The organism is Streptomyces sp. NPDC026515 (assembly GCF_055567595.1).
In genome coordinates this window covers 1-55,303 of the sequence record NZ_JBVHQD010000026.1, presented here as the reverse complement: position 1 = coordinate 55,303, position 55,303 = coordinate 1, and the positions used below count along the sequence as shown (strand labels likewise).

At 69.6% G+C, this 55,303-nt stretch carries 49 protein-coding genes and 9 pseudogenes; 23 read left to right on the top strand and 35 right to left on the bottom strand.

What is annotated here, in order from left to right:
- Positions 1-603: 603 nt before the first annotated feature.
- From ACZ4O3_RS38070 to ACZ4O3_RS38060, 3 genes are all read right to left on the bottom strand, one after another.
- Positions 604-1,350 (bottom strand): DUF2071 domain-containing protein, encoded by a 747-nt coding sequence (locus tag ACZ4O3_RS38070; RefSeq protein WP_467726783.1) that lies wholly within the window; start codon positions 1,348-1,350, stop codon positions 604-606.
- Complete coding sequence (locus tag ACZ4O3_RS38065) at positions 1,347-1,682, bottom strand: metalloregulator ArsR/SmtB family transcription factor (RefSeq protein WP_384992533.1); 336 nt, start codon at positions 1,680-1,682, stop codon at positions 1,347-1,349. The genes ACZ4O3_RS38070 and ACZ4O3_RS38065 overlap by 4 nt, the downstream gene beginning before the upstream one ends.
- A 740-nt stretch (positions 1,683-2,422) precedes the next feature.
- Positions 2,423-3,112, bottom strand: a complete 690-nt coding sequence (locus ACZ4O3_RS38060; RefSeq protein WP_362720811.1) for an HAD family hydrolase — start codon at positions 3,110-3,112, stop codon at positions 2,423-2,425.
- A gap of 160 nt (positions 3,113-3,272) precedes the next feature.
- Here ACZ4O3_RS38060 and ACZ4O3_RS38055 point away from each other — a divergent pair.
- Positions 3,273-3,697 (top strand): annotated as a pseudogene (locus ACZ4O3_RS38055) (IS5/IS1182 family transposase); the annotation flags it as partial.
- Between the two features lie 47 nt (positions 3,698-3,744).
- On the opposite strand, the gene ACZ4O3_RS38050 reads toward ACZ4O3_RS38055, so the two are convergent.
- A complete protein-coding gene (locus ACZ4O3_RS38050) occupies positions 3,745-4,509 on the bottom strand; it encodes an SDR family NAD(P)-dependent oxidoreductase (RefSeq protein WP_467726781.1) in 765 nt (254 codons plus the stop codon).
- 58 nt (positions 4,510-4,567) lie between these two features.
- Between ACZ4O3_RS38050 and ACZ4O3_RS38045 the strand changes: the two genes are divergently transcribed.
- The 3 genes from ACZ4O3_RS38045 to ACZ4O3_RS38035 all read left to right on the top strand — a co-directional run bounded on the left by ACZ4O3_RS38045 (position 4,568) and on the right by ACZ4O3_RS38035 (position 7,489).
- On the top strand, positions 4,568-4,966 hold the full coding sequence (locus tag ACZ4O3_RS38045) for an ArsR/SmtB family transcription factor (protein WP_467726779.1): 399 nt from the start codon (positions 4,568-4,570) through the stop codon (positions 4,964-4,966).
- A gap of 715 nt (positions 4,967-5,681) precedes the next feature.
- Positions 5,682-6,383 (top strand): hypothetical protein, encoded by a 702-nt coding sequence (locus tag ACZ4O3_RS38040; protein ID WP_362719112.1) that lies wholly within the window; start codon positions 5,682-5,684, stop codon positions 6,381-6,383.
- Between the two features lie 434 nt (positions 6,384-6,817).
- Complete coding sequence (locus tag ACZ4O3_RS38035; RefSeq protein ID WP_467726777.1) at positions 6,818-7,489, top strand: DUF4259 domain-containing protein; 672 nt, start codon at positions 6,818-6,820, stop codon at positions 7,487-7,489.
- A 312-nt stretch (positions 7,490-7,801) separates the two neighbouring features.
- Here ACZ4O3_RS38035 and ACZ4O3_RS38030 read toward each other — a convergent pair whose 3' ends face one another.
- Positions 7,802-8,746, bottom strand: coding sequence for a GNAT family N-acetyltransferase (locus ACZ4O3_RS38030; RefSeq protein WP_467726775.1), 945 nt, complete (start codon positions 8,744-8,746; stop codon positions 7,802-7,804).
- Positions 8,747-9,521: 775 nt separating this feature from the next.
- Between ACZ4O3_RS38030 and ACZ4O3_RS38025 the strand changes: the two genes are divergently transcribed.
- The gene (locus tag ACZ4O3_RS38025) at positions 9,522-10,349 is read left to right on the top strand and encodes a hypothetical protein (protein WP_467726774.1); all 828 of its coding nucleotides are present in this window, start codon (positions 9,522-9,524) and stop codon (positions 10,347-10,349) included.
- A gap of 236 nt (positions 10,350-10,585) precedes the next feature.
- Positions 10,586-11,122: a DinB family protein gene (locus tag ACZ4O3_RS38020; protein ID WP_467726772.1), complete on the top strand. Its 537-nt coding sequence runs from the start codon at positions 10,586-10,588 to the stop codon at positions 11,120-11,122.
- A gap of 131 nt (positions 11,123-11,253) precedes the next feature.
- Here the strand turns inward: ACZ4O3_RS38020 and ACZ4O3_RS38015 are convergent, their stop codons facing one another.
- The 3 genes from ACZ4O3_RS38015 to ACZ4O3_RS38005 form a co-directional block, all read right to left on the bottom strand.
- Positions 11,254-11,781: a DinB family protein gene (locus ACZ4O3_RS38015; RefSeq protein ID WP_467726771.1), complete on the bottom strand. Its 528-nt coding sequence runs from the start codon at positions 11,779-11,781 to the stop codon at positions 11,254-11,256.
- Between the two features lie 517 nt (positions 11,782-12,298).
- Positions 12,299-15,421 (bottom strand): FG-GAP repeat domain-containing protein, encoded by a 3,123-nt coding sequence (locus tag ACZ4O3_RS38010; protein ID WP_467726770.1) that lies wholly within the window; start codon positions 15,419-15,421, stop codon positions 12,299-12,301.
- A gap of 1,011 nt (positions 15,422-16,432) precedes the next feature.
- Positions 16,433-17,539: a Gfo/Idh/MocA family protein gene (locus ACZ4O3_RS38005; protein WP_467726768.1), complete on the bottom strand. Its 1,107-nt coding sequence runs from the start codon at positions 17,537-17,539 to the stop codon at positions 16,433-16,435.
- Between the two features lie 276 nt (positions 17,540-17,815).
- Between ACZ4O3_RS38005 and ACZ4O3_RS38000 the strand changes: the two genes are divergently transcribed.
- Complete coding sequence (locus ACZ4O3_RS38000) at positions 17,816-18,133, top strand: winged helix-turn-helix transcriptional regulator (protein ID WP_362722163.1); 318 nt, start codon at positions 17,816-17,818, stop codon at positions 18,131-18,133.
- A 197-nt stretch (positions 18,134-18,330) separates the two neighbouring features.
- Here ACZ4O3_RS38000 and ACZ4O3_RS37995 read toward each other — a convergent pair whose 3' ends face one another.
- Together ACZ4O3_RS37995 and ACZ4O3_RS37990 are read right to left on the bottom strand one after the other, a co-directional pair.
- Positions 18,331-19,233, bottom strand: a complete 903-nt coding sequence (locus ACZ4O3_RS37995; protein ID WP_467726766.1) for an SDR family NAD(P)-dependent oxidoreductase — start codon at positions 19,231-19,233, stop codon at positions 18,331-18,333.
- Between the two features lie 74 nt (positions 19,234-19,307).
- Positions 19,308-19,871: a TetR/AcrR family transcriptional regulator gene (locus ACZ4O3_RS37990; protein ID WP_362722157.1), complete on the bottom strand. Its 564-nt coding sequence runs from the start codon at positions 19,869-19,871 to the stop codon at positions 19,308-19,310.
- A 627-nt stretch (positions 19,872-20,498) separates the two neighbouring features.
- On the opposite strand from ACZ4O3_RS37990, the gene ACZ4O3_RS37985 reads away from it, so the two are divergent.
- Entirely contained in the window at positions 20,499-21,224 is a 726-nt protein-coding gene (locus ACZ4O3_RS37985) for a dienelactone hydrolase family protein (protein WP_467726764.1), read from the top strand.
- 32 nt (positions 21,225-21,256) lie between these two features.
- Here ACZ4O3_RS37985 and ACZ4O3_RS37980 read toward each other — a convergent pair whose 3' ends face one another.
- Both ACZ4O3_RS37980 and ACZ4O3_RS37975 read right to left on the bottom strand, forming a co-directional pair.
- Positions 21,257-21,772, bottom strand: a complete 516-nt coding sequence (locus ACZ4O3_RS37980) for a hypothetical protein (RefSeq protein ID WP_467726762.1) — start codon at positions 21,770-21,772, stop codon at positions 21,257-21,259.
- 77 nt (positions 21,773-21,849) lie between these two features.
- Complete coding sequence (locus ACZ4O3_RS37975; protein ID WP_467726760.1) at positions 21,850-22,398, bottom strand: GNAT family N-acetyltransferase; 549 nt, start codon at positions 22,396-22,398, stop codon at positions 21,850-21,852.
- A 588-nt stretch (positions 22,399-22,986) separates the two neighbouring features.
- On the opposite strand from ACZ4O3_RS37975, the gene ACZ4O3_RS37970 reads away from it, so the two are divergent.
- From ACZ4O3_RS37970 to ACZ4O3_RS37955, 4 genes and pseudogenes are all read left to right on the top strand, one after another.
- Positions 22,987-23,316: a WhiB family transcriptional regulator gene (locus ACZ4O3_RS37970; RefSeq protein ID WP_467726759.1), complete on the top strand. Its 330-nt coding sequence runs from the start codon at positions 22,987-22,989 to the stop codon at positions 23,314-23,316.
- Between the two features lie 259 nt (positions 23,317-23,575).
- Positions 23,576-25,558, top strand: a complete 1,983-nt coding sequence (locus tag ACZ4O3_RS37965; protein ID WP_467726757.1) for a HEAT repeat domain-containing protein — start codon at positions 23,576-23,578, stop codon at positions 25,556-25,558.
- Positions 25,559-26,010: 452 nt separating this feature from the next.
- Positions 26,011-26,349 carry a cyclic-phosphate processing receiver domain-containing protein gene (locus tag ACZ4O3_RS37960; RefSeq protein ID WP_467726756.1) on the top strand — a complete coding sequence of 113 codons (339 nt, stop codon included), beginning with the start codon at positions 26,011-26,013 and terminating at the stop codon, positions 26,347-26,349.
- A 30-nt stretch (positions 26,350-26,379) separates the two neighbouring features.
- Positions 26,380-27,064, top strand: a pseudogene (locus tag ACZ4O3_RS37955) (IS630 family transposase); the annotation flags it as partial.
- Here the strand turns inward: ACZ4O3_RS37955 and ACZ4O3_RS37950 are convergent.
- Positions 27,031-27,252, bottom strand: a pseudogene (locus tag ACZ4O3_RS37950) (transposase); the annotation flags it as partial. The pseudogenes ACZ4O3_RS37955 and ACZ4O3_RS37950 overlap by 34 nt on opposite strands.
- Before the next feature lie 339 nt (positions 27,253-27,591).
- Positions 27,592-28,461: an NAD-dependent epimerase/dehydratase family protein gene (locus tag ACZ4O3_RS37945; RefSeq protein WP_467726755.1), complete on the bottom strand. Its 870-nt coding sequence runs from the start codon at positions 28,459-28,461 to the stop codon at positions 27,592-27,594.
- A gap of 86 nt (positions 28,462-28,547) precedes the next feature.
- On the opposite strand from ACZ4O3_RS37945, the gene ACZ4O3_RS37940 reads away from it, so the two are divergent.
- Positions 28,548-29,123: a TetR/AcrR family transcriptional regulator gene (locus tag ACZ4O3_RS37940; protein ID WP_362727768.1), complete on the top strand. Its 576-nt coding sequence runs from the start codon at positions 28,548-28,550 to the stop codon at positions 29,121-29,123.
- A 191-nt stretch (positions 29,124-29,314) separates the two neighbouring features.
- Entirely contained in the window at positions 29,315-29,842 is a 528-nt protein-coding gene (locus ACZ4O3_RS37935; RefSeq protein ID WP_467726753.1) for a DinB family protein, read from the top strand.
- 45 nt (positions 29,843-29,887) lie between these two features.
- Here the strand turns inward: ACZ4O3_RS37935 and ACZ4O3_RS37930 are convergent.
- Both ACZ4O3_RS37930 and ACZ4O3_RS37925 read right to left on the bottom strand, forming a co-directional pair.
- A pseudogene (locus ACZ4O3_RS37930) lies at positions 29,888-30,265 on the bottom strand (IS701 family transposase); the annotation flags it as partial.
- Positions 30,266-30,324: 59 nt separating this feature from the next.
- Positions 30,325-30,420: pseudogene (locus tag ACZ4O3_RS37925) on the bottom strand (hypothetical protein); the annotation flags it as partial.
- Between the two features lie 146 nt (positions 30,421-30,566).
- Between ACZ4O3_RS37925 and ACZ4O3_RS37920 the strand changes: the two are divergent.
- Positions 30,567-30,947, top strand: coding sequence for a hypothetical protein (locus ACZ4O3_RS37920; protein ID WP_467726751.1), 381 nt, complete (start codon positions 30,567-30,569; stop codon positions 30,945-30,947).
- A 187-nt stretch (positions 30,948-31,134) separates the two neighbouring features.
- Here the strand turns inward: ACZ4O3_RS37920 and ACZ4O3_RS37915 are convergent, their stop codons facing one another.
- From ACZ4O3_RS37915 to ACZ4O3_RS37890, 6 genes are all read right to left on the bottom strand, one after another.
- The gene (locus tag ACZ4O3_RS37915) at positions 31,135-32,148 is read right to left on the bottom strand and encodes an iron-containing redox enzyme family protein (RefSeq protein ID WP_467726750.1); all 1,014 of its coding nucleotides are present in this window, start codon (positions 32,146-32,148) and stop codon (positions 31,135-31,137) included.
- The gene (locus tag ACZ4O3_RS37910) at positions 32,145-32,357 is read right to left on the bottom strand and encodes a CDGSH iron-sulfur domain-containing protein (RefSeq protein ID WP_362727778.1); all 213 of its coding nucleotides are present in this window, start codon (positions 32,355-32,357) and stop codon (positions 32,145-32,147) included. The genes ACZ4O3_RS37915 and ACZ4O3_RS37910 overlap by 4 nt, the downstream gene beginning before the upstream one ends.
- On the bottom strand, positions 32,338-33,027 hold the full coding sequence (locus tag ACZ4O3_RS37905) for a HemK2/MTQ2 family protein methyltransferase (RefSeq protein WP_384992603.1): 690 nt from the start codon (positions 33,025-33,027) through the stop codon (positions 32,338-32,340). Before ACZ4O3_RS37905 ends, ACZ4O3_RS37910 begins: the two co-directional genes overlap by 20 nt.
- Positions 33,028-33,791: 764 nt before the next feature.
- On the bottom strand, positions 33,792-34,550 hold the full coding sequence (locus ACZ4O3_RS37900; RefSeq protein WP_467726748.1) for an ANTAR domain-containing protein: 759 nt from the start codon (positions 34,548-34,550) through the stop codon (positions 33,792-33,794).
- Positions 34,551-34,555: 5 nt separating this feature from the next.
- A complete protein-coding gene (locus ACZ4O3_RS37895) occupies positions 34,556-35,281 on the bottom strand; it encodes an ANTAR domain-containing protein (protein ID WP_467726746.1) in 726 nt (241 codons plus the stop codon).
- A complete protein-coding gene (locus ACZ4O3_RS37890) occupies positions 35,278-35,631 on the bottom strand; it encodes an STAS domain-containing protein (protein WP_467726842.1) in 354 nt (117 codons plus the stop codon). Before ACZ4O3_RS37890 ends, ACZ4O3_RS37895 begins: the two co-directional genes overlap by 4 nt.
- 501 nt (positions 35,632-36,132) lie before the next feature.
- Here ACZ4O3_RS37890 and ACZ4O3_RS37885 point away from each other — a divergent pair.
- Positions 36,133-36,606, top strand: coding sequence for a hemerythrin domain-containing protein (locus ACZ4O3_RS37885; RefSeq protein WP_467726745.1), 474 nt, complete (start codon positions 36,133-36,135; stop codon positions 36,604-36,606).
- A gap of 739 nt (positions 36,607-37,345) precedes the next feature.
- Here the strand turns inward: ACZ4O3_RS37885 and tal are convergent.
- From tal to ACZ4O3_RS37860, 5 genes and pseudogenes are all read right to left on the bottom strand, one after another.
- A pseudogene (tal, locus tag ACZ4O3_RS37880) lies at positions 37,346-38,400 on the bottom strand (transaldolase); the annotation flags it as partial.
- Between the two features lie 46 nt (positions 38,401-38,446).
- Entirely contained in the window at positions 38,447-39,400 is a 954-nt protein-coding gene (locus tag ACZ4O3_RS37875) for a fatty acid desaturase family protein (protein ID WP_467726743.1), read from the bottom strand.
- Positions 39,401-40,183: 783 nt separating this feature from the next.
- Positions 40,184-41,197, bottom strand: coding sequence for an NAD(P)/FAD-dependent oxidoreductase (locus tag ACZ4O3_RS37870; RefSeq protein WP_467726841.1), 1,014 nt, complete (start codon positions 41,195-41,197; stop codon positions 40,184-40,186).
- Entirely contained in the window at positions 41,194-41,727 is a 534-nt protein-coding gene (locus ACZ4O3_RS37865) for an isoprenylcysteine carboxyl methyltransferase family protein (protein ID WP_384992620.1), read from the bottom strand. Before ACZ4O3_RS37865 ends, ACZ4O3_RS37870 begins: the two co-directional genes overlap by 4 nt.
- Before the next feature lie 24 nt (positions 41,728-41,751).
- Positions 41,752-42,819, bottom strand: a complete 1,068-nt coding sequence (locus ACZ4O3_RS37860) for a type III polyketide synthase (RefSeq protein WP_467726741.1) — start codon at positions 42,817-42,819, stop codon at positions 41,752-41,754.
- A gap of 146 nt (positions 42,820-42,965) precedes the next feature.
- Here ACZ4O3_RS37860 and ACZ4O3_RS37855 point away from each other — a divergent pair, with 146 nt between their 5' ends.
- Positions 42,966-43,835: a UbiA family prenyltransferase gene (locus ACZ4O3_RS37855; protein ID WP_467726739.1), complete on the top strand. Its 870-nt coding sequence runs from the start codon at positions 42,966-42,968 to the stop codon at positions 43,833-43,835.
- 525 nt (positions 43,836-44,360) lie between these two features.
- On the opposite strand, the gene ACZ4O3_RS37850 is transcribed toward ACZ4O3_RS37855, so the two are convergent.
- Entirely contained in the window at positions 44,361-44,978 is a 618-nt protein-coding gene (locus tag ACZ4O3_RS37850) for a DUF1990 domain-containing protein (protein ID WP_467726737.1), read from the bottom strand.
- Positions 44,979-45,243: 265 nt separating this feature from the next.
- Here ACZ4O3_RS37850 and ACZ4O3_RS37845 point away from each other — a divergent pair, with 265 nt between their 5' ends.
- The 4 genes from ACZ4O3_RS37845 to ACZ4O3_RS37830 all read left to right on the top strand — a co-directional run bounded on the left by ACZ4O3_RS37845 (position 45,244) and on the right by ACZ4O3_RS37830 (position 48,638).
- The gene (locus tag ACZ4O3_RS37845; protein WP_362719533.1) at positions 45,244-45,456 is read left to right on the top strand and encodes a hypothetical protein; all 213 of its coding nucleotides are present in this window, start codon (positions 45,244-45,246) and stop codon (positions 45,454-45,456) included.
- Positions 45,453-46,178 carry a DUF1990 family protein gene (locus ACZ4O3_RS37840; protein WP_467726735.1) on the top strand — a complete coding sequence of 242 codons (726 nt, stop codon included), beginning with the start codon at positions 45,453-45,455 and terminating at the stop codon, positions 46,176-46,178. The genes ACZ4O3_RS37845 and ACZ4O3_RS37840 overlap by 4 nt, the downstream gene beginning before the upstream one ends.
- Before the next feature lie 212 nt (positions 46,179-46,390).
- On the top strand, positions 46,391-47,377 hold the full coding sequence (locus ACZ4O3_RS37835; protein WP_362719537.1) for a YihY/virulence factor BrkB family protein: 987 nt from the start codon (positions 46,391-46,393) through the stop codon (positions 47,375-47,377).
- A gap of 979 nt (positions 47,378-48,356) precedes the next feature.
- On the top strand, positions 48,357-48,638 hold the full coding sequence (locus tag ACZ4O3_RS37830; RefSeq protein ID WP_467726734.1) for a hypothetical protein: 282 nt from the start codon (positions 48,357-48,359) through the stop codon (positions 48,636-48,638).
- 554 nt (positions 48,639-49,192) lie between these two features.
- Here ACZ4O3_RS37830 and ACZ4O3_RS37825 read toward each other — a convergent pair.
- The 4 genes and pseudogenes from ACZ4O3_RS37825 to ACZ4O3_RS37810 all read right to left on the bottom strand — a co-directional run.
- Positions 49,193-49,516 (bottom strand): hypothetical protein, encoded by a 324-nt coding sequence (locus tag ACZ4O3_RS37825; RefSeq protein WP_467726732.1) that lies wholly within the window; start codon positions 49,514-49,516, stop codon positions 49,193-49,195.
- Between the two features lie 124 nt (positions 49,517-49,640).
- Positions 49,641-49,901 (bottom strand): annotated as a pseudogene (locus ACZ4O3_RS37820) (transposase); the annotation flags it as partial.
- A gap of 339 nt (positions 49,902-50,240) precedes the next feature.
- Entirely contained in the window at positions 50,241-50,795 is a 555-nt protein-coding gene (locus ACZ4O3_RS37815; RefSeq protein ID WP_467726839.1) for a hypothetical protein, read from the bottom strand.
- A gap of 834 nt (positions 50,796-51,629) precedes the next feature.
- A pseudogene (locus ACZ4O3_RS37810) lies at positions 51,630-51,922 on the bottom strand (transposase); the annotation flags it as partial.
- A gap of 136 nt (positions 51,923-52,058) precedes the next feature.
- On the opposite strand from ACZ4O3_RS37810, the gene ACZ4O3_RS37805 reads away from it, so the two are divergent.
- Both ACZ4O3_RS37805 and ACZ4O3_RS37800 read left to right on the top strand, forming a co-directional pair.
- Positions 52,059-52,520, top strand: coding sequence for a DUF6924 domain-containing protein (locus ACZ4O3_RS37805; RefSeq protein WP_467726730.1), 462 nt, complete (start codon positions 52,059-52,061; stop codon positions 52,518-52,520).
- 273 nt (positions 52,521-52,793) lie between these two features.
- Positions 52,794-53,696 (top strand): aminoglycoside phosphotransferase family protein, encoded by a 903-nt coding sequence (locus ACZ4O3_RS37800; protein ID WP_362732671.1) that lies wholly within the window; start codon positions 52,794-52,796, stop codon positions 53,694-53,696.
- Between the two features lie 244 nt (positions 53,697-53,940).
- Here the strand turns inward: ACZ4O3_RS37800 and ACZ4O3_RS37795 are convergent, their stop codons facing one another.
- From ACZ4O3_RS37795 to ACZ4O3_RS37785, 3 genes and pseudogenes are all read right to left on the bottom strand, one after another.
- Entirely contained in the window at positions 53,941-54,591 is a 651-nt protein-coding gene (locus ACZ4O3_RS37795) for a chloramphenicol phosphotransferase CPT family protein (RefSeq protein WP_467726728.1), read from the bottom strand.
- Positions 54,592-54,634: 43 nt separating this feature from the next.
- A pseudogene (locus ACZ4O3_RS37790) lies at positions 54,635-54,886 on the bottom strand (IS256 family transposase); the annotation flags it as partial.
- A gap of 26 nt (positions 54,887-54,912) precedes the next feature.
- The coding region (locus tag ACZ4O3_RS37785; RefSeq protein ID WP_467726726.1) for an IS3 family transposase at positions 54,913-55,303 on the bottom strand (391 nt) is incomplete at its 5' end.

The following is a 55,303-nucleotide window of genomic DNA, read 5'->3' as shown; positions in this document are numbered from 1 at the left end:
CGTCGAGCGCCCTTCCACGGTCCGGGGACGGTCTCGGAAGGCGAGCGTCGAACGGAAGTCGTCGTCGCTGTTGAGGAACGGCATTGGCGCGCTGCCATCCCGCCTCCTGCTCCTCGCCGGGCTGGTGCCACCCCTCGAATCGGAGGAGGACGACCGGGGTCAGGAAGTCGGGGTTCTCACGCTGGAACGTGCGGGCGCGGTCGCGGATGCGCAGGCCGGCGCCCGAAGTCCGGCTTATCTGGCCGAGGCTGGCTCACCGTCAGACACCCGGCTCGCGCTTCGGCCCTGCTGCCAGGCCCCGCGGGGCGCTGGATCCGCGCGGGGCGTGCCCCGGCAGGGCGTACCTCGCCGGGACCGGGGGCCCGTCCGGCTGGCGCCTTCTGGGTTCCTCCTCCGTGGCACCTGTTGCGGGCTGGGGAGTGCCGTGGGTGTCGGTCGGTCGCGAGGGTCGCGAGGGCCGTGGGCTGCCGGAGGAGGCGGTGCCGGTACACGGATCCGTGCCGGAGGCGGCCCGGCGGGGCGGCCGCGGTTCGAAGGTGGCTCGGTGGGCCGGCGGTCGTGGGGTTGGTGGGCGCGGTGACGGCGGGGGCTGTGACGTGTGTGTCAGCCGGCGGTTGGAGTGCTGTGTCCGGGAGTGGTGGCGGGCAGTGGCTGCCAGTCGGCGGGAACGTTGCGCATGATCAGGGCGCTGTCCAGGGTGGCGGCTCCGGGTGGGAAGCGGTCGGGGTCGTCGAAGTAGGACGACCGGGCGGTGTGGAGGCGGCAGGCTTCCATGTGCCAGCTTTCGGTGCGCAGTTCGATGCCGTCGAGGCGGTGGCCGTCGGCGGCGGGTGAGAAGCCCTTCGCTCCGCCCTGGAAGAACCGGGAGGCTTCGGCGAGGTCGGCGAACAGGTGGCTGTCGCGCAGTTCGTCGGCTGGTTCGGCGGTGACGGCTACGCGGGTGTCGCCGTCGCGTGTGGCCAGTGCGACGTGTATCCGGCCGGGTGTCTCGTGGACGTGGAAGTCGGCGCGGCCGTGCTCGCCGGGGAAGAGCCGTCCCCCGGCCCAGGCGTTGAGGCGTGAGGCGGTGTCGCGGCGCGGGATGTAGACGCCGGTCTGGACGCCGTCGGGTCCGTCCCATTCGACGGCGATGCGGTGGGCGGCGTTCTCGCTCCGCAGCCCGGATGTCGTGGGTGCCCATGCGGGCCGGAGGTGCCCCAGGCGCAGCAGGCAGATCCCGCCGACGCCGTGGCCGTGCACGAGGTGCGGGCGCAGCGGATGGGGGAGCAGGCGTAGCGCGGCGTCCGGGTCGATCCGGTAGTTCACCAGAAGCCGTCGTTCGATGACGCTGGCCAGGCGCGGCTGTCTCATGCCTCCTCCCTCCGTGGGGCGGCCCGGCGCCATGTGGTGTGGCGGAGCAGGATCTGTTCGGGGCAGACGGCGCTGAGGAAGCGGCCGATACTGGCGGCCAGCCGGTCCTCGGCCAGCGTGTAGAGGATCCGGTTGCCTTCGCGTCGTTCGGTGACCAGCCCGGCTGTCTTGAGCACGCCGAGGTGCCGCGAGATGGAGGGTGCGCTGATCGCGAACCGGCCAGCGATCTCGCCGGCCGCGAGCTCACCGCCTCTGAGGTCCTCGAGGATCTGACGCCTGGTCGGATCGGCCAGGGCGCGGAAGGCCCCCGTCTCGTCCTGAATTGCTGCCATGACCTCTATTTAGCATGTTCGCTAAATACCTAACAAGGTGTTGTGTGGCCTTCGTTGCCCTGTCACGCCGTCTGCTGCTGACCGGGAGGACGCTTGTGGATCAGGGCCGTGTGGTGACGGTGACGCCGGAGGCCGGCTGGAGCGCGGAGCGCCTGTGGCAGATCAGTGCCGGCCGTCCGCTGCCTGAATCTGTGCGCGTGACGGTCCGGGCGATCGTCGCTGCTCGCCTGCGTGCCGCCCGCCGCCCGCCGCCCGTTGTCGGGGCCTGGCGGCCGGAAGGGCCGGCCTGGGACACGGGGATGCCGTGGGAGAGGCTCTGTGCCGGCCTGTCTGGACCGGGCCACTGCGCCGTACGTGTCCCGGACCCGCCCGCGGCGCGCCCGTCCCTTGGGAGACGGCCGCCATCCACGTGTGTCTCTGCCGCCTTGAGCGGCCGTCAGGCCGGACGGAGCAGCCCGTATCCGGCTCGGCTCGGGCGGGCTTCGCCGGCGGGCGGGTGTGTTGCGCAGGATCAGGGCGCAGTCCGGGGGCGCGGTCTCCGGTGGGAAGCGGTCGGGGTTGTCTGTGGGCATGGGTCAGGAGGGTGTGTGCGTCGCGTCTTGCGGGGTGATCGGGTCGGGGATGACTTCGTTGCGGACTGGCAAGCGGGGACGTTTGCGTGGTATCGACTCCGTGGGCTGGACGGCCGTCCGGTCGGCGGGCTCTCGGCATCGCGCCGGAAGCCGCCTTGGCCGGGCATGTCAGAGAAGGTGGAGCACCTCGGCCAGGGCGCGGGGACGCTGGCCGGCGGGCAGGGGGTCGACCAGGTGGACTCGGCACCCCAGCGTGGCGGCGCCGCCGTCCGCAACAGGCTCGTCTCCCACCATGAGTGCATCGCCGGGCTCCACTCCGAGCTCGTCGCACGCCATCTGGAAGATCCGGGGACCGGGTTTCTTCACTCCGCGCTCGAAGGAGAGGAAGTAGGCGTCCACGAGGTCATCGACACGGTGACGGCGGAAGACAGGGCGCATGTCCCAGCCGATGTTGCTGATGACAGCGACCGGGATGCCTCGCGCGCGCAGGGCGCGGAGGGTTTCCGCGGTGTCGGGATAAGGCAGCCATGCTCCGGGTGCCTGGGAACGTTCATACAGGGCTTCGGCCAGGCCGGCCGCGGGCGGCTTCGCTTCCCGGATAAGGGCGGTGAAGGCAGCCCGGTGCCGTTCGGCGGTCAGATCGCGCTCCCGCCACAGTGCCTCCAGATGGGGCGGCACTGTGCGCGGGGGAACCCCTCCGGGCTGAGCCCCGAACTCTTCCAGCCGGCGGACGCACGCGTCGAGTTCGCCCTCGGACATGTCCAGGCCGGCCTTCGTAGCCACTGCGCGCAGCCACTGCGCGGCCGGTTCGATCCGGAAGAGAGTCCCTGAGAAGTCGAACATCACACCCTTGATCATGCTGCCGGTCCTGGCGGCGCCGACGAACCGGCCGCAAGCCCCGCACGATCGAGATCTCCAGCCCGGGCACCCCGCAGGCGCCTTCAGGCTCCTGATCTCCGAAGTGGGGCCAGGACGACTCCGTGCGCTGGAGTCGGAGCAGGTCCTTACGGACGGGCGGCGACACGAGGGAGGGGACGGGGTCCGCCAGGGCCGGGCGCGGGGTCTTCCGCCGGAGGACGGGGCACTGCTGGTCGCGGCGTACCGGCGGACGAACCTCGCGATGCCGCAGCTCGCACCATCGGCCGGGTCGTCCGGTCGGCGGCGGACCGGATCATCGGCCGCCAGGAGCCGATGATCGCCCTTCGGCCCCGCAAGCGGTTCGCCGAGGACACCGCGCTGATCGTGGACGGCTCCCTGGTCGCCACCGGGGATCGCAGCTTCCCCGAGCGGTCGAAGAGCTGCCGGTACTCCACCAGCCGTCAGGTCGTCATCGATGCCGAAACCCGTCTGGTCGCCGTGGGCGGCCGGCCGCCGGCGGGGAACCGCGACAACCGCAGGGCCTGGGAGGAGGCCGGCGCCAAGGCGGCAGGCGGCAAGACCCTCGTCGGGTGCGTGGTCCGGGGGAGTGGCGTGCTGTGGGGGTGGTGCGGCTAGGCGAGTTCGAGGCCGCCGTCGATGGTGAGGACCTGCCCGGTGAGCCAGGTGGTGGCGGGGTCGGCCAGGCGCAGGACCCAGGAGGCGATCTCGTGGGGTTCGCCGCGGCGGCCGAGCGGGATGCGGCCGGCCTCCTCGCGTTTGATCTGTTCCACGGTGGCGGCGGGCAGCCCGGCGGCGGTGAGGGCCTGGCTCTCGGTGGGGCCGGGGGCGACGGCGTTGACGCGGATGCCGTCGGCGGCCAGTTCCAGGGCCCAGGTGCGGGTGAGCTGTTCCAGGGCTGCCTTGGAGGCCGCGTAGTGGGCGGCGCCGGGCAGCGGCCGGTGACCGTAGGTGCTGGAGATGTTCACGATCGTGCCGCGACGTTGGCGCAGGTGGGGCAGGGCGGCGCGGGCCAGCAGGCTGGGCGCGGTGATGTTGAGGTCGAACAGGGCGGCGATGCCTGCGGCGGTGGTCTCGGCCAGTGGCATCACCTGGGTGGCGCCGGCGTTGTTGACCAGTGTGTCCAGGTGTCCCCACCGCTGGACCGCGACGTCGGTGATCTCCTGGGGTGTTCCGGCGGCGCGCAGGTCGGCCGGGTGGGGGGTGATGCGGGGGCGGCCGGCGGCGGTTTCCTCCAGGGCGTCCTTACGGCGTCCGACGCCCAGCACGTGTGCTCCTGCGTCGGCGAAGGCGTGTGCGGTGGCGCGGCCGATGCCGGAGCCGGCCCCGGTGACGATGACGACCTGCCCGGTGAGGTCGGCGGGTGGCGGGACAGCCATGCCCTCCTCCTTTGTTCGATGTTCGTAGAACGACGAACATCAACGTAACATGGTGCCCATGAGGAACGCGCGACATCCGGAGCGGAACGAGATCGAGGTCCTGTCGGTGATGGGCGCGCTCAGCGACCCGATCCGGGTCGGCCTGGTGCGCGTCCTGGCCGACGGCCGTGAGCGCGGCTGGGGCGAACTGCGTGCACCGGTGGCGAAGTCCACCCTCAGTCACCACCTGAGTGTGCTGCGCGACGCCGGCGTGACCCGCACCCGGCAGGAGGGCACGCGCTGCTTCGTCGAGCTTCGCCGCGAGGACCTGGACGCACGCTTCCCGGGCCTCCTGTCCGCCGTTCTGAACGCAGCCGACGCCGCCGACGTCGGCGCCGGCGTCGGCCTCGCCCACGACACGCCCGCCGCCCTGCCGGATGGACCGTGCGCGCCGACGGGAGGCCCACGGGCCCGCTAGCCGCGACAGGGCGTGGTTGCCGGCACCTGCACGGGGCGCAGCAACCCGGTGACCCTCGAACTCGTTGCGGCGTACGCCGGGCACCCCTTCCCTCCCCGCCCGAGTGGCTGCCGATCGAGGACGAGCGTGACGACGGGGCCTGCGGGGACAAGCTCCACACCCGTGCTCGGCGCCGCACCGGCTGACCCGCTGACGGCGGGTGGAGCCCATGAGCCCTGAGGACCCGCCAGGAAGCCCTGGAGCGGAACGGGTTGGTGAAAAGCCGGACCGGACACCGTGCCACCGTGCCCTGAGGGGCTCGCACACGGCCGCCCAGGAGGGCTCCAGGGCCCGGGGCCGCGGGGCTCAGGCCGACGGGACAGCAGGCCCGGATGCTCGACGTCTCACCCACCTGCTCGACCCGTGGGGAGAGTACCTCCGTTGCCTGCGGACCGACGCCTTCACGAATGAGGCGTACGGGTCGGTGTCATGCCCTCAACGGGTTGCGGAGGGCGCGGGAGCACCGATATTCCGGCCCCGCGGTCTACGCCGGAAGCCTTCGCCGGCAGCCCGGTCCCAACATGCGCCGGGTGCGCCGGCGGTCACACGGACGCAGGCCCCGAAGAGCCTCGCGGACTGTGGAGGGAACCATGGGCGGGGGTGAGGTCGTGTCACGGTGCAGACGGAAGGGTAAAGCGGCGGGAGTACGGAGGAAGAGACCACGGGGGGGAGGAGTATGCAGATCATCGAGGTGACCGGCTACGCCGTCCGTTCTGCTGTGATCAGCATGAGGCGTACGGGAACGCCGCTCGAATTCCTGATCTTCCCGATGCTGCATGTGGCGTCGCCGACGTTCTACTCCCAGGTCCGCCTCCGGCTCAGGGAGTGCGACCTCATCGTCGTCGAGGGAATCCGGGGAAGGTCGGCCGCGGTGAGCGCCCTCACGCTCGCCTACCGGTTCGCTCCGCGCCGACGGCGCAACGGCCTGCAGGAGCAGCGCGATGAGCTGGTGCTGCCCGAAGGCGTCCCGGTGATCAACCCGGACGTGACCGCGGCCGAGGCGCTCGCGGATCTGAAGACGCTGCCGCGGTGGACGTACGTGCTGCTCATGGTCGCGGCCCCCGTGATGGGTCTGGTGTTCGCCCTGCGCGGTCCGCGTGCCTTCCTCGACGAGGACCAGGAGGTCGAGGACCTGCCGTCGACGCTGCGGGCGGAGATGATGGCCGACAGCCCGGTGGAGCACGCGATGACCGACCGGCGCGACCAGCGGCTGCTCGACGCGCTCGGTGAGATTCACTCGGAACGCGGCGGCGAGCCGATACGGGTGGGCGTTGTCTACGGAGCCGGCCACGTCCCGGCGATCGTCACAGGACTGTGGAACCACTACGGGTACCGGCCGCGCGAAGCGGAGTGGCTCACCGTCCTGGTCCCGGAGTAGTCCGCCTCGGGTCACTGCGCACGCCGCGGGGCAGAGCGGGGCAGGCAACCGTGCTGGTGGGCGCGGAAACCCGCCGTCCCGTCGATCTGCTCCCCGACTGGCTGCGGAATCGAGGTCGTCCGCCGAAACCGGGCACAGTTCCTCCCCGAAGGTCCTTTGCGCCGGAGCGCCCCAGGTCGTCCAGGTCGCTGATGCCGGCACTTGTGGCACAACCCAGGCGAGGCCGCAGACCGGCCTGCCGCCCGCCACCGCCAGTGCCTCCCTGTCCTGGTCCTCGAACCGGCCGAGCGCGACGCCGAGAGCCCCCGGGGGAACCGCCACCCGCGCCCTGGAAGAGCGACCGGTTCGCCGACCGCATCCGGTCCCGGCACGCCGCCGTCCGTGCCCTCCCGGAAACCGGCCGCAGCCCCCGCTCGATCGGCCGTCGGCTGCACATGACCTACCGCACCGTCAAAAGCCTCGCCGACACCGCCGGGCCGGAAGCCCTCCTCCGCGCGCAGTGGCAGTACACCGCACTTCCGCGCCGGACGAGCCTGGACGAACGGTGGAGCGACGGCTGCACCAACGCCTCAGCTCGCACTCCCACGGAAACCTGTTCTGGTCGCCGCACAACACCGCTGTCAGCGGCCGCTGCGATGATCACCGCACCCTGGCGTGAGGAGATCACTACGGGCACCTGGGACATCGGCCCGTTCGAGAACGACCTCGCCGCGGACTTCGCCTACACCCTGGACGTGACTGTCAGGGACAGACGCGAGGGTCTTGTGCGTGCGATGCTGGCCCGCACCATCCAAACCCTGGACTACCTCGAAAGCCCCGAAGGGACAGAAGCTGTCGCTGCCGCCGCCCTCATCGCTGCACCGTGCCCAGGGGGCGAGCCGATCAGCACAAGCTACCTGCCTGACGAAGCCCTCCCGGTCGTCGCTGACGATCTCCGGCCGCCTGCGGTCGAGGCGCTCGACCGGGTGATAGCCGAGGCGTCCGAACTCGCCGAGCTCTGGGACGAGACACCCGATGGTCCGAAGTGGCGGCGGAACATCAGTCGCATTCGCGCTGTCCTCGCACCCGGGCCCGCGCCTCAGGAAAACCCACTGTTCGGCCTCTGACCGGACAACTCGGCGCTTTCGTGCCGAGTGACGCCCCGTTATGGCTGGACGTCGAAGAGAGCGATGGAAGGTGGCGACGGGACAAGGACCGCGCGAAGGCGCGTGAGTATGGCCTGCCGCTGCTTCCAGTCCTCCTGGGCGACCCAGTTCGAGGCCGGGCCGGCCTCGTCGCCGGCGATGCGGGCGAGGGCTTCGCCGGCGAGCGCCCGAAGTTCGGAAGGGAACACGGGCACAGGTGTCCCGTCTCAATCGATCTGAGGCAGCCTGGGTGTTGCGGGGGCGCCGTCCGTGGCGCCCCCGCCCGGTGGTCAATCAATTCCAGGTCATATTGATCTCACGCCCGAAATTGACGTATCCAGCGCGTTGGAAGGCCTTCGCCATGGGGACGTTGCCCAGGTCTGTGGACGCGCGGATGTGGGGGACGTCTTGCTCGGCAAGGATGCGGGTGCCCTCGGCGAGGAGGTCGTCGATGTAGCCATTGCCGCGGTGTGTGGGTACGACCGCGATGTAGGCGATGATCGCGTTGTAGCCGTTGTGGGCCGGGAGGACAAACCCCACCGGCTCTCCATCGGGCAGCGTTGCGATCCGCCACCAGTCTCGCGGGCTTGTGTAGCGTGCCAGCTCGTCCTCGAAGTGCTTGACTGCCGCCTCCTGGGCGGACATCCGGGTCAGGTCGTCACGGCCATGTGCGTCCAGCGTGCCGTCCAGAACCAAGGTCATCAAGGTCACGAGCTCTCTGACATCGCGGATCGGCCGGAACCTGAGGCGCTCGGTGGACATGGGGACTGGTGATTCGGGGCGCCATTCCAGGCGCAGTCGTTCGACGAAGAACCGGGCACCGGTCCTTTCCACTACCGTCATGCGGTCCTCGACGGCTTGTCTGGTCACTGTGTTCTCGCGCCAGTCCGGCGGGACGAAACGGCTGTACTCAGGGGGACGCGATCCGTTCGGAAGCAAGGCGGCCATCGCGGTGCGCAGGAGTCGCACCCCGATGTCCCTGTGATCGGATTCCGCGGCGTTGTCGTCGATGTCCAGGACATCCAGGATGAGGGGTGTGTCGCTGCCGGCTCGACTCCACCAGGCGGCTCTGGCCAGTAGGCGGTCACCGCGCAGGGCGACCCACATCCATTCCGGGCGTCGGCGGCCGACGGCAAGGTCGTCTGCCAGTTCCTCGTTGAGGAGGTAGGGCATTTCGGAGAAGAGGCCGAGTTCTTCGGGTCCGTTGATGGGACGTATGGACAGGTCGTTCTGTTTCACGGTTCAGGCACGCTCCGGTGAAGGCGCCCGTCCGCTCCGGGGTCAGACGCGGTGCGCGCCCCGGGAGGACGCAAGCGCGGTGATCATGGGGATCATCGGCTTATCCCTCCTCTCGCTGTCGTGCCCTCACACTCGTGGCAGGGGCCTGGTCGCAACGTCTATCCAACCGAGGCCCCTGTGCGCAAACCGTTTTCGATCACCCCGCGTGTGGCCGTGTCAGTAACGGGGGAATGTCAGGGAACAGGTCCGGGAGTCCCAGCCGCACCCAGAAGTCCGTTGCATCCATCCCGGCCCTCATGACCAAGCACCGACGCGGTACAGAGACCGTGGGCACGGTGCGTCAGTGGCACCTCGGAAAGACTGAGACGCGGTCCGGCCGGCGCACATCGCCATCCGAACCGGTGCCCACGCCCGCTGCTCCCCACTCCCCGCCTCCCTCGGGCCGGTTCACCCGGAATCCTGCACCTCTCAGCACGGAAAGTCCTCATGTCGCGGCCTGCGTGTGTGCAGGCCGACGTATTCCGCCGGTAGCTGCCTCCCATGGCTGCCAGGCCGGGCCCGCGTAGCGCACCGATCTGCGGAACCGCGGCCTTGGACAGCGCACAAGTCCCGCAGGGCGATGCGGAGTTACTCAGAACCGTGGCACGCCCGCCAGGAGAGCCCTTCGGCAGGTGCCGCCCTGCCGAGCCGTCCGTCACCGGAGGCCCGGGGTGCGCGGTTGGATGGCGGGCCCCACGGCCGGCCCGCTGTAAGCCGCCCGCTAGCATCCCTTCGCATGAGGTGGCGGGGGTGGCGGCTGGGGGCCGTGGCGGTGCTGGCGGCGATCTGTGTCTCAGGTCCCGGGCACCCGGGGATCATCAGCACGGCGTCGGACCTCGGCCCGCTGCCGGCCGACCGCTACGCATACACGCCGCAGGACAACCAGCGGTCACAGCGGGCCACGGCGCTGCTGGTCCGGCAGTGCATGGAAGGACGCGGCCACCAGGGCTTCCCGCTCGATCCCCGCTACCCCACCGACCCCATCGTGGCCACCGCGGTCAGCACCGACTACGGGATTCTGGACCTCGCCGCCGCCCGCCGGTGGGGCTACGGCTGGGACCCCGCCACGCTCATGGCCCCCCGGCCGGAGGGTCGCCGGATGACCGGCACCGAGTACGCGGACTTCCCCGACTGCAACGCCGAGGCGAGCCGACGGCTGCTGCGCGGCATCGACGTCAAACGGGACTGGCTCTACGCCATGACACGGGCGGCCGAGGTCGACAAGGTGGTCGGGCGCGACCCGCGCCTGCGCGCGGCGTGGGACGTGTGGTCCCGCTGTATGGCAGAACAGGGGCTCCCGCGCTACCCCGACCCCGTCGCCGCGTACACCGCCTGGCAGCGCGGCAGTGACGGCAACACCCGGCATACGCAGCGGGAGCGGGCCACCGCCGTCGCGGACGTCACCTGCAAACGCCGCCACCACACGGCCGAGATCTGGCACGCCGCACGAGCGCGGCAGCAGACCGTGGACATCGCACGGCACCGCGACCGCTACGCTGCCGGACTGCGGGCGCTGCGGACCTACCGGGCCGCCGTCACCCAGGTGCTGCGAGAACTCGGCTAGTCCTGTTCCGCACGGGCTTGCCGGGTTGCGTTCAGACCGCCCGCACTGCACAGCCGCCGCGGGCCACTTTCGAGATTCGAGGCTGCGTCGAGCCGCCGGCGATGAGTTCCGCCGCGCGGAGAGGTCTTTCTCAGGCGGACGCGTTCGCGAGGCGCGGGCAGAGGCACCGGCCCCTCCTCGGATCGCGGCCACCCACGGACTCGGCCCGGCAAGAGAACCGATGAGGAGACGCCCGCGTGAGCGACATGGTGGTCCAGAAGATCGTCCGGCCCGAACGCGCAGTGTCGGGCCCGTGGCTGGAGGTGATCGCCTCGAATCTCGACTACCACCGGGCGACCTTCCTGTGGAAGTGCGAGGGCCTCACCGATGAACAACTGCGGCTGCGTCCCGTACAGCCGTCGACATTGACGCTGCTGGGGCTCATGCGCCACCTGCAGGGAGTTGAACGGGCCTGGTTTCAGCGGACGTTGGCCGGCACCACGCCCGACTTCTCCCCCTACCGGACCTACCCCACCGCTGACGGCGGCGAGTGGTACGACGAGTCGGACGCCACCCCCGCCGGCGACGTCTACGCGGACTACCTGAAGGCGTGCGAGGAGTCCCGGCAGGTGTTCGCCGAGGTGACCGCCGACCCCGGGCGGATCGTCCCTAACCCGGAATTCGGTGACACCGATGTGAGGTTCGTCCTTGAACACGTGATCGAGGAGTACGCCCGCCACGTCGGCCACGCGGACCTCCTGCGCGAGGCCATCGATGGCGTCACCGGCGAATAGCCGACCCCTGCGCCCACGTAACGCCCCCCGCCGGTGGGAATCCGGGCGGGGCGGTCGTCGGCAAGGTGGCGTGCTCTTCGGCAAGGTGCCGGCTGTGCCAAGGCTCCCGGAGGATCGCGAGCCTTGGGAGATCACCGTTGAGCGGTGGTGCTCGCTCCATCGAGTGCTTCCCGGATGATGTCCGCATGTCCGGCGTGCTGGGCTGTCTCCCTGATCAAGTGCAGCAGGATCCGGCGCGCAGACCAGTGGACGGTCTCTGGTGGGGACCACGGAGTCTTGGGAAGAGGCACGCTCCGGTCGAGGTCCGGCAGGGCGGCCACGGATTCCTCGGTCCTGTGAGCGGCAGCGGTGTACTGCGCCAGCAGCCCGGCGAGCGTCTCGCCTTCGGCCATGCGGTACTGCTCCAAGCCGAGCATGCCTCCCGGCAGTTCCCCGTCCCCCTTGACCATGATCTGCGTCCACACCCGCTCACCCCGGATGAGGTGCTTGATGATCCCGCCCAGGGTGAGCTCACTCACGGTCGTGCGCTCTGCTGCCTGGGCGTCGGTGATGTCACGCACGGTGATCAGCAGCAACGCCCTCTGCTCCGCGAGCGAATGCAGCAGTTCACCGCGCTCGCCTGGAAGAAACGGGGCTGGGTTCTGTGACGAAGTGGTCATGGGAAGACCGTAGGAAGCATCTAGGTCGGTGCGTGTCCTCAAGTCCATCCCGTGGGCTCAACGGGTGGGTCGGTCGCTGACGACCTTGCCGAGGGCCTCGCTGACGGCGGCGCTGACGGCGGCCTCGCCCACGAGGTTCTCGCCAGTGGCGAACGCGGCGAAGGGAGCCCGCAAGGGCAGGTTGTTGATCGTCCGCGGTTGGCCGCGCGAGTTCCGGACGCTGGAGGTTTGGCGGTGGGACCGGACAGGCGCCGCATGGTTGGACGACGCGGTGGGCGACGTCGGCTCCCAGTGGGGCCGGTACGAGTACGTGACCAGCATCGGGCGGCCGCCGCCTGAACACGGCGGCGACCGCCCGATCGCATGTCCACATGCTGTCCGGAGCCCGCGTCAACGCATCTCGAGATGCGTTGACGCTCCGATCGATATGCGCCGGCTCCTGACTGATTGGTCGTCGGTTCTGGCGAACATCGTGGCCACCCTCGCGCTCGAGCACCTCTCCGGACCGGACTCACCCCTACGAAAGGGCCTTGTAGCCAGTCCAGCCGCTCGCGATCTGCACCCGCGGACCGAACGAACCCTTTCCGTCCCCGTTGTTGCGCCACACTTTGCCGCCGGTGTCACGGGAGACCAGATCCGGCCTGCCGTCGTCCGTGATGTCGCCGACCCCGACGACCGCGTTGTACGAGCCGCCCCAGTTCGACAGCACCTTGACGCGGGCCGCGAACGTGCCGTCGCCCTTGCCGTTGTAGCGGTAGACGTTGTTGGACGTGTCCTGGGCCAGGAGGTCGGCCTTGCCGTCGCCGGTGAGGTCTCCGGCGCCGACGATCTTCTTGTAGCCCTTCCAGTTGTCGTAGAGCTTGACGCGGGCGGCGAGCTTGCCTGCGCTCGTCCCCTTGTAGAGGTAGACCGTTCCGGTGGACGAGTTCCTCGCGATCAGGTCCGGGCGTCCGTCACCGCTCACGTCGCCGGGCGAGGTGAGCACGTTGTACTGCGTCCAGCCGCTGGTCCCGAGGGTCGTGTACGACGTCGACGGCTTGGCCGCCGCCCCGCAGCCCGGCCTGTAGAGCCGCAGCGCGCCGTTGTTGTAGCGGACCAGGACGTCGTTGCAGCGGTCGCCGCTGAGGTCGCCGAACGGGATCGCCATGATGGTCGTGGGCCAGCCGGTGCCCGTGTACTTGTCGCCCAGCCTGCCCGTCCCCGTGCCGCTGTGGAGGGTCAGCCCGCCCGAGGAGTTCAGGGTGAGCAGGTCGCCGCGGCCGTCCGGGCCGTCGGGGCTGACGAAGTCGCGGCGTACCGCGGCTCCGCGCTGCAGGAAGCCTTCTCCGCTGCTCACCGTGTTCGGTGTGGTGGTGCCGAGGCCGGTCGCCTTCAGGGTCCAGGTGAAGTGGCCGTTGGGGAAGTAGCCCCCGCTCGCCGTCTTCCCGTTCCAGGTCGCCGTCACCCGGTCCGGGGTTGCGCCGCCGGTGAGGGTGCGGGTGGCCTTGCCGTTCGCGCCGCTCTGGACCGAGGTGAAGGCAAGCGACCAGGAGGTGACCGGGCGGGACAGCACCCAGGTGCCCTGGAGGGGTGCCCCCGGGCCCACGTAGTCGCCGACCGACGTCTCGAAGGCCGTCACGGCGGAGGGAGCGACACCTGTGGTCGTGACGTGGGTGCGTTCGTAGTCGTCGAACCAGGCGACCAGGCCGGTGTACTCGTCGACGGTCCAGCGGTAACGGCGGTCCACGGTCAGGTTCATGTCGGCCAGGCCGGAGGCGATCGTGCGGCTGGTGCCGGTGACCGCCTCGGTGAGGACCAGCGTGCCCGCGCCATGGTCGTGGCGGACGGTGAAGCCGTCGCCGAGCAGCACGTCACCGGGGGTGACCGCCTTCGACGTACCGGCCTTGGTGTCGTACACGCCCGCCGAGTCCGTCCCGCAGGCCCAGTACACCCAGCGTCCCGCCGCCTGGAGTTCGCTCGGGACGCAGGCCAGGCCCGGGACGGTCACCGTGCTGAGCGTCTTCTCCTGCGGGATGCCGTACGAGGTCAGCTTGCCTGCGGTGGAGGCGCTCCACAGGGTGGAGCCGTTCAGGGCGGCGGCGCGCACCGACCGCTGCAGCTTCTGACCGTGGCCGAACTCGCCGACGTACTGCGCCGGGGAGGTGCCGCCGGAGTCGAAGACGGCGTAGTGGTCGGAGACGTCGACGATGCGGCCGCCCCGGCCACCGAAGTCCAGGTCGTTGCCGCCGATCTCCACCAGCCGGTCGTCGCCGAGGCCCTCGCCCTCGTCGTTGCCGCCGTTGGCGTCGAGGTAGACGTCCCGGGCGTCGAGGTTCCCCCACAGCGCCGAGCACGTGGTGCCCTGGTACGGGCAGAGGGCGGCGTATATCGAGCCGCTCGCCGTGGCTCCGGACGCCGTCAGCGTGGCGGAACCGTCGGTGGTGAGGGTGCGCACGGACGTGGTGTCCGCGGTGGCCTTCGGGTCGTCCTCGGCGACGCGAAGACGGCCGCGACTGAGCGCGATGCCCGTCTTGGCGTTCTCCACCGCGGGAACCTGCTGGATCTTCGCCAGCTTCAGCGTGCCGTCCTCGGCCTGGCTCACCCGCCGCACCCACCAGTCGGTGGCGTCGGTGCCGCCGGTGACCAGCGCGCTGCCCTCACCCGCCGCCAGCGTGTACTCGCCGGCGCTCTCCAGCAGGGTCTGCTGGCGCGAGGGATCGTCGATGTCGACCGCGAGCAGCCGGGAGCCGAGTGAACCGGAGGACAGCGGCAGCAGCAGCTGGTCGCCGACCAGCACCGGGGCGCCGTCGAGCGGGCTCAGGCCGGTGGGCAGCGTGACGATCTGTTCGGCGGCGGCGAGGTCGGTGCGGGACTTCAGGTGCAGCTTGCCGGCGGCTTCGTCGTACCAGCCGATGCGGTCCTCGCTCATCACGTAGTGCGAGGCGAAGGTGGCGTCGTCGAATGCGAAGGTGTTCACCGACGAGCCGATGTCGATGTAGCCGATCCTGCTGGTGCTGACGGACCAGAGCACACCGTCGGAGTCCGCCGCGCGGACGTCGTCGCTCCCCATGATCGCCACGTCGCCGGTGACCGCACGGGTGCGCCACTCGCCGTCGACCTTGTCGATCAGGGCCTGGGAGGTGACGATCGTGTCGCCTGCGAGGGCACGGTAGTAGCCCGGTCCGTACTGGCCGGAGCTGTTCCAGGTCACCTTCTTGGAGGTGGCCGTCGCCGGATCCCACAGGGTGGCGTACGCGTCGTTGGCCGTGGTCGGCAGAGCGACCAGGTCGCTGTCCGTGCCGTACCAGGCGTGACGGCACTCGGAGCCGATGGACGTGCAGCCGGTGCCCGGGGTGTAGACGCCGCCGGCGTTCTCGACGGTGACGGTCCTGCCGGTCGCGTAGTCGGTCCACAACAGTCCGGCCCTGCCGGTCTGCCGGTGCAGGAAGCCGGTGTCACCCGCGGCGTAGGGACGGTCGGTGCGCGGTGTGCTGGAGCTGGGGTCGACCAGCGTGATCGCGGTGGTGCCGGACCCGGACCCGGCCGCTTCCGCGGAGTCACCCCCCTCCGACAGGACGACGACGGACGCGGCCACTACGGCGAGCGCGAGCGAGGAGACGGCGGCGGCAAGCCCGCCCCGTCCCAGGGCGTGTCTGCCCACGTGAAGTTCCCTCCCCTACGAGGGTCCGTACCCTCGTACAAGTGGCGGGATCGTACCAAGGTTTGGCAAAGGCAAGGCTGCTCTCGCAGGTGAGAGGGACGAGCCGGCCACCCGTACGGGCAGGCAGCGGCTTGGTCACGCTCGTGCGGAAAGCGGCGAGCCGACGGAGCCGGACTCATTCCGCACACCACCACCGAACGGTCCTTGGGGAGACCACGCTTCAGCTGGAACTGCTCGTGGCCTTCCTCAAGGTGTGCGTGGTACCCGACCAGTGGTGAGGGAGATGGCCGACGGCGTGGACACGGGCATGGCGTCAGCGGGAGTCGGAGGAGGGAAGAGGATCCCCGCCTGTCGTTCCCCGTACGACGTGGAGAAGCGGAGCGCGCCAGTTGACCGACACGAGCCGTAACCACCTTGCACGGGAATGCCCGGCCCCCTGCCCGTGTTGTGACGGACGTGGTTGTGGAGGGGACAGTGTCCCCGGGCCTCACCTATTGCCCATGAGGAAGATCGTTCGGCTGAAGCCTCATGGAGCCTTTCGCCGCGTAGGCGACCGCCCTTCGCAATCACACGCACATCCGCTGCCCGTCCCAGAATCCAGGGGCGGGCAGCGTCGTGTCCGAACCCGCCGGCTACCAGCGCATGCCGAGCGCATCCGGTGCTGTACGGTCCGGGCTGCCCCAGTAGTCGGCAGAGGCTGGCGCGGAAGGTTTACGCGTGATCGCGTAGAGCGGTGCGATCGCGCGCATGATGGTGCCCGCGGCCCGCTTCCTGCCGCGCCTCGGACAGTATGGTGACCAGCTCCGAACCCCGGCTTGCCGGGGCACCGCCGCCTCCTGGACGGAGAAGGCGAGATGACGTCGAGAGAATTCGGTGCGCAGCCGGCGCGCCGGCACGGCCCGACTGGCCATGATCGACGCAGTCGGCTCATGCCACTGGCCCCGGGCGATGCCTGATCCGCCGTCACGTACGACTCGTGAGGGGTGAGCTGCTCGGTGTTCTGGTCACACGTCAGGCGGCGGCCTTGTGGGCGGACCGGGTCCGGGAGGCGTCTTCGATGGCGTTGAGGAGCCGGTGCCGGTCCAGGGCGTGGTCGAAGCCCGGGACGATGTGGGTGCCGTTACGGAGGTCGGCGGCGAGTGCGGCGTAGACCTGGGCCACGTTGTGTGCCGGTCCCGTAAGCCCACGGGGCACTGCGGTGAAGTAGTGGTCGGGGATCTCGATGGGCGCGACTTCGCTGTCGCTTCCCTGGCCGCCCTGTAGGTGCAGGTCGGCGACCTGGAGGTTGCCGTTGATGCCGGGGGCGCTGAGAACCAGGTCGCCCTCGGTGCCGTTGATCTCCCAGCGGAGGTTGTCGCCGCGGGAATAGGCACCTCGGTAGAAGACCGAGGCGGCGGCGCCACCGCGCAGGGTGCCGGTAACGGACACCTGGTCGGCTGCGGTGACCGGGACGGTGATCCCCTCATCGGTGATCCGGACCTCTGTGCGGCCCCTGACGAGGTTGGCGGAGACCTCGTCGAAGTCGCCGAGTACGAAGTTCAGCGCGTCCAGAGCGTGCATGGCCGGGACCGCGAGAGTCGTCGCACCGCTGGCCTCGTCGAAGATGTAGGCATGGGATCGGTCTGTCTCGCCGACCCAGGCGACCCCCGAACCGACGAGGGTGGTGCCGAGTACCTTTCCGAGATAACCCTCCGCGACCAGGTCGCGGGCGTGGCGCACCGCAGGGGCGAAGCGCCCTTGGAGACCGATCACCGTACGGACCTGTGCGGCGCGGGCGCGCTCCGCCAGTACGGCGGCCTGTTCGAGGCCGACACCGAGCGGCCACTCGCTGTAGACGGCCTTGCCTGCCTCCAGCACGTCGGAGATCAGCGCGTGGTGGTGGGCGACCTTCACCGCCACGACCACCAGGTCCACGTCCGGGTGAGCGATCAGGTCGCGGTGGTTGTCGAAGCCCGCCGGAACGCCGAACTTGCGGGCTGCCGCCTCGGCGGACTCGCGCCGGGTTGTGCTGATCGCACGCAGTTCGTAGTCGGGCAGCGCGCTGAGGGCCGGTATATGGCTCAGTGCCGCCCAGCCGTCGAGGCCGGCCCCGATGATACCGACACCGATTGTTCCCATGGGATGATCTCCTCTTGCACCGTGGTACTCCGCCTCGGAACTCCGTCGCGGCGGGGTGGCTCATACAGTGGTGGGACGGGTGTGATGTGCTCCCCGCACTGCCGACTGCTCACGATCGAGCCTCTGCCCGGGAGCGGATCCGGACAAGAGAGCACTTCAAAGTGCCCAGGTATCGCGGAGGGAACCGTGGCCCGCGCAACTACAGAAGAATTCCGCACCGAAGCGGGATCCGTATCCTCAGGCTGCCGGGAGGAATCGCGTCCACTGATCCGCAGCGTGCTGGAGCGCATCGGCGACAAGTGGAGCGTGGTCGTCGTCTGCCAGCTCGGTGAGGAGACATACCGTTTCAACGAGCTGCGGCGACTGGCCAAACCGGTCACGCAACGGATGCTCAGCGTAACGCTGCGCGGTCTGGAGCGGGACGGGCTGGTCAGCCGCACCGTGCACCACACCGTTCCACCACAGGTCGACTACGCGTTGACCGAACGCGGCCGCTCGCTGCTGCGGGTCGTCCGCGACCTTGCCGAGTGGGCCGACACCCATGCGGAGGAGATCAGCGAGTCCCGCGCCGAGTACGAGGCCCGGGAGGGATGACCTCCCAGGATCGTCCACCCGACACCGTGCCGCGTAAAGAGCCTGGCTAACAGGTTGCCGGACCGGTTGCGGGAGGCTCACCGGCTGGACTTCTGTCGCGACAGGCTCGATGCCTCGTAGGTCAGGCCAAGCGGGGATGAAGCCATCCGAACGGTGTCCGAGTCCCGGTTGCCTGGGGCGCCGTCCGAAGTCCTTCCTCAGACGTGCACCGTCTCCAGTAGTGCACGGGTCTCGGCGACTACCCGCGCGTTGAACGCCGGGTCGTGCACCTGCGCGGAACCCCGCATGGGCTGTCCCTTCTCGTCGTAGTAGACGCCGGTGGTGTCCGACTCGTCGCTGAGTATCCGGGTGATCATGCGAGCAGCGGTGCCCGGGTTGGTCCAGTACTTGATGAGCGGGGCAAGTGGCGAGAGCACGTACTTCGACAGCAGACGCAGGAACAGGCTGGCATCACGGCCGAGATTCGTGCCGGGAGCGAAGCCGGGCTCGATGGCGTTGAACCGCAGTCGGGGTGTTTCGCGGGCGAAGGCGAGCACCGTGGCCAGGTTGCACTGCTTGGACGTGGCGTAGGCGTCTCCGCCGGGCAGTTTCGAGCCGCCGGGCTTCCACTCGCCACGGGTGCTCGCCTCGGCGGAGATGTACCGGGCGCCGCGGAAACCGGCCATGGTGGCGGCCTTGCGCTCCGGATCCTCCACGGCCGAGACGATGAACACCACCTGTGTGCCGTCTTCGAGGTGGGGTACGAGCGTCTCGGTGAACACGAAGGGCCCGATGTGGTTGGTCGCGTAGGCGATGTCCCAGCCGAGGGCGTTCGTGCCGGGACGGTTGGGGAAGATCCCGGCGTTGTTGAGCACGCCAGTGATCGGAAGGCCGAGCTCGGTGATCTGAGCGACGGCGCGTCGCACGCTCGTCAGGTCGGAAAGGTCGCAGAGGACGGACACCGCCTTTCCGCCTCTGCCTTCGATGCTGCTGCGCACGTCCTCCAGCTTGGCGGCGTTGCGCCCGACCAGGACGACGGTGCCGTACTTGGCCAGTTCGAGGGCGGTGCGGTGGCCGAAGCCTGAGGTAGGGCCGGTGATGACGTAGACCTTGTCGGGCATGATGATCCTTAGGTGTCTGACTAGACAGTCATTAATGGAGGTGCGTGAGTACGAGGAAGTGGGCCCGGGGCGGGTCAGCCGATCATGCGCCAGAGTGCGTCGAAGCCGGACTGCTTGTGCTCGTCGACGCGATCCGGGTCGCCGATGATGTAGTCGATGGTGGCTTCGGCCAGGGCACTGGACAGCGCGAACACCAAAGCCGCTGGGGCGTCGCGCATCGGGCCGTTCGCCCTGCCGCGCTCCAGGATCTCTCCGATGCCTGTCATGGTCCGGTTGGCCAACTCATGGGTGGACGCCGTGATCTCGTCGGAGACCTGGAGTTGGGCCAGAGTGCGGCGCTTCAGGGGATTGGCCGTTGCCCAGTCCATCCATCGTGACCACATGTGGAGCATCTGGGTGCGCGCATCGGCTGCGGGCAGGCCGCCGAGTGCGGCTGCCCCCATCTCGCCCTTCAGCTCCAGGTAGAGCTGGTTCAGTAGATCCGCTTTGGTGTCGAAGTAGGTGAACAGCGACCCGTTCGAGACGCCGGCCTCCTTCGCGATGGCCGCCGTCGCTGCCCCCAGCCCCTGAGCAGCGATGATCCGCGTGGCGGCGGCCATGATCGCCGCGCGCTTGTCGTCGCTCCTCGGTCTGGGCATGAGGACAGTCTGTAGGAGAGTGGTTAGTCAGTCAAGTGAAGGGGGTCACCCTTCCCTCGACGTGCGCCGCATCAGATGTCAACGCAGCCACCCGCTGGAACTTCGGTCGACCCGGGGGCGGTTGGTCTTGGTCACGGCCGAGACCAGGGACCGCCCGCCTGCCGCCATCGGACCTTCAAGCAAAGGGCACCTTGATCTGGTTTCCTCATCGACGCGCTCGCCGCGTCCAGCCCGAAGGCTCTTGCGGCGATCCGGGGCACGTGTTCCGAAGCGCGTCAGAGGGCCTGGGAGTTGGCCGGGGCAGGCAGTCCAGCCGCCGATGGCCAGATGATCGTGGACATCGCATGTGACCAGGCGCACCGCCCGCCGAAGCTCTCGCAGACGCGGACAGCGGGAACCTGGCGCGCCTCAAATCGACTGATCGTCTCGGCACCGGCGGTCAGCAGTCCCACCAAGGGGCGGCACCGGAAAACTCCAGGAGGCTGCCGGGAAGGTCAGTAGCCGCTGGCCGGCAGCACCGGCACGGATTCGTGAGCCATCGCCGTGTTCCAGAAGTGCGCCCGGGCTGTTCTGCCAGCGGCAGAACGCCTGCCTGACCGGACTTGACGGTCGCTACAGTCCACTTTCATGGTGACGATTTCCACGCGTACGGTCGAGTACCCGGCCGACGGCCTCACGATGATCGGGCACCTCGCGCTCCCGGCCGGCGTCGACCGCCGGCCCGCGGTCCTGCTCGGACCGGAGGGCATGGGGCTCAGCGATGTCGAGCGCCGCCGCGCCGATGCGCTCGCCGAGCTGGGATATGTAGCGCTGGCCTTTGACCTTCACGGCGGGCGCTATGTGGGCGAGCCCGAGGAGATGCTGTCCCGTTGCCTGCCGCTGCTCGCTGATCCCGACCGGATGCGGGGCATCGGCCATGCGGCGCTCGACGTGCTGTGCGCCGAACCGCGGGCCGACCCCGACCGGATCGCCGCCGTCGGCTACGGCACCGGGGGCGCAATCGCGCTGGAACTCGGGCGCGACGGCGTCGGCCTGCGCGCCATCGGGACAGTCAACGCACTGACCACGGGCCGACCGGGTGAGGCGGCGCGCATTCGCTGCCCGGTGTGGGCCGGGGTCGGGTCGGAAGACCCCATCATGCCGCTCGCGCAACGCGGCGCGTTCACCGCCGAGATGCAGGCCGCGGGCGTCGACTGGCGCCTTGTGGTCTACGGCGGAGCCCTGCACGCCTTCCACCACCCACCGGTCGACCACACCGTGCTGCCCGGCGTCGGCCACCACCCACGGCACGCACAGCGGGCCTGGCGCGACATCGTCGAACTGCTCGCCGAGTGCTTGCCTGTGACGGAGTGACCGGTCCCACGCATTTAGAGGTCACGGGTCCCTCAAACCGGCTTCGTGTCGCACCACCACCACGGCTCCAGCGGCAATCCGCAGTCCGGTTCCGTGCTCAGTCGAACCAGACCGCGAGGCGGACGCGCTCCGGGACGTGCGACTCGGCCACCGTCCTCGTCACGGCCCGGACGGGCCGGATGGGTTCCGGTTCCGGCAACGGTGCTTCGGCCGAGTGCTCCGGACCGATCGGGTTCGTCCCAGTCGGCGGCTGCGAACTCGGCCCAGCTGATCCACGTTGTTCCGTGCGCGTCCTGTGGTCCGCTCCATGCGTTGAGTGTCTCTCGCAGTCCCTGGGAAGCGTCCTCCGGCAGGCCGCGGTCATCGGACAGCGGTCGGAACGCGAAGGAGTCGCGGACGCCGAAGAGGCGGGCAAAGGCGTCATAGGCGTTGCCGACGTTGATGAGGAAGAGGCCAAGGGCGGCGTAGCGTACCGGGTCCTCGTCGTCCTCCTCGAAGATCCGGGCCGGGGGACTGCCCTCGATCACTCCGCTGACCTCGGTGGACATGCCCGCACTCTGCCGAGCACGGGCGGGGCCTGTCCGGCCGGCTTTCTCCCGCTCCGCCGGTCGGGGGCGTCACGGTGTCATGCCTGGCCCGCCCATTCCTCGCGGAGCATCCCGAAGAGCACCCGGTCGTAACGCTTTCCCTCCACCAGCACGGCCAACCGGCGGCGGCCTTCCTCGCGGAAGCCCAGCCGGGAGAAGGCACGCACGGCGCGCTCGTTGCCGCTCCAGGTGTCCAACTCCAGCCGGTTCAGGCCGTACGCGCCGAACAAGTGGCCCACCAGCAGCCGCAACGCGTCACTGCCACGGCCGCGACCCCAGTGTTCCCGCTCGCCGATGGTGACTCCGAGCGTGGCCGTTCCGGCGTAGGGGTCGAGGTCCCGGTAGTCGACCATGCCTATCGTCCTCCCCTCCGCCAGGTCCTCGACCGTGAACACGGCCGACTCCCTCGGGTCGAGTCGCAGCATGGTGTCGAAGGCGAGCCGGACCGCGTCAGCCGTGACCGGGCCGAACATCGGGTCACCGCCCGCGGCCCAGCGCACCACCTCCGGGTCATTGCGCCACCGGACATGGTGTTCAGCGTCCTCGGGGCGCAGCGCGCGCAGTCTTACGAGTTTTCCTTCGAACATCGACGAACTCTATTCGATCGGAGGGCTCGCTCAGGACGGCGATCTGGGCGGACACCACCACTCATCGGGTGATTCAAGCGACTCGGTGAAAGGGTCCACGGGCTGAGTGTGGTCCTGCCGCGGGTGTGACGGTGCTGGAACTCGGCGCAGGCTTCGCGCGCCTGCGCCGGCGGGCAGAGGTTCGCGATCGCGGAGGCCGCGACCCCGCCGTGTACGGCGATCTCACGGCGCGTGGGGGCCGGTGCGGTGGTCAGCCGACTGCCGTGACTGCCGGTGACCGGGAGGGTCCGTCAGGCCTTGCTGTCGTGGCGGGCGGTGCCGCTCCGGTGCGGTCGCGGTCTTCGTGGAAGCGTGCTGCCGACGATCTTCGTGACCGCGCCTGCTCAGGACTTTCCGCCGGAGCCGCGCGGCATGAATGTGCCTGCGGCAGATAGCAGACCACCTCCGGCTGCCGTCAAGTACCCGTTCCCTCGTAGGGGTTGCTGTCGCACCGGAATGTGTCATGTGCCCCGTGCCTGCCGTAGCGTTCTCGCACTGTGTCTGCCTGGGGGAGTCCGGCGGGCCGTACCAGGAGAGGACGGCGTCGGGGTGGTCGGCGATGGTCAGGAGTGGGTTGAACGGGCGGTCTGCCGAAGTGCTGATCCGGAGGAACTGTTCGTCGAGGGAGCGGCCCAGAACCAGGCGAAAGCCGTCTGCACGGGCTGTCCTGTGCGCACCGAGTGCCTCGCGCACGCCCTCGATCAACGCATCGAGCACGGCATCTGGGGTGGGATGACCGAGCGGGAACGGCGGGCGCTTCTGCGCCGCCGGCCGACGGTGACGTCGTGGCGGCTGCTGCTGGAGTCGGCGCGCGCCGAGTACGTCCGGCAGGACGCGCAGTATCAAGAGCCGGAGGCGAGGCCCTTCCAGGCGGGCTGAACCCTGCTCCGGTCCACCAGCGGCACATCCTGCCGACGCGGCCGGCCCCGCTCTCCCTGCCGTGTGACCGTGACTGACTTCAAGTGATCACGCTCCGGGCCGTGTTGTCAGTGCCGTCTGGAATGGTGCTGATCACGTTTGAGGGACTTGATGAGATCAACTGGGCTTCCATGTACCACGCGTACGGTTCGGCCGAGGAGGTGCCGGGGCTGTTGCGGGGGGCTGCGTTCCCCGGACGCCGGGGAACGTGGCAGAGCCCTTGACCGGTTCTACAGTGCGGTTCACCACCAGGGGCGACGTGTACCCGTCCACGGCTGCCTGCCTGCCCTTCCTGTTCGAGCTGACCGAGGACGGTGCCACGCCCGGGCGGGCGGGTGTGGTCGAGTTGCTGGTCAGTATCGGCCGGGAGTCCCTCGACCGGGGCCTCGTGGACGGCGGCACGGACGTCGAGTACGACCTGCCGACGGGCCATGGTCAGGCCGACGCCTTCCTGCGCCGGCGGGGAGAGCGGTTCGTCGAACTCGCCCGTGACACCGACCCGGACGTGCGCCTGGCCGCGCTTCCCGCACCGGGGCTGTTCCTGGACGACGCCGACCAGGCGGCCGCCGTGCTGTGTGAACGGCTGGCCGCCGAGCCAGGGATCGCGGCGCGGCTGCGGATCGTCAAGGCGGCTGCCACCCTGGCCCGGCGCCTGCCGGTGGCCGCGCACCAAGTGAAGGTCTGGCTCGCCGAGATCGCCGCCGAGCCCGCCTGGGGCCCGGTGACTCGGCTCGGGGCCGTGATCGAGCGGGCCCGCTGCGCCCCGGATGAGATCGGCGAGGACGTCGTACCCGCCGCGCTCGGCCTGCTGCGCGAGAGTGCCGGCGCCATACCCGTGCGACGGATCGCACCGTCGCCCAGCCGGACAGCTCCACCCACCGACGGCGTCGCGCCCCAGATCGTCGCCGCCTTGGAGGATCTCGACCGGCACACACGCGTGTACGCACCGACCACCGCCCTGCTGCGCACGTTCCACGACGTTCTGGGAGCCCGGGTGCCGGAGCGCACCGCCGTGCTGATGGAGCAGTTGCGCAGCCCCGACCCCGGCTCTCGCCTGGACGCGGTCCGTATGAGCCAGGAGCTGATGCGTGCGTGGCGCGGGGATCACACGCGTCTCCTCATGCTCGTCGCCGACCAGCTCGGCACGGCGGACCAGGAGGTCGCCGCCGAGGCTGCGGCAGCCCTGGCGTCCTGTCACCCGATCGCCGCACCGGCGCGGGAAGCACTCGCCGCCTGCATCGGCGCCCAGCGCACGACGCACGGCGCCAACGTGTGGGCGGCACCGCAGGCGCCGCTGCGCAGAAGCCATCAGGAGGCCGTCCGGGCGCTGGCGCGCCTCGGTGACATCCGGGCCATGCCGAGTCTGCCAGCCGCGCCGGACAGCGGCGTCGACGCCTGGCGCGCGATCCAGGTCGCGGGACATCTGCCCCATGCAGCTGAGGAGTTGGTTCCCCGGCTCTGCGACCACCTGCGTCGGCTCGACCTGTCCGACCAGCCGAACGAGATGAGCGTCAACGCGATCCTCGCCGCGCTGGCCGCGCTCGGCGACCCGTCCGCGATTTCGGTGATCGCGGACACGCTCACCGTCGCCGCAGCACGTCCCGGGCAGCGACAGGTCACACGATCCGCACTGAAAGCGCTGAGCGTGTTCGGTCCGGCGGCAGCCGGCGCCCGGAGCACGATCCAGGCGCTGACCCGCGACTCCGGGGCGCACCTACGCCCTGCCGCCGCCGAAGCACTATGGTCCCTCGGCGGTGACCTGTCCGACGTCATGCCGCTCCTGCTCGGTCTCCTCGACGACTCCGTCACCTTCCACATCAGCGACGCGGCCGATGTACTCGCCGAGATAGGCCCGCCCGCCACCGACGCCCTGCCGCGTCTGCGCAACCTCCTCACGCACGACTACGAATGGGTCCGGGTGCACTGCGCGGCCGCGCTCTGGGAGATCGGCGGTGCGGCCGAGGCGCCCGCGGTCCTCGACACCCTGCTGCAGGCAATGGCGAAGAACCCTGCAACGGCCAACCACGTGGTGGCCTGCCTGGACCGCATGGGCCCGCACGCGGCACCGGCCCTGCCCCTGCTCCGCCAGCAACTGGCCGAGCCCCGGCGCGGTGGCCGATTCCAGATCATCGACCACGACGAAGAACTCCAGCGCGTCAGCCGCACTCTCCTCGCACGGTTTGACCGCCCGCGACGGTCCTGAACCACTCCTCGCCACCTCATGACCCGGCCGTCACGCCAGACAGACCACCTGGTGATCCGCCTCGGACTCGTGAACGAAGCCGGACGGCTTTCACGGTCGAGTACTTCGACTTCGGCGGTTGCCAAGACGCGCTTTCCCGGCCGTCTGGGCGTCGGCGTGGCAGGCCCGGTCGGACAGATGCGTCGTGATCCGCACCGAGAGGGACCGCCGCTACGACTGCATCTCCGCGCCTTCACCGGTCAGTTCGCCGACGCTGGGAGCGAGGTGAGGCAAGTGCTGTCCTGAGCTGCGAAGCGCCTACGTCGGTGGACACGGGATCAGCAACCCGTCGGCCACCATTGTTCCCCGGGGCGCCCGATGGACCTGGCATGCGTGTGGCATGAGCCGTGGCCACGATCACGCGAGTTGCCGAGGAGGGGGCACAGCGGCGGCCGTGCCGTGATGATGGTCGAATGAAAGAAGAGTCGCCCGGACCGTCGCCGGTCATCCTGGGCATAGACGACCTCAGGCCTCTGCCGTGGACCACGCGGATCGCGCGCACTAGCGGCGAGGGTGTCAAGCTCCTGCAAGAGTACCGCGACACCTTCATCGACGAACTCTGGCTCGACCATGACCTCGGCGGCGACGACAGCATCTTGCCCGTGGTGACCCTCCTGGAAGAAGCAGCCTTCAACGGGCGGCCCTTCCGAATCGGCACGGTCTTCGTCCACAGCGCCAACCCCAGTGGCGCCGAGACCGTCGTCCGGTCACTCACACGCTGGAACTACCAGGTCCGGCGGACAACAGCCTAGTCTTCTGAGTCAGGATTTCTGCTTAGATGTATGGGCTTGGTCCATGGCGTGGACGGGCGGCCGAAGGCCGACTTGACGCTGTCGGACGAGGAACGGGCCGCGCTCGAGGGGTGGGTGCGGCGGCATTCCACGCCGCAGGCATGGGCATTGCGGTGTCGGATCATCCTGGCCTGTGCCGAGGGTGCGTCCACCAAGGACGTGGCTGCTGAACTCGGCTCCACGCCTCATGCGGTGGGCCGCTGGCGGGCCCGGTTCGTGCAGTACCGGATCGCCGGTCTCGGAGACATGCCACGTCCGGGCGGCCCCAGGACTGTGACGGACGAACAGGTCGCCGCGGTGATCGCCAGGACACTGGAATCCACTCCGAAGAACGCGACGCACTGGTCGACACGGTTCATGGCCAAAGAGACGGGCCTCTCACAGTCGTCCGTGTCACGGACCTGGCGGGCCTTCGGACTGCAGCCGCACCGATCGGAGACCTTCAAGCTGTCGACCGACCCGTACTTCGTCGACAAGGTCCACGATGTCGTCGGCCTCTACCTGGATTCGCCGGAGCGGGCCTTGGTGTTCTGTGTCGACGAGAAGTCGCAGATCCAGGCCCTGGACCGGTCCCAGCCCGTATTGCCGATGATGCGGGGTTCCCGAGCGGGCGACGCATGACGACGTCCGGGCCGGCACCACCACCCTGGCCTCTGTCCGCTCAGTGAACCGCGGGAAGGCGGTGACCCCCGGCAGCCCGAAGCCAGGCGGGAGCTGGTACCAGACGCAGCCCGAGGCAGCACCGAAGACGATCGTGGCCAGCACCTCGTGGTCCCCTCGCCGACGATGCCCTCCGCCCTGCGGACGAACCGGCGCCGGCGGCACCACGCGCTGGAACAATGTCCCCAGCCCATCCGGCGCCATCCGCTCGACAGGCACAGCAGTCGTCACCCCCGGACTGCCGCAACATCACGCCAACTGAAATGGCGTCTGAAAGCCCCGCTGCGGGACCGGCACGGACGGCAGGTCTGCGTTTCGGAAACCTCCAAGCCGCGCCACCAGGACACGACTTCCCGGCCCTCCGCGCCCTGGTGCGGCTTCCACCACGGCAGCCGCACCACGGCGAGCAGACTGGCAGCCTGCTTCACTGCGCCTCTGGGCCGGCACAGGTCTCCCGTACTTGCCTGCCATTTCGTTTGTGTAAAACGGTGTGAGTCTGTCGCATTTCCAAGAATTTCAGAACAGGCCTGGCTTCCTGGCGGCTCAGCGATCGAAGTAGAAACCTGCGTCGAGGTCGGCGAGCAGCGTGGGGTGGGTCGGCACCCAGCCGAGCAGTTCGCGGGTCGCCTCGTTCGGCATCTTGACGTCGATGCCGATGAAGGGGAAAGCCTTGAAGTGCTCGGCCGCCTGCGCCGCCGACATGCTTACCGCCTCGACGCCCAGGTGGCGGGCGACGGACTCGGCGATGGTGCGGACCGGGACGCCGGCCTCGGTGGCGCCGGTGACCTGCGAGCCGGCCGGAGCCTTCTCCACCGCGAGCGCCCAGACGCGGGCGACGTCGAGGGTGTGGCCCGCGGCCCAGGTGTTGGTGCCGTCACCGACGTAGCCGGCGACGCCGGTCTGGCGGGCGATCCGGAGGTACTGCGGGATGAACCCGTTACGGTCGCGCTTGCTGTGCGTGACGTTCGGGACCGCGACCAGGACGGTGCGCACGCCGCGCTCCCTGTACCCGTGGATGGCGAGCGCGACCTTGGCGCGGGGATTTTCGTGGTTCACGAGGCCCTCGACGCGTCCCATGCCGATGCCGAGGAAGGCCTTGCCGGTGTCGACGAGTTCGCCGCAGACCGCGTGGACGACCTCCTCGTCCTGCGCGGCGACCTCGGCGAAGCGGCCGGACGCGATGCCCTCGTGCTGGAAACCGAGGTGGACGACGGCGTCGGCGTCGCGGGCGGCCTCGCACAGGCCGTCGAGGTCGGTCAGGTTCCCGCGGCGGGCCTCGGCGCCCATCCCCCTGACGGTCGCGGCCGCCTCGTCGGAACGGGCGAGGCCGACGACGTCGTGACCCGCACGGATGAGCTCAGGAACAACGGCGGAGCCGATATGGCCGCTGGCGCCGGTGACGAAAACGCGCACGAAGATCTCCCCGGGAGGTGATGTGACTTGGTAACGTCACCGTAGCACGGTGACGTTACCAAGTCACATCACCTAAGATTGTCCCCATGGCTCGATGGGAACCGAACGCACGGGAACGGCTGGTCCGCGCAGCGGTCGAACTGTTCGCGGAGCAGGGATACGAGGCGACGACGGTCAACGAGATCGCCGAGCGGGCAGGAGGGCTGACCAAGACCACGTTTTTCCGGCATTTCACGGACAAGCGCGAGGTGCTGTTCGCCGGGCAGGAGATCCACAGCCGGATCATGGCCGAGGCGATCGCCGAGGCGCCCGGATCGGCCACACCTCTCGAGATGGTCGGCCTGGCGCTGGACGGACTCGCATCCTCGTTCACGGAGGACCGGCGGGACATCGGGCGTCGGCTTCGGGCGGTCATCGCGAACAGTGCGGAGCTGCAGGAGCGCTCCGCATCCAAGCGGGCGGCACTCTCCGAGGCGGTGGCCCAGGCGCTTCGCGCGCGCGGCGTCTCGGAACTCGTCGCCGATCTCGCGGCCGAACTGGGCACGCGCGCGTTCTACGGCGCGTTCGACCAGTGGACGTCGGCGTCGGATCCGCGGACGCTCGTCGCGTACGCACGAGAGGTGTTCGGCGAGTTGAAGACGGCCATGTCCGTGCTCGAATAGCCCGCCTCCTGCTTCAGTACGACGCCGTGATCTGCGGTCGGAGATCGGGGCAAGCCTTCTTGCGACGTGGCCCTGGAGCGGAAGGTGACTTCAGTGGCCGGCTGCCGCACGGTTCCGCTGGCCTTCGGTCGCGTGCATGTCCCGGATATTGGATAACTCCCCCCGTGCCGAAAGAGATTCGGAGATCTTGGGTGACTGTGAGCGAAAATTTGAGCGATACAACCCCGGACAGTGAGGTAAGGGCGCTTCTTCGGGTCCTGGAGGGACAGCGACGCCACGTTCTCGGCATCCTTGACGGGCTCGACGCCAAGGAACTTCGACGGCCCGTGCTGCCTTCCGGATGGCACTGCCTGGGGCTGGTCCAGCACCTGGCACTGGATGTGGAGCGGTTCTGGTTCCGCGCGGTCGTCGCCGGGGAGGAGAAGGTCATTCGCGATCTGACGAGCGGCGACGAAGCCTGGAAGGTGGCCCCGGAAGTGCCGGCCATCGAAGTGCTCGACCGATATCGGCGGGAGGCAGAACTGGCCGATGCTGTCATCACCGCCCTCCCCGCCGACGCCGCATTGGCCTGGTGGCCCCACGACCTGTTCGGCGAACCGCACCTGCACACGCTGCGAGAGGTTCTGCTGCATGTCATCACCGAGTCTGCGTGCCATGCTGGCCACCTCGACGCAGCCCGAGAGCTGATCGACGGCCGTCGCTGGCTGGTCTTGACCTGAGAATTGCCGGTTTGACTCCGCGTTCCTCGCGTCGGGCTTCGTGTTCTATCCGGTCCGTTCGTGAGGGTCTCGTCGGCGGTAGAGGCTGCGGCGGGCTGTCGCCTGGTGCTGTCGGCGCCAGGTGGACCAGTGCAGCGGCCTGGTTGCTGTCACGGCCGGCGGGTTGAGAACGGCGGCGAGTAGGTGTCGGATCTCCGGGACGGTGAGTCTGATCAGGAGGTGACCGCAGGTGAGGCGGGATGGTTGGAGGGAGCGCTCAGGTGCTGAGCCGGCGGCGACGGCGGTCAGGAAGGCCAGGGCGAGCATGGCGTGCCGGTGCCATGAGGCCCAGTGCCTGATCTGTTAATGGTCAAGTCCGACTTGGCCCTTGGCGGCTTGGACGCATTCCTCGACGCTCCAGCGGACACCCGCGACGCGGACCAGGGCACATCCCGCCAAGCAGTGCTCGTCCGGAACTCCCAGATGATCCCGTTAGGGACCGTCCGGTCATCCAGTCGCTTCCTCCCCCGTTCCGACCGAGGCAACAGGGGAGGGACGAACTCCCACTCGGAGTCCGACAGTTCATGGCGACAGATCACCCAACCATGATCCACTAACCGAGATCGTGGAGATCGCGCCCCCCGCCTCCGGCAGCAGCGGATTCGCCGACCGCGGTCCGTGCCCGGCGAGACAGAGCTTCATGGCGCACTGATCTTCGGCCTCGACGAACACCTGCTGCCCCCCCATGCGCGCTGAGACGGTGCGCTACGTCGACCAGTCGGCGGCGTTCCTCCGGCGAGTACGCGGGGAACCGGACCCGGCCTCGTTCGGCGATGAGGTTGCCGAGATCGCTGAACAACACCGCCCGAGCACGCTGCTCTTCCTCCTCCGTCAGCGGTGTGGTTCCGCCTTCCGCGGGCTGCACCCGGACGTTGTACAGGTCTCGGACCAGGAGCTCCGGATGCTCGCTCCCCAACTCCCGCGTCGCCGAAAGAAGTACACCCCGATGCAGCGTCATCTCCGTGACGAAGTCTCCGGCGTCGCGCGCCAGGCGTGCCAGGCCGGCGAAAGCCTGCCTGAGATCGCCGAAAGGCAGAGGGTGTCGGCCGTCGGTCTGGCTGGGTAGGACGCTCGTGTGAGGAGCGAGGAGACGGGCGGTCGGCCAGGCGTTGGGTCCTGTCCCCAGCCAGGCGGCTGGGCGCTCGCGAGTTCATCACCGGAACCGCCACCACGAGCGCCGCCGCGACATCAGCGCCCTCCGAACGTGTGCCGAGTGCGCAGGTCCGCCTGTCCCGCGGATGCCTCGAGGGCGGTCACAACGGGGTACGCAGTGAGGTACGGCCGTCGCGCCAGGCGGTGAGAAGCTGGCTGCCGAGCCGCTCTTCGGTCCATACGGTTGCGTCGACACCGAAGGCGACGTCCCCGTCGAGATCCGGCTCGGACTCGAGGAGGCCGCCGACGACCTCCCGGCGGACGATCTGCTCGTGGACCGCGTCGGCCTCCACGTGCTCGGCGTAGAAGTGGACGGCGGCAGGGCCCGCACCGACCCGTCGCAGCCCATGGGCGATGCGGCGTGAGCCGGGCGACGAGGTGGTCTCCACCGCTGCGAAGTGACCGACCAGTGCCCCGCGCAGCGCGCGGTGGAGTCCGAACAGGGACATGAGATTGACGCTGGCCAGCATCTCCGCACCGGCCGTGTCGACGTAACGCCCGTAGCGGGTGTCCAGGTCGAGGTCGGCCATCAGGTCCGCGAACAGCCGCGCGTGGACGCGCTCGGCCCGTCCGGCGCCGAACTCGTCGTATTCCACGGCGACCATCGCGGCCTTCGCGCGTTCGGTCAGTCTCGGGATGACCCAGGCGTGAGGATCGGCTTCCTTGAGGTGGTAGAGGGAGCGTTGGGCCGCGTACTCACGGAACTGCCACAACTCCCCCCGGTCCTTGAGGAAATGGGAGGGTCCGTCGACGTCGGCGGGTTCCACGAGGAGGTCCGCAAGGGCTTCCCCCGCCCTTCTGGCAGGGCCGACGTCGGCCCGGAGCGCCGACAGGAAACGGCGCTCCATCTCGGCCCGCAGCCTCAGCAGGCCGGGCTCCCACTCCCACTCGGGGTCGACGCCGGCGAAGCCTCGGTAGTGGAGTTCATAGCAGAGGTAGAGCGCGAGCTGCAGATCATCCCCGTAGGGTTCAGCGTGTACCGCTGTCACCCGCGGCGGCAGCGGACTGCCGGCGGGACGGATCAGTGACTGTCGTACGGTGCGGGAGAGTTCACCCCTGCTGCGCGGCAGCGCGGGGCCGGTGCGGTCGCGAACGGACGGTGCGATGCCGGTCATGCGGTCCGCCTCCTCTCCCGGGCGCGGTGGCTGGTGTCGCACCAGGGGTAGGCCCGGCTCCGCCGGCACACGCAGAGCGCGACGGTGAACCGGTCCGAACACGCTATGCGCCCGTCGTCGAGTACGACCTCGACCGGTCCTTCCACGAGGATCGGACCGTCGCCCGTCAGTGTGACGCGGCGCGGCTGTTCAGCGGATTCGTTCGGCACGGATGATCACCAGCTCTTCGTTCTCCTCGCCGGCGCCGACGAGCCCCCGCTCGCGCAGCCACGACCGGCGTGAGCGGAGCACCGGACCGAACGGCACGAGCTGCCGGTCGGTCACCCGGGCTTCGAGTCCCGACCGCTCCAGGGCGGCCAGGGTCGGTGCGATGCCGCACAGCGCGGAGTGCACGAGCAGCAGCACACCGCCGGGACCCAGTGACGTGTGCGCGCGGCGGCATATCCGGTCCACCAGGAGGCGTCCGTCGGCACCCGCGTCCCACGCCACCGCGGCGTGGTGGCGGCGCGGGAGGGGCCCGGGCGCCGGGACATAGGGCGGATTGCTCACGACCAGGTCGAACCGGCGGCCGGCGACCGGGCCGAACAGGTCACCGTGAAGGACTTCGACGGGCAGTCGGGCGACCCGGGCGTTGAAACGGGTGGCCAGGACCGCGCGGTAGGTCCTGTCGACAGCGGTGACGTCGGCGCCCCGCCGGGCCGCGGCCAGGGCGAGGGCACCGGCACCGGTCCCCACGTCCAGCACAGCCGCTCCCGCGGACACCTGCTCCCGGTCCAGGGCCCGGGCCAACAACTCGGTGTCATGCTGCGGGGCGTACACCCGCCACGGCGTCGGCGCCGCGCCGTAAACGCTGTCGTTCCAGGTCGTCACGTCGATCACACCTACACCTCGTAGCCCGCGCCCCGAGCGCGTCACCGGAGGCACCCGTATAGGGCAGCTCAGTACGAGGGGCGCCTCACGGGTGAGCCTCACAGGGCACACCCGACCAATGCGTCACTGCCCCGAGTGCCCGACGCAATGCACCTCACACGGCGTATCGGACATTTCTGCGATCGCCGGGTGCCCCGGTCGAACCCGGCAGGCGCGGAGTGACCCCGACAGCCGTTCTCTCGAAGCGGGAGCCACGTACAGTGACCGACCTTGATCCCTTCACCGACCTGCTCGACTGCCCGATGTACGTCGTGTCCGCCGAGGCCGCGGGAAAAGAGCAGGCTGCCTGGTCGGCTTCGCCTCGCAGTGCTCGATCAGAGCCGGCCGGCCCGGCTCTGCGGCAGTCAGACCGGTGAACGCACCGACAACGCTGATCCTCGACGACGCTCCCGCCTGGTTCGTCGGCCGCGTGGGAAACCAGATCGACGGCGGCGACCACGTCGGTTACCTGCTTGCTCCGGAGGCGGCGGACACCCCACGGGCACCAGACCCCTGTTGCTCACACTGAACGACACCCACGACATCACCCCATCCCGTCCGGCGGTCTGAGACGGGCGAGCGTCCAGCGGGCGGCACGAATGCGATCGGCCGGCGGTTCATATCCTCGAGCCGGTCACCGACGTGGCCGCGATCCCGCGGTCAGCCCGACCACTGTGCCGCGACACGGACCAGTCGGCACAGCGGTAGCGGCTGGTGGACGAACTCGGCTGGTGTCAGCTGTCGGCTTCCGTCGCGTGCGAGGGAAAGGCGCGGATTGTGTCGGTACTCTGCGTGCCGTCGGCGATGGCCCGGGCGAGGTCGGAGAGCTTGCGGTTGTGGGCGCGAGCGTACGCGCGGAAGACGCTGAACGCCTCGTCGATGGGCATCTGCCAGCGCTCGGCGAGGATGCCCTTGACCTGCTCGATGACGATGCGGCTGTTGAGGGCGTATTGGAGCTGGTCGCGCTCGGCCTCGCTGTGGGCGAGCGTGCGCTGTTGGAGGATGGCGATGGTCGCCACGTCGGCGAGGGCCTGGGCGAGGGTGAGGTCCTGTTCGGCCAGCGGCGCGGGGCCGGCCCTGAACAGGCTGAGCGCGCCGATGACCCGTCCGCGCAGCCGCAGTGGCAGGGCGTTGGTGGAGACGAAACCGGTGTCCCGGGCGCTGCGGGCGAACTGTGGCCACCTGGTGGTTGCCGTGGGGTCGGTGAGGCTGAGATTGATCCGCGGCACACCGTCGTGGTAGCAGTCGACGCAGGGGCCCTGGTCGTGCTGGAGGGCGAAGAGTTCCAGCAGCCGGGTGTGTTCGTCGGAGGCGGCGAGAACGTGGAGGTTGTCGTTCTCGTCCGCGAGCAGGATGCCGACGGCGGCGACGTCCAGCAGTTCCATGCAGCGCACGGACAGTTTCTGCAGGAAGTCGATGACGTCGAAGTCGTCGATCAGCGAGTCGGCCACCTCGACGAAGACTTCGGTGAGTTGCTGTTCACGGGTTGCCATCGAGATCAGTCCTCGTCTTCGTCTTCGGTGACGTTCGTCGGTCGCGGATCGGGTTCGAGCCGCAGCCGTCTGTCCACCACGTCCCGAGCTGTGTCGGTGAGGGTGCGGCTGTTGCCGTAGGCGTAGGCGCGGAGCCGCAGCAGAGCCTCTGCCAGGGTTACGGAAAGCTGCACGCTGACCATGCCGGTCGCCTGGTGGAGGACCGCCTGGTGCAGTGCCGGTGCGGCCAGGTCCTGGTTCTCCGCGGCGGACAGCAGGGGACCTCCGGGTTCCAGGACCCGCTTGGTCAGAGCGACGGCCAGTACGTTGACGTCGTCGCCCTGCACGGGCGTGAGGTGTCCTGGGGTCTTTCTGACCAGGGTCAGCACGCCGAGGGTGATGGCACCGATGTGCAGGGGAAAGCAGAACACCGCCCGCACGTTCAGGGCGGACGCCTCGAGGAGGAGGGCGGGCCAGCGGTCCCCTCGCACGCGGTCCAGATCGGGGACGCGCACCGCGATGCCGTCGGCAAGGCAGTCCGGCCCCGGGCCGTGTCCAAGGGTGAGCTGCAGGTCCTCGAAGTCACGCGAGAGGCCGTCCGAGGACCAGAGGATCTCCGTCGGGCCTGGCCCGCCGACCGCGCTGACCGCAATCCCGTCCACGGCGAGCAGCTCAGCCGTGTCAGCCGCCACGTCGGGCCACTCCCCGGTTTGCAGCAGCCGCAGGATTCCCGCCATCCGATCGCTGATCATGCGGCTCCGCTGGAGGGCTGAGCTGTCCCGGCCGGTGGCTGTTCCACGTCCGAGTTCTCCTCTGCCAGGAGGTGTTCCGTGCCCGTGAGGTTCAGGAGCCGGTTCACCACCGGGGCTGGATGGTGCAGCCTCAGCTCGCCCTCCGAGGCGGCCAGGTGCTGGGAGACTTCGAGGAAGACGTTCAGACCGCTGGCGTCGCAGAACCCGACGGCAGCCAGATCGACGTCGATCTCCGTCATCCTGTTGGCCAGGCATGTCGCCAGGGCGGCGCCTACGGCTGGAACGGTGGTCCGATCGATCTCACCCTCCAGGAAGACGGTCGCCCGGCCGTTGCCGCGGTACCGGATCATCGTACGCACGAATTGCACAGCGCCTCGGCTTCCCCGCCCGTCTCGAAGCCACCGTGAAGGGGGCATCCATGCAGGCGCGCTCCAATGGTGAGCAGCGAGTTCGCCGAGGGGTCGGTGCCGGGACCGGCGGTAGAACCACCTGAGCGACCGACAAGGAAGACGGTCCGCTTGCCGAAGGACGACACCGTCTGTCGACGAGCGCCGGGGTCTGGGACGCAAGCGTCAGCTTACGCCGCGTCGGGAGCGGTGCACAGCAGTCCGCCCTCCCTTCGCGCCCCACGGCTCGTCGGCAGCGGGGCGTCCGTCGTGACCGGCGGTGGTCACAGTCAGTGCACCCACGTCGTGTCACGACGTGACCGCACGCGGTAGAAGGTTGGCTCGCGGTGGGTCGGACGCGATACCGGGGGTAGCCGGAGCGATGGGAGCTGATCGGCTCCAGGGATTCCACCGGCGAAAACACCCGCTCCTCGCGGGACGTGCCGGAGATCGAGAGGCGGGCCCATGGATGCGATTGTGCTGCTCAAGGACGACCACCAGACGGTCGAGAAGCTGTTCAAGGAGTTCGAGCAGGCCGGGGAGCGTGCTTACAAGACGAAGCGGAAGATCGCCGACAAGGTGATCGAGGAGCTGACGGTCCATGCCTGGATCGAGGAGGAGATCTTCTATCCCGCCGCACGTGCCGCCGTCCCGGACACCACCGACCACGTGCTGGAGAGCGTCGAGGAGCACCACGTGGTGCTGTGGATGCTGTCGGAGCTGGCGGGCCTGGATCCCCAGGACGAGCGGTTCGACGCCAAGATGACCGTCCTCATCGAGAACGTCCGGCACCACGTCGAGGAGGAGGAGAAGGAGTGGTTCCCCGAGGTCCGCTCCGCTCTCGGCCGCGGCCGGCTGGCGGAACTGGGCGAGCAACTCGCCGCCGCCAAGCCTGCCGCCCCTCATGATCCCCTGAAGGTCCCCAGCGCCCACGAATGACCTCCATGGGGCAGTGACACCTTCGACGCCGGTTTCGACCGGGTCCCCGCGCCTCCTGCCTGATCATGAAACGCCTTCCGCCTTCGCGGCTGCGGTGTCGCGAAGGCGGAAGGGTCAGACACGGAGGTCATCCACCGCCGCGACTTCGGCCGAGACGTGCCACACCCCCGGATCATCAGTCCCGGAACGATCAGACCTGGAAGTTCCGCGTCGGCATCGCACAGGTCGCGGGGTTCGCCGGGCGGACACCTCGGTGTTCGTGGCCGCGGCCTCCGGAGAAGAGCGGGCCATTTGATGGCTCGGCCGGCCGCCGCGAGGCGCATCTGCTCCATGAGTGCGGTCTGGCGCTCCGCGCGTTCCGACAGGAAATCGAGATGCTCGGCGTAGAGACGCTCGTTGATCCGGGCCACCGTGCGCAGGGTGCGCCAGCAGGCGGCCTTGGCCGCGACGCCGACGAGGATCGACTCCAGCTCCAGGACGTCGCTGAGCGGGGACCGGGAGAAGAGGTGGCCGTTGGGCTTCAGCCGGCCGGCCTGCTCCACCTGCCGGGCCAGTTCGGCCAGTTCGGGCTCGCCCGGTCGAGCCCCGGCGGCCTGGCGCGCCAACTGCGCGCCGGCGGTCGCGCCGCCAGGTGGTCGTTGAGGTAGATCGCCAGCAACTCGCCACCCGCCGGTGCCGCTTCGGCCGGGGCGCTCTCCCTGCCCTCGTCGGCATGTTCGGCTGCGTCGTCGTCCGTGCCCATCTCCCGGCTGACGGTGGCGCGCAGTTCGGTCCAGCTCTTCGCGAATTCGGCCAATCCCTCACGTCCGAGAGTCCTGGTCACGTCCGCGAAGTCCATGCCGACACGCTCCAGCGCCGCACTGTGGTCGTCGATCGCCGGTGAGCGAAGGCAGAGCGTACCGTGGTCGGCGTACGCGGCCAGGGTGGTGTCGGGCATGGTGTTCACGGTGCCGGCGATGGCCAACTCGCTGACGTGCTTCGTATCGGGGTAAGTCGGGTCCTTGACCCCGGTGGAGGCGCCCAGCGGGCGCTGCGGCCTGGAACCGGCCTCGGCCAGACGTTGGCACCGGGGTTCCGTCGCCGTGGTCTCGTGGGCCCGGTACGCCTGGCGTGCGGTGGCGACGGCGGCGTCGCCCCTGAACTCCAGGGCCTCGGACGTGCCGATGGCGTCGAGGCGGCGGTCCACCTCGGTGTCCACCCGCGAGACGAGGAACGAGGCGACCGAACGGATGCCCGACGGGTCGTGTCCGGCCTCCCGGGCTCGCTTCAGCCCGGCCGCGTGGGCGTCCATCACCGCGCGGTATCGGTCCAGGGAGAAGATCAGCGTGACGTTCACACCGATCCCGCGCGCCAGGACCTCCGTGATGGCCGTGAGCCCGTCGTGGGTGGCCGGGATCTTGACGAACAGGTTCGGCTGCCCGACCGCCTCCCACAGCTTCACCGCCTGCTCGACGGTGGCTTTGGCGTCCTGGGCCAGCCTCGGTCGACTTCTATCGACACACGCCCGCCCACGCCGCCGGTCTTCTCATGGACCGGCGCGAGGACCTGGCAAGCGGCCCGCACGTCGTCGGTGGTGAGGGTGAAGACGGCGTCGTGCTGTTCGGTGTGGCGGGCTCCGTGTGACAGCGCGGAGGCGAAGATCGTGGGGTTGGTCGTGACCCTCGCGACGTGCCGGTCGGCGATGAGTTCGGCCAGTTCGCCGCCGGCCGGCAGTTCGCGGGACAGGCCGTCGAGCCAGACCGGGACGCCGGCGGCGGAGAGGTCGGCGAGCGGGTCGGACGCGGTGGAAGGGATGGACGGGGAGACGCTCGATCTCCGGAGCGGGGGAGTGGGGGTGCTTCTAGGCAGTCGCCCCGGTGCGACGCAACGGGGCCCCCGCCTGGTGGAGGCTGCGCAGGGCCTGCCGGTAGGACGTGGCCAGGCTGGTTTCGAGGTAGTCGACGCCCAGTTCCTCGCAGTAGCGACGGACGACGACCTGTGCCTTGCGCAGGTTGGGCGTCGGCATGCTCGGGAAAAGATGGTGCTCGATCTGGTAGTTCAGGCCGCCGAGCGCGATGTCGGTGATCCGGCCGCCGCGTACATTGCGGGAGGTGAGGACCTGGCGGCGCAGGAAGTCCGGGCGGTCCGCGCTGGTGAGGACCGGCATGCCCTTGTGGTTGGGGGCGAAGATCGAGCCCAGGTACATTCCGAAGAGGCCCTGGTGGACGGCGATGAAGGCGACCGCCATGCCGGGCGGCAGCACCAGGAACACCACGGTCAGGTAGCAGGCGAAGTGTCCGAAGAGCAGGATCGCCTCCGCGAGCCGGTGCCTGAGTGGGCGTGTCCTCAGGGCCCGGACACTCGCCACGTGCAGGTTGAGGCTCTCCAGGGTGAGGAGGGGGAAGAACAGGTAGGCCTGTGAACGGCCGATCAGCCGGGGCAGTCCGCTGGCCTCGGCGGCCTGGGTCCGCGTCCAGACCAGCAGGTCGGGGACGATGTCGGGGTCGAGTTGTTCGTGGTTGGGGTTGGCGTGGTGGCGGGTGTGTTTCTCCTGCCACCAGCCGAATCCCATGCCGATCCCGGCGTTCGCGGCGATCCGTCCCGTCGACTCGCTCATCCTGCGCAGCCGGAACACCTGGCGGTGAGCGATGTCGTGGGTGACGAGGGCGACCTGACCGAAAACCAGAGCGAGCGCCCCGGCGACCGCCAGCGTCCACCAGCTCGCACCGATCAGGACGAAGCCGGCCCAGCCGCCCGCGTACAGGACGGCCACGGCACTGATCCGGGCGGTGTAGTAGCCGGGTCGACGGCCCATCAGGCCGCTGTCCGCGATCGTCCGCGACAGCCTGGCGAAGTCACTGCCGGCGCTCCGAGCGGGTGTGACAGGAAATTCGGTGATCACAGATGGGACCCTTTCGATGGCTGCCCGGGCCTCGCGCTCCGGAATTCACTCCACGCAGCCGTCGGCGGGGTCACGGCCGGTCCGCCTCCGAGGGGAGGCGTCCCTTGAAGCCTGCGAGAGACTTGACGTGACTGCGGGTACCCCCGAATCGGGTTCCCGCACGCGGACGCCCGTAGTGGTCCAGGCTGACGATGCGTCCGGCGTCGCCGACCACGTCGCGTCAGCCCTGCCTCACCGCGGCCTCGACACCGACCCGGGCCCGCACGACGGGCGGGAGGACTCGTCCGGGTACTCCGCGGGCTGCGCGACAGAGCATTCCCGGCGTGGCGTCGACACGCCCCGGACGGGCAGCTCACCGCTGCCCACCACACCCTCTACGCCACGTACTTCGAGCGGCTGCCGGCGCTGGACTCGGTGGGCGAACTGCTGCGGGCGGGGCGGGGAGATCGTCCTGGCGGCCTCGGCGGGCGACGCGGAAGTCTCCGCGCTGCGGAGCCGTCGACGCGGATGACTTCATCCTCCGGGTCACCAGCGCGGACGACGTCGCATGCGGCCCAGGCTGTGACGGGTGAGTGCGTGCGGCAGGGAAAGATCAGCTCCGTGCACTCGGCGGCCACCTTGCCCCCCCCGACGGCAGCTGCCGGTGTCGGGCGCGTACGGTCGGCTTTCACCTGCGGGGTGAACGAGGGCAGGCGACTACTGCAGTGCGTGGACCGCGGCTGAGAACACCGGGGGCATCCGGGATGCTGCCGGGACGATGAGGCGGGCGGTGCCGGGACGGCGGCTCGCGGCCAGCAGGGCTCCGGTCAGGAGTCGGTGGCGCCGGGTGAGGCGTAGCCAGGCGTGCTCGTACGAGTGCGGTCGCCCGGTGGCCAGGCAGCGGACGGCGGCCCCGGCGGTCGCCAGTGCGAGGGCGATGCCCTCGCCGGTGAGGGCATCCAGGTAGCCCGCGGCGTCGCCGACGAGCAGAACCCGTCCCGCTACTCTTCGTCGTACTCGCTGAAGCAATGGTCCCGCGCCGCGTACCTCCGTCACGGCCGGGCCGCGCAGCGACGCGCAGAGGGCCGGAAAGCCGGCCAGGTGATCGGCGTAGCCGCGACGGCTGCGGCTGAGGACGGCGACGCCCACCAGGTCGTCGCCGACCGGTGTCACGTAGGCCTCGCCGTGCCGGCCCCAGTGGACCTCCACGAAGTCCGACCACGGCTCGGTGCGGTAGTGCCGGCGCAGTCCGTAGCGGCCGAGGGGACGGTCCGGCAGTTCCAGCCCCAGGCGGCGGCGTACGGGGGAGTGCAGGCCATCGGCGGCGATCAGCCAACGGGCCGTGATTCCGGCGGCGGTGACCGTGTCTGCGCTCTGGTGCACCTCGCCGACCTTGCCCGGCAGCATGCGCACGCCAAGGCTGAGAGCGCGCTGGTGCAGTGCGGAGTGCAAGGTGGTGCGGCGGATTCCCAAGCCGCTTCGGCCGTGGAAGGAAGCTTCGGCGCGGCAACCACCGTCCACGTATCGGATGCCGCGCAGTTCGCGGCCGGTGACCTCGACGCCCAGTGCCCGCAGTGCGGCGAGACCGGATGGCATGACGCCTTCTCCGCAGGCCTTGTCGATGGGCGCGGTCCGGGGTTCGACGACCACGGCCTCCAGGCCGACGAGCGCGGCGTGGATGGCGGCTGCCAGACCGGCGGGTCCGCCGCCGGCCACCAGTACGTCGATCACGCCGGAGCGGCCGTGGTCGACGCGGCGGCGAGTGCTTGGTCCTCGCATCGGATGCGCACGGTGAGCAGGGCAGCGTTGAGTGCCGTGAACATGGCTGCGGTGACCCAGGCGGTGCGAACGAGGGGCAGGGCCGCGCCCTCGGCGACGACGGCCACGTAGTTCGGATGCCGCAGCCACCGCCACCGGTAGGGGCCGCTGGTCACCGGTGGCAGGCCGGGTACGACGATCACCCGGGTGTTCCAACGGGGTCCCAGGGTCGCGATGCACCACCACCGCAGTGCCTGGGCGGCCACCAGTACGGCGAGCGTCGGCCAGGCCAGGGCGGGCACGAAGGGGCGGCCGGCCAGCCACACCTCGGCCGGACAGGCGATCAGCAAGGCGGTGTGGAGGGCGACCATGGCCGGGTAGTGGCCCTGGCCGGCCTCGGTTGCGCCGTGGGCCGTGCTCCACCGTTCGTTGCGGCGGGCAACGGCGAGTTCGGCGACGCGTTCGGCGGCAACGGCGGCGACCAGCAGTCCGTACCAGATCATGTACCTGTGTCCTTCGAGGTTCGACTACCAGCGCAGGAGAACGAGTTCGCATGCGAAGCCGGGTCCCATCGCCAGCAGGACACCCGGAGTGCCCGGCGGCGGGCGGCGTTCGGCCAGGGTGTCGCGCAGTACGTGGAGCACTGATGACGAGGACAGGTTGCCCACGTCGGCCAGGTGGCGCCAGGTCACGTCGAGTGCCTCTTCGGGCAGGTCGAGGGCCTCGGTGACGGCCTGCAGGACCTTGGGGCCGCCGGGGTGGCACACCCAGGCGGACACGTCCTTCGGCTTCAGGCCGTGGTCGTCGAGGAACCCCTCGACGTCGTCGGCGAGGTAGTGGCGCACGACGTCAGGGACCTGCGGGTCGAGCACGATCTGGAAGCCGGAGTCGCTGATGTTCCAGCCTATGATCTGCCCGGTGTCCGGATACAGGTGGCTGCGGGTGTCCACGATCACCGGGCCCGCGGTCTCGTCCGGGCGGCACGGCCGGTTCGCGCCGTACGCGACGACCGCGGCGGCGCCGTCACCGAACAGTCCGGTGGCGACCAGGTTGGCCATGGAGGCGTCGTTGCGCTGGAAGGTGAGCGAGCACAGTTCGACGGACAGCAGTACCGCCACCTGGTCGGGCCGGCCAAGCAGGTAGTCGTGCATACGGGCCAGTCCGGAGGCGCCGCCGGCGCAGCCGAGGCCGAACAGGGGCAGCCGTTTGACGTCCGGCCGCAGCCCAAGGCGGCCGACGAGGCGTGCGTCGATCGAGGGGATGGCGATACCGGTGACGGAGGTGAAGATCAGCAGATCCACGTCGGCGGCGTACAGGCCGGCTGTGTGCAGCGCGTCCCGGACGGCCTTGGCGCCCAGGTCGGTGGCGGCGGCGACGAAGATGTCGTTGGCGGCGCCGAATCCTTCGAGCTCCGCGTACTGTTCCAGCGGCAGCGTCATATAGCGCGAGCGGACTTTCGTGCCGCGGTGCAGCCGGTCCAGGACCCGGCGGTCGGTGCCCCCGGGGAGACAGACGCGGGCCACCATGTCGGTGATCTCGCACTGGGTGCGACGGTGCGGTGCGAGGGCACCGTGAACGGCGGCGATCCGCGTCATGTGGTCCCGTCCGGCTATCGACTGGGATGAGCTGCTCTGCACGTGTTCCCCGGACCGCGGCTCCGCCACCACGGATCGCCCGTCCGGCTGTTCGTCCCGGGGCGCGTGCTCGGGCCGGGTGGGGCGGGGCGCCTACGATCGGCCGGGTGGGTACTCCTGAGCAGTCGACGGCCGGCGGCGCGGCCGCGGGTTGGGCCGTCCGGGTGGGTGGCCTGGCCGGGGCGTGCCACCCCGCGCCAGTCGTGACGGTCACGGGTCTGATGGCCGCGCTGGCCGTGACCGCCGGGCAGGGGGCCGCGGGTTGTGTCCTGACCGCAGCCGCGGTTCTGAGCGGGCAGTTGTCCGTCGGATGGTGCAACGACGCGTTCGACGCCCGCCGAGACATCGCCTCCGGCCGCCGCGGCAAACCCGTCGCCGACGGCAGGGTCGGTGTGGCGGAGGTGTGGGTGGCCGCATACGCCGCGCTGGCGTTGTGCGTGCCGCTCTCGTTCGCCTGTGGCCTGTGGGCGGGCGCCGTCCACTTGGCCGGGGTCGCGGCGGCGTGGGCGTACGACCTGCGGCTCAAGGCGACCGCATGGTCCTGGGCGCCGTACGCATTGGGTTTCGCCGCGCTCCCGGCGTTCGTGGCGCTGGGGCTCCCGGGACAGCCGTGGCCGGCCTGGTGGATTGTCACCGCCGGGGCGCTGCTGGGGGTCGGAGCCCATCTGGGCGACGTACTGCCGGACATCCGCGGGGATCTGGCGACGGGTGTCCAGGGATGGCCGCACCGGCTGGGCCCGGAGGGCGCGCGGCTGCTGCTGCCGGTTCCGCTGGTGACCGCGTCCGCTGTTCTGGCGCTGGGGCCTGCCGGGGACACCGGCGGATGGGGAGGGACGGCGGTCGCGGTGGCCGGCCTGGTCGCGGTGGCGGGGACGGTGCTGGGACGCCGCCGGCCGCGGGCGGCGTTCGCGGCAGCCGTTGCCGTGGCGGTGGTGGACGTGGCGTTGCTGCTGCTGCGCGGCACCAGGATCGCCTGATCGCTCCGCCGCTCCGACCGGCACATACCGGACGGAACCGCCGGCGCAGGCGGGAGTTCCCCGACCCGTGGCGGCGTTGTCGGCTCACGAGTGCTGTTCCCCGTCGTGGCCAGGTCGCGCTTCGTCTGATCCGCCGGTGCCCGTACTGAGCACAACCGTGGTGGCGATGTCGGCGGAGTCCGGTGCTTCGGCCGGTTCTGGACGGCGGCGCGGAGTGACGCGTGCGCCGACGACCAAGCCGCCCCGAACCGTCCTATCGCCGTCTCCAGCTCCAACCGCTCCAAGCCGGGCGGGATGCAGCCGACCGGCTGCGGGCGCCGGCGGGCCGGTGCGCGTACACCCCTCAGCGCCCTGCTGGGCCGCAGCTTCGCAGCGGAGGAACTCCCCGCCCGTACGGGCCTGACGGAGGACCGGGATCACCGAGGACCTGGTGGCGCCGAACGGGTATGTCGCCGACTCCGTCGGCGCCCCGGGCGGTGCGGACCGGCGGGATCTGGCACACGAGGGATTGTCTCCCCCGGGGGTTCACGCGGTTCTGCCCGGCCGCACGATGTCGGACCCGACGGTCCGGGGAGCCGTGCGTACCGGCGCCCCGCTCGGGGAATCGAGCCGACGGGTGGCGATGTGCACGCCGTCCATCAACCGGCCGCCTGACGCCTCGACCGCACCCAGGCAGAACCTGACCCACATGTTGAGCTGCGCCTCCTTGGCCACGCGCAGACGCGAGTACAGGAGGTCGACCAGACGGCTCCCGGCACGTGCCCACAGCTCCACCTCGAACTCCAGCGGTGCGCCGTCACCGCCGCATGCCCGGAAGTGGATCTGTCCAGCTTCCATGTGGCCGCGCAGGGTCACCAGACAAAGACGGTCCCGGTCGCGGCGGACGACTCTCACGGGCCCGTTCCAGGGGCCCGGAATGACCACCACGAGTTCGTCCGCGAGGCCCAGTCCGCCCACCCGGGCGGGCGCCTGCTGGGAGCGTATGCCCACAACCTCCGAGGGCACGAAGCGGCCGAAGTCCTCGCAGAGCCGGAGGATGAGCCGTTCGGCATCGAGTTGAGGCGAGGCGATGCGCACCATGAAGCGCCGGTGGAACAAGGGGCCGTAACCGTCCTCCGAGAGCTGCACCCGGTTGTCAAGCATTGTCTCGGGCACCCGCGGCGGGCGGTCCCGGTCATCTCCACGTCGCTCGCCTCCGCGGTGGAGGGGAGTCGTAGCCCACAGGTAGCGCCACGTGACCAGGATCGTTCCCAGCGCCCATTGTGCGAGGACGGTGAGCGCGCGTGGGTGGCAGTGTGACACGGGGGCTTCCTTCGCCTTCAGTATTTTATGCCCTGGAATGCGCATATTCGTCTGAGTACCCGGTACTGGGAGGGTGACACGCACGCACGGAAAGAGGGAGGTCCACATGGTGATTCGGATCCTGTACGGTGCCGGCCTGCGCCGTACCCATTTCCACCTCGTTTCGTTCGCCGCGATCGGCCTGTGCGTCGCTCTCTGGGTCCGCGCCAAGACCTCCGACCAGGAGCAGCGGGGCAACGCCGAGCGACGCGCGCTGTTCGTCGGGCTGTGGCCTCCCATGCTGTGGCTCATCGGTGAGGCGCTGCGGGAACCGCAGTGACATCCGTCGCCTCCCGCGATCGCGTCTTCGGACGCGTCGACGCGGCTCGTGTCCTGCGGGACCTCGCGGACGCTCGCGTCAACTACGCGGTCGAGGAGGTGCGGCGCCCGGCCTGGAACATCGACACGTACAGTGCGTCCCTGCCGGCGGAAGGTCCCGGGCTTCCGGACCCGGGCGGAACGTGGGAGCGGGCCTGCCGGTTCGTCCGGGACTACGAGTTCTCGCCTCCGCGGATCGTGCGGGCGGTGTACGACCCGGAGCAGCCCCTGCTCGGCCGGGACATGTTGCTCGAAGCGCGCTTCTACGGTCTGCATTTCTATTGCGGGGTACGTGTCACCGAGGTCGTCGACCGGTGGCGCGGCGATGTCCGTGTCTGGGGATGGGCGTACGAGACTCTGGAAGGACACCTCGAACGGGGAAAGGTGGCCTACGAGGTGGTGAAGCGCTGCGACACGGGCGAGGTGAGTTTCGTCGTCTCCTGTTATTCGCAGGGTTCCCCGGCCCTGGGCCGAGTCGTCCGACTCGGTTGGCAGCTCTTCGGCCGGCCGACCCAGTCGCGTTTCTACCGGGAGTGCATCGCGCGTCTTCAACGCTTTGTGGAGTGCGCCCCGGACCAACCCCCGGGGCGGTCGACACGGACGGGGCAGCTCGTGTGGGCGCCGTCCGACGCCCGGGCGTATCGCCTCGACGCCCTCGCGATTCACCGGGTAGCCCCCGGCTGAGCACCGATGGCTCCGCCCGCCTCGGCGAAGAACGGGCTGCCGTCTGGGACGCCGGACGCACTGTGGGCTGGCTCAATGCGAGGGAGCGCCTCACGCGCGTGGCTTCCAGGGCACACCCGGGACTCCTGCGGCCATCCAGGCGCGGCGGCCGCACACGGGCAGGGCGCGCAGTGCGGACACATGGTTGAGCCGGGCGGGGATACCCCAGTGGTATGCGACGGACAACGGGACCCAGACAGCAGGCCGAGAGACATACGCCGGACAGGCCCACCGCACTTCCGAAAGGGTCCCTCTGGGCAGTGGTAAAGGGCACGGCCAGGGAATTCCAGAATGACGAACTAGCCGACCGTGCCGCGGCGTTGACGTACTACGGAATCCTGTCACTCTTCCCGGCGCTGCTGGTTCTGGTGTCGCTGCTCGGTATCGCCGGCAGGTCGGCGACCCAACGGGTCCTGGACAACGTCGAGAAACTGGCGCCGAGTTCGGCCCGGGACGTCATCACCGACGCGGTTCGGCAGCTTCAGGCGTCCGGCGGCATCGGCTCGATCGTCGCTTTGGCCGGCGTCGTGTTGGCCGTGTGGTCGGCCTCCGGCTACATCGCGGCGTTCATCCGCAGTGCCAACGTGGTGTACGACATGCCCGAGGGCCGGCCGATGTGGAAGGTGCTGCCGATCCGGGTCGGCGTCACCGTGGTACTGCTGGTCCTGACGGTGGTGAGCGCGTTGATCGTGGTGTTCACCGGTGGTCTGGCCCGCGCCGCCGGTTCGGCGCTGGGGATCGGGGGCTTCGCCCTGAAGGTGTGGTCGATCGCGAAGTGGCCGGGGCTGGTCGTGATGGTCATGGCCATGGTGGCGATCCTGTACTGGGCGGCGCCGAACGTGAAGGGCCGCGGCTTCCGGTGGGTCACTCCGGGCAGTGTGCTGGCCCTGTTGCTCTGGATGATCGCCTCGGCGGGCTTCGCGTTCTATGTGGCGCACTTCGCGTCGTACAACAAGACGTACGGCACGCTCGCCGGGGTGATCGTTTTCCTGATGTGGCTGTGGATCAGCAATATCGCGGTCCTGCTGGGCCTGGAGTTCGACGCGGAGCTGGCCCGCCAGCGTGCCGTCGTCGGCGGACTGCCCAAGGGCGAAGAGCCGTACCTCCCGCCGCGTGACACCCGCGCCTGGAGCGCGGAGGAACACCGTCGCCTTGACTGAAGCGGTCCGCGACACAGACGCCGGCCCAGCGCATGTGGAGACCGCGCACGGTCAGCGGCGCCTCACATGAACGTCGGGGTCACCCTCACGCGAATCCCACCGCTCGCGTCCTTTGCGCGTACCACAGCGATCTCGCACTGCGGATGCCCCAGGCCAACGCTTGTCGGTGGTTCGTCGCGGGACCGGTACCTCAGCGCCCAGGTATTGCCGCCTGCAGCAGCGGGCGAAGCCCTCACCTGCCTGACCGCCGCGGACGTCTCGCCGTTGCCGGCCGTGCAGTACGCAGCACAGCGATCGCGCCATCGCGACGACGCCGAAGAGCTGACCCAGGAGGTACGCGCGGATCTCTTCCTCGCATTGAGGCGGGAAGACGAAATGTGTCACCCGGGTGATCCGCAGTGGCATGGTCCTACGCCGTGCCGCAAGTCAGCGCCGGGCGACCTCCCTTGTCAACGGAGCGTTGGCACTGAGGGGTTCGGTGAGCGGGGCAGGGGTTGGCGGAGCCCAGCCGGAGGCTTCGGCCGACTCGGCCGCCGGCGGGATGCGGTCCTCCCGCCAGGACAGGCCCAGCATGGTGGCGAGCAGGACGAAGGGGGCGAGCCGGAACGATCAGCGCGTACACGTGTACCGCCTGTCGTGAAGTGCGTGCGACGTGACGGGCAGCAACAGGTGCCCGCAGGAAGCGCATCGATGCCGCGCCGGGATCGAGTACGGGACGGATCCCGGCACTGATGCGCGAGGTACGCCCTCGGAGGAGCGCGAGAGGTGATCGACGCTGCCGGGGGGCAAGGGCCGCACCATGCACGCTAGTCCCCGAGGTACTCGCCGGGCAGCTGTCAAGTGGCCAATCGGGTCCCGCCGGTTCGGCCGGAAGCCGCGGACACGGGTCGCTATCCGTAACCTCCATGGAGGGCTAGGCTGTTCGAACAGGCCCCGGCCCCCGGCACTGATGCGTTGCTCCGCTCCGGGGAGGCCCGCCGTGTTCGTTCTGCTTGTCGTCCTGATCGTGGTCCTGCTCGGCCTCGGCTTTCTCCATCCTCTTTGGTGGGTGGCCGCGGCCGTGCTGCTCTTCGGCCTCTCCCGCTACGGCCGTGAGCCCAGGGGAGGCTGGATCCGCGGCGACAGGTCCGACGACCTTGGTGACTACCGCGACTACCGGGAACGGCGCGACCGTCAGGACCGCTGGGACCGTCGCTACAACCGTCAGAACCGGGCGCGCTGGCGGCGCGATGACCGTCGGGACGACAACCGCCGTGGGTGACCGGTGAACCGGTCCGGCATCCAGGGAATCCTGGGCGGTTCTTCTCGTCACTCCGGGCGTGTTCTTCGTGGGGAGGGGCACCTCGTGAACGAGGGCGTACCTCACAGCGCGATCGCCTCTCCATGAGTGGCCAGCGGCGCGCCAGCGCCACTACGTCCTGACCCGCCTGGTCCTCCACCGAGGCCGCGGTCCTCAGCCCCCCATTCCAGGGGGTGTTGCTACCGTCACTTCACCCGGAGACGTGACCTCGGGCACCAACATCCTCGAACTGTCCGCTGGATATGGGTAGTTGGAGAAGTCCACGCTCGTCGATGCTGCTGATCCCGCGGTTCGCCCTCTACCCGTTCGGATACCAGCACCCCCACAGTGTGGGCTTCCGGGTCCACGACGCGGCGGACCGGCTCTCGGGCCGGTCACGCAAACTGTTCACGCACTCGGGTGACTGGCACATCGTGGTCGACTACGCCCACCGCCCGGCGAACGGACGACCGGTGGACGACTTGCCGCGACACAGATCTTCTCACTCCCGGTGACTGCCCGGGACCGGGCGGTGATCAGCCGTGGACACGTGACCCGTCGGGGTCGAAGCCCGCTCGTGCCGGCCAGTTGTCCCGCCGTTCCCGCGCCACTGCCGCACGACTGCCGATCCGCTCGCCGCCGGAGCCGACGCGTTCTCCGCTCAGAGGCAAGACGGGGGCGACCGGCTGGACAGGGACGGTCAGTTCGGGCTGCGCGGAGCGTGAGCCGATCCGGCGCGCGTACTCGCCGTCGGGTTCCCTGCTCTGGTGCTCGAAGAAGCGGAGCATCTCCACGGGGAACGGCATGACGAGCGTGCTGTTCTTCTCCACCGAGACGTCCACGACGGTCTCAGCAGGCACAGTTGCGGTGCTCCGGGGGTGTCGGCCATGGTCGCGGCGGCGTCGGTCAGCTGCTGGGACGCCTGGAACCCTCCGGAAGGGCGATGTCCTTGATCTCGACGCGTTCGATGCGCAGTCCCCAGGCCAGGCGCCGCCAGCACGTCATGCCCGACCCGAAGCCCAGCTCCTGAGGCAAGTACTCCCATTGGGTGCCTGTGTGCAGGACGAAGGGAATCCCGCGCAGTGCTTGCCGGTCCGGCACTCGAGGTCTGCCCTCGACCAGCTTCGGCGCCGGCACGGGCAGCAGCGGTTCGATGAGCGACCACAGTTCATCCGACACGATCCACGGCCGCGACTGACGTTTCCCCACGACCGATTCGACGAGCAGACAAGCCCACAGTCGCATGATCAGCAGGTTTTGTCAGAGCCAGTAGGCCGTTGTGCCGGCTCGCGAACACGGCCTCGTCTGCTTCGATCCGCAGGGAGAATACCTCCGGTCGTGAGCCGCCCTGTGCGGGGCGAGCGCGGTCGGCCCGGGCGTCGTCCTGGTGTGTCGTTCGGTGACCGTGGCTGCGACCACGACAGGTACCGCCGCCTCGTTCGCGAGCTCGGCGTGGAGACATTGACGGCGCGACGTGGCACCGAACACGGTTCCGGACGTGGAACCCAACACTGGGTTGGCGAGCGCGCCTTCGCTCACCCGCAAGCGGTCGCCTCTACCCGGCGCGGTTCCAGGAGCGGCCGCTCAGGAGGCATCGGTCAGCCGGTGCAGGGGTGTGCCGTGCGCCCAACTCCTCAGGCGCGGGCCGTCGATGAGGTGGATGTCGCCCTGGCGCCGCGCCCATTGGACGTCACGGTGGCTGAAGGTCCCCCGGTGTACAACGAGCCGCAGAGTGGTGCCCGTCCGGCGTGCGGACCGCGCGGACGCGTCCTCGTCGGGCAGGGGCTCGGCCACTGGACGGAACGCCACTTCTATGCGGTGGCCCTGGCCGTTCCGTGCGCGAACCCGTGGCCGATCCTGCCGGGTGGACGGCGGGAGAACCACCCAGCCGTCCCGGCGCAGCATCCGGGACACGGCCAGGATGAGCCCGTCCGTGTCCAGTTCCGCGAGTTCCTCGGGCGTGTAGTGCCCCAGGCGGCGACGGGCCAGCGGACGGTGGTGCCGGACCACGACCGGGGTGGCGACGGCGAGGAGCGCCAGCGCCGCCACGAGCACGCCGGCCCCGAGCGCCCGGTAGGCCACCGCGACGCCCGCCACCACCCCGCACACCACCGCCACGACGCCCGCGAACGCGGGCATCACCTCGCGCAGGGTCGGCCCGTAACGCCCCTGGTCGCGCAGGGCACGGATCGCGAGTCGCCGCCGGCTCCGGCGTGACGGTCCCCTCTCGGCCTCTGGTCCCCTCCATGCCACCCGGGTCGGCTCCTCCCACCCCGCGTGCGCCGATGTACCTGCCGGAGGGATACCCAGCTGTGACGTACCCGTCGTGCGGAGGGCGGGATCCGGCCATGAATCCGGCCGAAGTCTTTCGGCGCACTCGCCGGTGAGCCTCTTCCCCGAGAGCTTCGTCAGCCTCGCTGATGCGGCCCGGATCCGCCACCGGTTCATCCGGGCGGAACAACTCGCCCAGCAGGTTGCCGGTGCGGGCGACACCGATGCCATCGCCCGGCCTGCCGAGATCGAACGGATGAACCGCGCCGAGTGGGAAGCCGGCCTGCTCCTGGAGCAGGCCGCGGACGCGGGCAGCACCAATGCTCTGATCCGACTCGCCGTCATGAAGGCGAAGGCCGGCCACCGCCATGAGGCCGAAGATCTTACGGTGCAGGCCGCCGCCGCGGGCGACACGCGCCCGCTCGTCCGACTGGCCGAATTGCGAGAACTGGCAGGAGTCACACAAGGAGCGGAACGACTGGGACGGTTGGCCGCCACGGCGGGGGACACGTCGGCCGTCGTCCGGATTGCGGAGATCAGGGAGACCGGCGGCCGCATCGCGCGCAATGAGGCTCGGCGTCTCCACCAGCGTGCCGACCGGGCGGGAGACGCGAGCGCCCTCGCCCGCCTCGCCGCCGCGCGGGAGACAGCCGGCTGCCGGGAAGAAGCCGGGCAAGTCGCCCGGCGCGCGCGGCAAAAGCCGACCCCGGTCAGCCGGCGTCGCCGCTTCTTGGCGATCTGCGGCTCGAACGTGCTCGTGTGTCACCTGGGACCTTTACCTCGACCGGCCCGACGTCGGTCAGCACGGTCCTGGCCCGGCCTGCGTTGCGGGAGTTGCCACTGCCCCGGCCGGCTGAGTCGTGCTTCTCATAGCCGAGGTGATCAGTGATCTCACCTTCCGGGGCGGACTCCAGGACCTGCATGGTCAGCTGCAGTCCTTCCGACCAGGCCCGCCGCCTCCGAAAATTCCAAAGGGAAGCGCCGACTCCACCGATTCCGGCCTACCGTGACCGCCCCTTGAGGTCGTTCCGTCTCTTCGGTGATGGCGCTTCTCACTGAGGAGCGACCGGCGGTCGGTACGGCCTGGCATCTTGTACGGGTTGCATGCACCCGTAGAGATCGGAACCCGAAGTGCTGCCCGCTGTCACTCGTCATGGTGAGTTCGCCGCACTGGTCATAAGAACTGACTTCAGTGATGAGACGGTCTGGCAAGCCGTACGGGAGGAGTTGTTGAGAGTGTGGGGCGATGGTGACTACGAGCCCCACGTCCACATCGTCGACGATCCGGTCTGGACCGGCGCCACACCCGATGACGTGATCACGGCCGTGTCAGCGGACGAGGACCTGAGCGTGGTCTTCCTTGCCGACCGCACAACTATGCGAGACCACCAACATCCGCTGCTGGCCGTGGCGGTCCTGACCAGGGACGAGTGCGAGAGCGACGAGGAGTTCGAGGCATACGGCGGATCGGTTCGCACCATTCCCGCCGGCATTCACGACATCCACGCGAATCTGGCGATCGCCAACCTGGACTTCGCAGATGTCGCAGAGGCGGCCCGGACCGACCCCGCAGAGATCTTTCGGTCCTTCTAGAGGCTCACCACGGGCCCGGTCGGACGCCCCGCCAAGCGCACCGCGAAGGAGCTCTGCACGCCCTGTACGGCAGCTGCTCGGACGATGAACAGGCCTTCGGCCGCTCCCATAAGCTCGGCACAAGGACGACTGGCATACACGCGATGGGGGGAGCGGCTGTTCCTGATCCGAGCGTGCAGGGGCGTCTTTGCTGACCTCTCGCAACGAAGTTCGTCCAGCTGGATCTTCTGGAGAGTGAGGTTCGCTCCGGCTGCCCCAGTACTGTGGCTTTGCATGACCGACTCTGAGATCGAGATCACCGCAGACCTGGTCCGCGAGCTGCTGAGGGAGCAGCATCCGGATCTTGAAGGGCTGGCCATCCGTGAGGTTGCGGGTGGCTGGGGCAACCAGATGTGGCGTCTTGGGGATGAGTTGGCTGTGCGTATGCCGCGCATGGAAGGTGCCACGGGTCCCTTGCGCAAGGAGTGCCGGTGGCTGCCTGTCGTGGCCCCGCGTCTTCCGCTCCCGGTTCCGGTGCCTGTGCGGATCGGCGAACCGTCCGTGCGCTTTCCGAGGCCGTGGAGTGTGATGACGTGGGTCGGTGGCGAGCCACTCGACTACACCTCGATCAGTCGCGGCGACCACGCGGCCGACACTCTGGCGGGCTTCCTCAGGGCGCTCCATGTGGCGGCGCCCGCTGAGGCGCCGGCCAGTTCGGACCGTGGCGGTCACCCCAAGGAGTACACGGGCGCCTTCGAGAATTTCTTGCGGGCCATTGTCCCCGGCGGCTTTTCCGCCGATGCACGGGCCGTGTGGGACGTCTGGGACGATGCCGTTGCGGCCCCCGAGTGGGAGGGCCCGCCGCTATGGCTGCACGGTGACCTCCATCCCGCGAATGTCGTCGTCTCGGACGGGACGCTGTCGGGCGTGATTGATTTCGACGCCATGTTCGCCGGCGATCCAGCATGGGACCTGACGGCCGCGTGGCTGCTGCTTCCCGCGGGCGCCGGCTCACGGTTCTTCGAGGTGTACGCGCGGGCGGACGAGGCGACGATCCGGCGCGCCCGAGGGTTGGCTGCCATGAAGAGCCTCTTCCTCATCCTGATGGGCCAGAACGGGGAGCAGGGACTTCCGGGCGGCAAGCCGACGTGGGGACCCGCAGGCCGGGCAGCGCTCGATCGTGTGCTGACAGCGTGACGCGGACACGGAGTATCGCTACGTAGCCCCAACCGGAATGACCCGGCCACCGCCCCAATCAGCTGCCGCGGCTTCCATGTCTCCGGCCACACAGCCTGCGTCAAGGACGCCTGGCGGGAGGCGGCCATGCGGGTGTTCGCTGAGTCCACCGACCTGCGGGTGCGCCACCGTGTCCTGCGGGGCCTGCCCACCTCGCGTGCGGTATACCCGCCGCAGAGCAATTGTCAAGACTTGTGGGTGGAGCTCAGTTCGGATTGCCGGCGCGCAGGGCGACCTTCAGCCGCGTGAACGCTGTCGGAGTCGGCCGTTGAGCCAGGGTGTTCTTGATCTGCTGGGCGATCTCCCCAGGGGTGTTCTTGCTCGTGTCGCATTTGATGTCGTAGATGCCGTGCGCGTGGACCTGCTCGAACTGCCGCGCGGCAAGACCTGGCGTCCGGTCGCCGCGGATCTGCTCCCTTCGCTCCAGCTCCGGCAACGGGCAGTGAACGCCGACGAGAACGACGTTCTCGGCAGTGAAGAGGGCGAGGCAGTCGAGGAGGCGCCAGCGCTGGCTCAGCACGTGGTCTACCACGACGTTGTTGCCGGCCACGGCCATCCCGGCGACGGCGCGGTGGAAGCCCATGGCGGTTCGGTCGATCTCGGCCTGCAGGTGGTCGTCGGGGATGTCCCGATCAGACCGCATCGCATGGAAGGCGTCCACCGGCATGTGAAAGAACGATGCGTCCAGGATCTGGAGAAGCTCTCGGGCGATGCTCGACTTTCCTGAGCTCGAAGTTCCGTTCAGGAAGATGATCAGCCCGCCCGGCCGCTGGTCAGGTACTTCAAGACCGCGGGTCTCGCTGCTGGGGGCCTTGGCCGGGACCGCTTCGTTTCGTTGTGCATCGTCATGCGACATGGGCGGATGATCTCGAAGGTAGTGGCAGGAGCGCCACCTGAACTCATGCCGCTTCGGTCTCCTCTCGCTCGACCAGGACGCCGTTCTCGAAGCGCGCGCCGGCGCGGACCAGGGGCACCAGATGGGCTCCGGTGATCGCGCGCCATCGCGCCTGGGCGGACTCGACCAGCTTGAACACCGTCGCGAGCGCGGCCGCCGGGCTGCCGGCGCTGCGGGTGACCTTGGTGCGGAGCTTGACGGTGGAGAACGTCGACTCGATGGGGTTGGTGGTCCGCAGGTGGTGAGCTTGTTCCGCTTTGACGGACACCATCGGTGTGGTGGTCAGGCTGCGAGTGCGGTCTCGTATTCGGCGGGACTGCGGTAGCCGAGGCTGCTGTGCAGTCGGTGCAAGTTGTACCAGCCTTCGATGAAGTCGAAGATCGCGGTGCGGGCAGCGGCCCGGCTGGGCCAGGTGCTGATGTCGAGCACCTCCCGTTTGATGGTGGCGAAGAATGACTCGGCGAGTGCGTTGTCCCAGCACTGACCGGTCCGGCCGACGGACAGGCGGACGCCGAACTCCGTTGCCAGGGAGGCGAATTGCTGGCTGGTGTACTGACAGCCGCGATCCGAGTGAAAGATCACCGGCCGCGTGGGACGACGCTGTCGGCAGGCCGCCAAGAGGGCGTCGGCGACCAGATCGGTTCGCAGGTGGTCGGCCGTCGCCCAGCCGACC

Coding starts and splice junctions, on each gene's coding strand:
- ACZ4O3_RS37915 (WP_467726750.1), bottom strand. CDS start 32,148: ATGACCGGCATCGCACCGTCCGTTCGCGACCGCACCGGCCCCGCGCTG.
- ACZ4O3_RS37895 (WP_467726746.1), bottom strand. CDS start 35,281: ATGATCAGCGATCGGATGGCGGGAATCCTGCGGCTGCTGCAAACCGGG.
- ACZ4O3_RS37835 (WP_362719537.1), top strand. CDS start 46,391: ATGCGACGGACAACGGGACCCAGACAGCAGGCCGAGAGACATACGCCG.
- ACZ4O3_RS38025 (WP_467726774.1), top strand. CDS start 9,522: ATGAGGTGGCGGGGGTGGCGGCTGGGGGCCGTGGCGGTGCTGGCGGCG.
- ACZ4O3_RS37850 (WP_467726737.1), bottom strand. CDS start 44,978: ATGCTTGACAACCGGGTGCAGCTCTCGGAGGACGGTTACGGCCCCTTG.
- ACZ4O3_RS37960 (WP_467726756.1), top strand. CDS start 26,011: ATGAAAGAAGAGTCGCCCGGACCGTCGCCGGTCATCCTGGGCATAGAC.
- ACZ4O3_RS37940 (WP_362727768.1), top strand. CDS start 28,548: ATGGCTCGATGGGAACCGAACGCACGGGAACGGCTGGTCCGCGCAGCG.
- ACZ4O3_RS37885 (WP_467726745.1), top strand. CDS start 36,133: ATGGATGCGATTGTGCTGCTCAAGGACGACCACCAGACGGTCGAGAAG.
- ACZ4O3_RS38035 (WP_467726777.1), top strand. CDS start 6,818: ATGACCTACCGCACCGTCAAAAGCCTCGCCGACACCGCCGGGCCGGAA.
- ACZ4O3_RS37845 (WP_362719533.1), top strand. CDS start 45,244: ATGGTGATTCGGATCCTGTACGGTGCCGGCCTGCGCCGTACCCATTTC.
- ACZ4O3_RS38015 (WP_467726771.1), bottom strand. CDS start 11,781: ATGACCACTTCGTCACAGAACCCAGCCCCGTTTCTTCCAGGCGAGCGC.
- ACZ4O3_RS37975 (WP_467726760.1), bottom strand. CDS start 22,398: ATGTTCGAAGGAAAACTCGTAAGACTGCGCGCGCTGCGCCCCGAGGAC.
- ACZ4O3_RS37985 (WP_467726764.1), top strand. CDS start 20,499: ATGGTGACGATTTCCACGCGTACGGTCGAGTACCCGGCCGACGGCCTC.
- ACZ4O3_RS37815 (WP_467726839.1), bottom strand. CDS start 50,795: ATGCCCGCGTTCGCGGGCGTCGTGGCGGTGGTGTGCGGGGTGGTGGCG.
- ACZ4O3_RS38005 (WP_467726768.1), bottom strand. CDS start 17,539: ATGGGAACAATCGGTGTCGGTATCATCGGGGCCGGCCTCGACGGCTGG.
- ACZ4O3_RS38050 (WP_467726781.1), bottom strand. CDS start 4,509: ATGGCTGTCCCGCCACCCGCCGACCTCACCGGGCAGGTCGTCATCGTC.
- ACZ4O3_RS37800 (WP_362732671.1), top strand. CDS start 52,794: ATGACCGACTCTGAGATCGAGATCACCGCAGACCTGGTCCGCGAGCTG.
- ACZ4O3_RS37860 (WP_467726741.1), bottom strand. CDS start 42,819: ATGACGCGGATCGCCGCCGTTCACGGTGCCCTCGCACCGCACCGTCGC.
- ACZ4O3_RS37995 (WP_467726766.1), bottom strand. CDS start 19,233: ATGCCCGACAAGGTCTACGTCATCACCGGCCCTACCTCAGGCTTCGGC.
- ACZ4O3_RS37795 (WP_467726728.1), bottom strand. CDS start 54,591: ATGTCGCATGACGATGCACAACGAAACGAAGCGGTCCCGGCCAAGGCC.
- ACZ4O3_RS37875 (WP_467726743.1), bottom strand. CDS start 39,400: ATGGGCCGTCGACCCGGCTACTACACCGCCCGGATCAGTGCCGTGGCC.
- ACZ4O3_RS37980 (WP_467726762.1), bottom strand. CDS start 21,772: ATGTCCACCGAGGTCAGCGGAGTGATCGAGGGCAGTCCCCCGGCCCGG.
- ACZ4O3_RS37920 (WP_467726751.1), top strand. CDS start 30,567: ATGCGCGCTGAGACGGTGCGCTACGTCGACCAGTCGGCGGCGTTCCTC.
- ACZ4O3_RS37900 (WP_467726748.1), bottom strand. CDS start 34,550: ATGGCAACCCGTGAACAGCAACTCACCGAAGTCTTCGTCGAGGTGGCC.
- ACZ4O3_RS37990 (WP_362722157.1), bottom strand. CDS start 19,871: ATGCCCAGACCGAGGAGCGACGACAAGCGCGCGGCGATCATGGCCGCC.
- ACZ4O3_RS38040 (WP_362719112.1), top strand. CDS start 5,682: ATGCAGATCATCGAGGTGACCGGCTACGCCGTCCGTTCTGCTGTGATC.
- ACZ4O3_RS38060 (WP_362720811.1), bottom strand. CDS start 3,112: ATGATCAAGGGTGTGATGTTCGACTTCTCAGGGACTCTCTTCCGGATC.
- ACZ4O3_RS38045 (WP_467726779.1), top strand. CDS start 4,568: ATGAGGAACGCGCGACATCCGGAGCGGAACGAGATCGAGGTCCTGTCG.
- ACZ4O3_RS37865 (WP_384992620.1), bottom strand. CDS start 41,727: ATGATCTGGTACGGACTGCTGGTCGCCGCCGTTGCCGCCGAACGCGTC.
- ACZ4O3_RS38070 (WP_467726783.1), bottom strand. CDS start 1,350: ATGAGACAGCCGCGCCTGGCCAGCGTCATCGAACGACGGCTTCTGGTG.
- ACZ4O3_RS37890 (WP_467726842.1), bottom strand. CDS start 35,631: ATGATCCGGTACCGCGGCAACGGCCGGGCGACCGTCTTCCTGGAGGGT.
- ACZ4O3_RS38065 (WP_384992533.1), bottom strand. CDS start 1,682: ATGGCAGCAATTCAGGACGAGACGGGGGCCTTCCGCGCCCTGGCCGAT.